Genomic DNA, 56,109 nt, shown 5'->3' with positions numbered 1-56,109 from the left:
TCCGGATCGATATGGGTCGGCTGCTGACTGTTCAGGAACTCGGTAACAACCTCCTGACTCTGTGCGGCAATCTTGGCGAAATTCTCAGCGAACTCCTTGGAAGCTTCAAGGGCTTCCTGGCTGCTTTCAAGCGGCTCTTTACTTGTCATATCGACTCATTCTCCCAGAGTTGTTGTCTTCTATGCAAACCAACATATTTCAGGCTACATGAAATTTCCTCGCTGCCTTGAAGTCGTCAGAAAACATTGCGAATTTTCCCCTCATATGTTTTATGATAACCTTGTTTTTTTAAGAGTATATCAAAAAACTTGCCAATCTCAATGCGGCCCTCCGCCGCAGCAGGAACTGGCAGGACGGACGCATCGATGACCATGACGCCAAACACTTTCGAAAATCGCTTTTTATGTGCCTCGCGCCTTCTGCTGGGGGGTGCCCTTCTGCTCGCTGTGTTGGCGGGCACTGCCTGCTCTACGGATAATACGGAAGAACAGGACGCGGCGGAATACCCGAATGTGAACAAGGTGCCGGAACAACCGGAAACCGTTGCGACATTGACGGAGGCAGAGGAAATCGAGGAAGGCTTGCGCGCCGACCGCGAGAATGCCCGCTATACCGATGAGACCCTGCGTGCCGATACTTCTTTGCAGCCGCCACTGGCCGCACCGCCGAAACCGGTGGTCGAGGAGGTCAAGACCGAGACTGTTACAGAAGTAACGGAAACAGTGACAGCCGATGGTTCCGAGACGGTGAAAGAGACCGTCACGGAAGTTGTTGAAGAAAAGACGGTCGAGGCGGCGCCCGTCGTTGCTGCCGTGGCGCAAGAGGAAGTGACAGAAACCCCGTTGCCCGCGCCCTCAGTCGTTGATTCCGCACCGGAGACACCGGCGCCTGAACCCGCACCTATGCGTGAGCAAATTATCAGCGGAGAGACAGCACCCAAACCCGCTATTGAAAGCGTGTTTGAGCAGCAGCTCGCAGCGTCCGGTGTCACACGTCTGCCAACCACGATGAGTTCCGATAGTTCTACTGCTACGTCAGCCTCATCTGTTGCGCCTGCCGTATCTTCGTCTTCAACTATCTCAGCCTCTTCCAGCGGATCGGTGACCCTGACCCCGCCGCTCAATGATGGCGGGCGCACCATTCCAAACTATGCGGCATCCGATGGCACGACGCCGATCGAGACGATTTATTTCGCGCAAGGCTCCCACCGGATCAACGGGTCGGACAAGGATAAACTCGACCGTATTGCACGCACACAGATGGCCGCGGGCGGCACGCTCAAAATTGTCGGTCATGCCTCCAGCCGGACGCGGCAGATGGCGGAAGAAAAGCATATGATCGTCAACCTGAATGTCTCGCAAGCGCGAGCATCGGCGATTGCGGAATATTTCATCAAGGCGGGGGTAGAACCCTCCAATCTGCTGGTTGAATCCGTCAGCGATACGGAACCCCGGATCGCCGAGCCGATGCCGAGTGCGGAAGCCGTGAACCGCCGCGCAGAAATCTTTCTTCTAAATTAACTAAAAGTCGTTTAAATACCCGCATAGAATTTAACTCAGGAACCCGGATCGCCGTCCACGCGCGCCGGGAACCGCATTATTACAACTAACTGGAAGAGGCCGATGGACCCGGATTTTCACCGCATAAAACGCTTGCCACCCTATGTCTTCGAAGAAGTCAATCGGATGAAAGCAGCAGCGCGAGCGGCCGGAGAGGATATCATCGATCTTGGCATGGGTAATCCGGACAGCCCGACGCCGCAGCATATTGTTGATAAATTGGTGGAAACGGTCCGCGATGGCCGCACCCATCGGTATTCGACAAGCCGGGGCATCCCGGGCCTGCGCCGCGCCAACGCCGCCTATTATGCGCGCCGCTTCGATGTCGAGATTGACCCGGAGACGGAAACCATTGCAACACTGGGATCGAAGGAGGGGCTTGCTAACCTTGCCATGGCGATTACGACGCCGGGCGATGTGATCCTCTCGCCGAACCCGAGTTACCCGATCCACCCTTACGGCTTTATTATTGCGGGCGCTGTTGTTCGGCATTTTGAAGTCGGGCCGGGGATTAATTTCTTTGCGGGGCTGGAACGCGCCGTGCGCCATTGTATTCCGACGCCGACTTGCCTGATCCTGAATTTTCCGTCAAACCCGACGGCAATGACGGTCGATCTTGATTTCTATAAGGAAGTTGTGAAATTCGCCAAGGATCACGAGATGTATATTCTCTCGGACCTGGCCTATGCGGAGATTTACTTCGGCGATGTGAAGCCGCCCTCGATCCTGCAGGTCGAAGGTGCGCGCGATATCGCGGTCGAGTTTACGTCTCTGTCTAAAACCTATTCCATGCCCGGTTGGCGCATGGGCTTCGCAACGGGCAACAAGCGTTTGATCGGCGCGCTGGCGCGGATCAAGTCCTATCTCGATTACGGCGCCTTTACACCCATTCAGGTGGCGGCGACGGCGGCGCTCAACGGCCCGCAGGACTGCGTCGAGGAATTCCGCCAGCTTTATAAACATCGGCGTGATGTGCTGATCTCCGGCTTTGCTGCGGCTGGCTGGGACGTGCCCTCACCGGATGCGACCATGTTCGCCTGGGCACCAATACCGGAACCCTTCAGGCATCTTGGCAGTCTTGAGTTTTCGAAGCTATTGTTGCAGGAAGCGCAGGTCGCTGTTGCCCCGGGACTTGGTTTTGGAGAGCATGGGGACAGCTTTGTCCGTGTCGCCATGGTTGAGAATGAACAGCGGATCCGGCAGGCAAGCCGCAATATCAAGAAATTCATGTCCAATGCAGATGCGCATCTTGGACGGAAAGAGGCTTCCTGAAAGTGAGTACCAACGTGAAAATAGGGATTGCCGGGCTGGGCACTGTCGGCGCGGGCGTATTAAAGATTATCCGGGAACATGGCGATCTGCTGGAGGCGCGCTCAGGCGCGCATCTGACTGTCACGGCCGTTTCCGGGCGCGATAAAACCAAAGACCGGGGCGTCTCCCTCGATGGGCTGACCTGGTATGATGATGCGCGGGCGCTCGCCGATGATCCCGAAGTGGATATCGTGCTGGAACTCATTGGCGGCAGTGATGGCGTGGCCAAGGATCTCTGCGTGAAGTCGCTCCTGAACGGCAAGCCGGTGGTGACCGCGAACAAGGCCCTGCTCGCAGAGCATGGCAACGCGCTCGCCAAACTCGCCGAGGAACATAACGCCCAGCTCGCCTATGAGGCGGCGGTTGCCGGCGGTATCCCGATCATCAAGGCCCTGCGCGAAGGGCTGGCGGGCAACGCGATCTCCCGGGTTTATGGCATTCTCAACGGCACCTGCAACTACATCCTGACTGAGATGGAAGAGACGGGCGGTGAATTCGACGCGATCCTGAAAGACGCGCAGGATCTTGGTTATGCCGAGGCCGACCCCGGTTTTGATATTGATGGCGTCGATGCGGCGCATAAGCTTGCCATTCTGACCAGCGTTGCCTTTGGCACGCCTGTCGATTTCGCCAGTGTCTATATCGAGGGGATTAGAAATGTCACCGCCGCCGATATCAAAGCTGCGAGTGAGCTTGGGTATCGCATCAAGCTTCTTGGCGTTGCCCGGCGGACAGATGCGGGAATCGAGCAGCGGGTGCATCCCTGCATGGTCCGCCGTGATACCACCATCGCCAATGTAAATGGTGTCTTTAACGCGGTCGTCGTTGATGGTGATTTCGTCGATGAGACGTCTTACGTCGGGCGCGGCGCAGGCGAGGGACCAACAGCCTCCGCTGTGGTTGCCGATATTGTTGATATCGCGCTGGGCCGTCATACGCCGACTTTTGGTATTCCGGTCGAGAAGATGACGGATATCCCGAAAGTTCCTGTCGCGGACCATGTGGGCGCCTATTATGTCTGCCTGACGGTCTATGACCAGCCGGGCGTCATCGCCGATGTCTCGGCGGTATTTCGCGACGAGAATATTTCCATCGAGAGCCTGTTACAGCGCGGCCGCTCTAAACAGGAGGCGGTTTCCGTTATCCTTGTCACCCATGAGGTGCAGGAGGCGGCACTGCTGCGCGCCCTTGGAAAAATCGAAAAATTCACCCATAGTGTGGCGAAACCGCGTATGATTCGCATCGTCTCGCTTTAAAAAACAGTAAGCTTTATTAAAGTAATGGAAGAGAAAACATGACTAAATCCTCGAAGCTGGATAGAAATCTCACTCTGGAAATTGTTCGTGTGACAGAAGCCGCCGCACGCGCCGCCTGTAACCTCGTGGGTCTCGGCGATGAGAAGGCCGCTGATCAGGCCGCTGTTGATGCCATGCGCACCGCGCTGAATTTACTCAATATCGATGGCACGATCGTCATCGGCGAGGGCGAGCGGGACGAAGCACCGATGCTTTATATCGGCGAAAAGGTCGGCACAGGCAAAGGCCCGAAGATCGACATTGCGCTCGATCCGCTGGAAGGCACGACATTGACCGCGAAGGGCGGGCCGAATGCGCTTGCCGTGATCGCGTTTGCTGAATCCGGTAAATTCCTAAATGCGCCGGACACCTATATGGAAAAGATCGCCGTTGGCGGCGGGTACCCAGACGGGATTATTGATATTAACAAGGGGGCGGGTGAGAATCTCCGCGCGATCGCGAAAGCAAAGGGCGTGCCGGTCAGTCAGACCATGGCGTGCGTTCTTGATCGGCCGCGCCATGCGGAGATCATCGCCGATATTCGCAAAACCGGTGCCCGTATCCAGCTTATCTCTGACGGTGACGTTGCCGGTGTGATGGCAACGGCAAACCCCGATACAGGTATCGACATGTATATCGGTACGGGCGGGGCACCGGAAGGTGTTCTGGCTGCTGCGGCGCTTCGTTGTATCGGCGGGCAGATGCAGGGACGGCTTGTCTTCCGCAATGATGACGAGAAAGCACGCGCCGCAAAATGGGGCATTACTGACCTAAACCGCGTCTATAACCTTGAAGAACTTGCCGCTGGGGAAGTCATCTTCGCCGCGTCAGGTGTCACTGACGGTTCCATGCTGAAGGGTGTGCGCCAGAAAGGCGACCGGGTCTATACGGAAACCATCGTGATGCGGTCCTATTCCGGCACTGTGCGCTATATCCGGGGCGATCACAAAGCCAAATAACGGGATCTGATTGATGGACGCGCCCCAAGCGCCGGCCTTTCTGGATGTTGAAAATTCGCTGACAGCCCGGCGCTGGCGGTTGCGTTCTGAAAATGAGCGTCTCGGCCTTGCCATTGCGCAACGTCTTGATGTACCGGAAATCGTCGGTCGCGTCATGGCCGGGCGCGGTGTTCCGCTGGAGGAGGCGGAACAGTACCTCACGCCGCAGCTTCGCCATTTGCTGCCTGATCCGTCCAGCTTCAAGGATATGGATACGGGTGCGATGCGCATTGCCGCCGCCATCGAGGCGGGGGAGCGAATTGCCGTCTTTGGCGATTATGACGTGGATGGCGCAACGTCTTCGGGACTGCTCAAGCGATTCTTTAATGCCATTCGGCAACCCCTTGATATTTATATCCCCGACCGCATGAAAGAGGGTTATGGCCCGAATGCGGCGGCAATGGATACGCTGAAGGCGCGGGGAATTGATCTGATCGTTACGGTTGATTGCGGGATCGTCTCCTTCGATGTGCTGGCACATGCGAATGAGATCGGGTTGGAGGTGATTGTTGTTGATCATCATCAGGCGGAAACACGCCTGCCCGAGGCAGTGGCCGTCATCAACCCCAAGCGCCATGACGAGAGCCAGAACTATACCTATCTCGCCGCTGTGGGGGTAACTTTCCTGCTGGTGGTCGCCATCAACCGCGCGCTGCGCAAGGCGGGCTGGTATAGTGAGTCCCGACCTGAGCCGGACCCGCGTCATTGGCTTGATCTGGTGGCACTCGGCACTGTCTGTGATGTGGTGCCGCTGATCGGGCTTAATCGTGCGTTTGTCGCGCAAGGGCTGAAAGTTATGGCGCGGCGTGGCAATGCGGGCCTTGCGGCGCTTGCCGATGTGGCGGGCCTTGACGAGACGCCGGGTACCTATCACGCGGGTTTTCTGCTGGGGCCGCGGGTCAATGCAGGCGGTCGCGTCGGTCGCCCTGAATATGGCCCGGAGCTTCTCTCCAGCGACAGCCCGGAAAAATGCCGGGAACTGGCGGGTTATCTCGATCGCTATAACAAGGAACGCAAAGAGATTGAGGCCGGGGTGCAGGCGGAAGCCATGCTGATGGTGGAGAAAAGCGATCTCAAGAATGATTCGGTAATTGTCGTCGCAGGGGAGGGATGGCATCCGGGTGTTATCGGCATCGTCGCCAGCCGTATTAAGGACGCCTATCAGCGTCCGGCGGTGGTTATCGCCCTGGAAGGCGGCACCGGCAAAGGCTCCGGCCGCTCTGTTCCCGGTGTGGATATGGGCGCGGCTGTGGGTGCCGCTCGGCATAAGGAACTGATCATCGCGGGCGGTGGCCATATGATGGCGGCGGGGTTGACCCTCGCGACCGACCGGATCGATGAATTTCGCGCCTTTCTCAATGACCGGCTCGCAAAAGATGTGAGCGAGGCGGCAAAGACGGCCAGCCTCGGTCTGGACGGCGCGCTGTCGGTGGATGGCGCAACGACGGAGCTGATCGCGCTAATGGATCAGGCGGGTCCTTACGGGGCGGGCAACCCGGAGCCGAGATTCGCGCTGCCCAACGTTCGACTGGTCCAGGCCAGCATTGTCGGCGAAAATCATGTGCGCTGTATCCTCACCGGTACGGCCGGGCGCGGGCGTCTGGCAGGGATAGCCTTCCGCGCACTGGAGACGCCGCTTGGTGATGCGCTACTGGGCCATAACGGCGGTAGTTTTCATATTGCCGGGCATCTGAGAAAGAACAGTTGGCAGGGAAAAGTCTCCGCACAGCTGCTGATCGAGGACGCCTTTCGCCTTGCATAGGCAACAGAAGTACTGAATTTGAGATATTTCACATTTTTTACTTGATATGTGGGGATAGAATAGGTAAATCCTGCCCCTGCGACAGGATATATGTCCCCTTCGTCTATCGGTTAGGACGCCAGATTTTCATTCTGGAAAGAGGAGTTCGATTCTCCTAGGGGATACCATCCTGTTACCGGTGCCATTTCTCGATGCGTCCCCTTCGTCTATCGGTTAGGACGCCAGATTCTCATTCTGGAAAGAGGAGTTCGATTCTCCTAGGGGATACCACCGGCGATTACTGGCTGTGTTCCCATCTCTTTCAATTTCCATCTCTTTCCCCTACATATACCCATGACGATTGCCGTAATGCCTAGCGACGGGAGAATTTTATGAATTTGCGCCTTTGTTTTGAGAATAAAGCCGGAGTGAATATCGACGAAGCCGCCGTCTTTCGCCATTACGCGGAGAATTACCTGAGCGGGTTCGATGTGAAATGGGCGGGCACGATCAGTATTCCCCACCATGATACAAACACCAACCCGATGGAACCGCTCTGGCAGTATGTGATTGAGGATGCGAGCCAGGCTGCCCGCGATTACCTCGTCGAATATCTGGATCGCAACCCGATGGCCGGCTATTTCGTGCATGTGTATGAGGTCAATAGCGGCGACGGCGACCGGAAAATCAACTAAGTCGATCACTGATCGGAAGAAGGGCTGAGCCTCAGGCGCTGACTTTGGTGTCGAAATGGGCGTCTTCCAGATCTGCGCCGTCGAAAATGGCGCCGTTCAGTTTTGCGCCTTTGAAATTCGCGTCGATCAGATTGGCGTCGGTCATATCCGCGCCTTCAAGGTCCGCACCGGCAAAGCTCGCCGCAGAGAGGTTGGCGGGCCATTTTTTGCCCAATGGCTCCCCGTTCGGGCCCTTAAGGTCCACCGCGGTGAGAATGGCGCCTTTCATCTTGGCATTCTTGAGGTTGGAGCGGGAGAGATTGACCCCCTCCATCATCGCATCGGTGAGGTCCACTTCCTCCATGATGCATTGGGACAAATCGCTCATCACGGCCTGTGCGCCACGAAGGTTGGTACCCTTTAGGTTGGCGCCCTTCATCGTTGCGCCGCTCATGGCGCAGCCGGAAAGATCCATGCCCGAGAGGTCCATGCCAGAGAGATCAGCACGCTCGCCCTTCAGGCCATTTGTCTCCACCCAGAGGAAATGTGTTTTCAATAGCGCCTGCAGGTTCGGTGGGAGCGGGGTTGATTCTTCCTGCTCCGGAACCAGATGCGCGGCGACCGCCTTGGATTTGGAGAAATCGACATTTTCCGTTTTTGCCCCGTCGAGTTTCACATTCTCGAAATTACATCCTTCGACTTTGGCACCCGTGAGATCAACATTGGAAAGATCAGCGCCGGCAAGATCGGCATTTGTCAGATCGCAGCCCGCCATATCGGAGCCCATAAAGCCCGTGCCATGCAGATCCGCGTTGGAAAGGTTGGCCCCGCGCAGCTGGGAGAAAGCGAAATTCGCATTCCCGAGCGCCGCGCCAGAAAGGTTGGCGCCGTTCAGGTTGGCTTTTTCCGCGACAACTTTTTCCATTTCGGCATTGGATAGATCGCTTGCGGGGAAGGTGACCGTCTCGCCACCCGACAGGATGAGGGAACCACCCCGGAAGTCTGCTTCCTGCAGGTTCGCGCCATTGAGTTTCGCGCCCTTCAGCTCTGCGCCGCGCAAATCCGCGCGGATAAGAAGGCTGTCGCGCAAATCAGCTTTGGTCAGGTCGGCGGCATACAGATCGGCGGAGATAAGATTGGCACCGCGAAAGATGCTCCGCGAGAGTTTGCAACCCGACAGGCAGGATTTCTGAAGCTTTGCCCCGGCGAAATTCGCCCCGGTGAAGTCGGCATGTTTGAAGTTTGCTTGGGCGCCTTTTTTAGGATTCACCAGCCATTTTCCGTGCTCGGCTAGCATTCCCATTATATCTTGCGGCGTCATTGATGTCATGCGGTACTCTCTTTGCCGGAACCTTGTCTTGGTTTTGATAAGACTAGATTAACATTTATCTCACATACTTCGGGGCAGTAAATAACTGCTATCTGATTTTATAAACAGACAAGGTTAACAGTTAGTTGCTTTCTGCCGTTAATTGATGAAACAACGCCGAGGACGAGAAGAAATGTTTGAAGTTACCCAGGAACAGGTTGATGCGTTGGAAGTTTGGGTGCGGAACCGTCGCGAAGCCTATTTGCGCATGGGATTTCATTTGGCGGCAAATTCGGGCGCAAGCGCGCTGGTCGACTTCTCGGTCGATGGCGGCCTCAACTCGGACGACCTGAAAAAATCAATTTTCGATTTGCGTAAAGAATATGAACTGGCGGAAATGTTTCATAAAGACGCCAAGCAAGTGCTCCATGCCGGACGTCAGGGCGGCTAAAACTCCGGCTGAGATTAACTCACCACGTAGAACTGTGCCCGGCGCTTTCTCGCCACCAGATTGGCGATCTGCCGGATCAGGGCCTGTTCTTTTTCTTCCGAAAATTCAAACTTGATCCCGACTCCGTCCTCCATCTGGCGGACGATGCGTGCCGGGATGAGGCCAATATTCTCAATCTCGACGCTGATTTCTGTCGCGTCCGGCAGGCGCATGTCCATCTGCAATCCGGCCCCGCCAAGAGAAATATTCAGGATGCGCGCAGGCAGGCGGCCACCGACATGGGCAACCTCTGTTTCCCCGGCCATCACAATGCGGCGATGCGCGCGGCGGTTCTCTGCTGTGGTCGTCGTCATCTTTGCTCCTGAGGGTGAGGGCTGGCGTTACCGGCTCCGTCGGTGTTAAAGACGCAGTCTGGTGAAGATTGGTTAAGAAGTCGTTTGCAATGCCCATAAATCGCCATAAACTGGCGTTAGGAGGTCATCTATTAACCTTTCGTTCACCCTCTCGCTTTATTCTTGGTGGGTCATTAACAGGAAAGGGTCCGTCATGCAGCAACAGGAACTCGCCTCCCTCGTAGAGGGATTGAAGTCCGAATTCGACAAAGCGCCTCGGCTGAACCGCAAATCGATCGCGGACCGGGCCAATGGTGCGAACCTTGCCGCGCTGGACCTGATACTTGAGACCACGGACACTGAGCAGGAGGGGGCGAGCCGCCAGGAGCAGGCGAAAACCCTTAAGGCACTGTCACATGAATTCAAGGATATCTCCGGCATTATCACTGGCCTCGGCCCGCGCTAACGCCGTCAAACCCGTCACAGCTTCGGCGGGGCACACTCTAAAATCAGACTTGGCAAATATGAGGGATGTGGTACATCTGGGGACATATCCCGGATGGTCGGCCCCTGTCGCGTTCCCAAGAGATGTTGTTGTGTAGAAGATGCCGCATTTATCTGATCTTAAAGCAAAACTGACGCTGCTCCGGCAGGCCATGATCAAGCGCGCAAAGACCAGTTCCCGAACGGAGCGGTTAATATTTGCGGCGCCGTTTCTGGCGGCGCTATTCTTTGCCGGAGTGACGCTGCTGCTGGATATCTTCCTGCGCGACATGACGGGGCTGGGGTGGATTTTCTCGCTCCTCGGCACGGCAGGTCTGCTGCTCGTCTTCTTTGCACCGCTCACCTTTGTCTCCGTCCGGCTTTATAACCGCATCTGGCACCGCCGGAAGGAACGGCGCTTTATGGATGCGCTTTTCATCGGGCTTTATCTCCCCCATGCCTTTGCCGTGCTGATCGTTGTGATTTCGCAGCTTGAAGGGTCTGAGAATATTATCAGTCTTGGCGCGGCGGTGATCACTTGGGCGATGCTGAGCCTGTTGCTCTCCCCGTTCACTGTGCTGCTGACGTTGCTTCTCTGGTCGTATCTGCCCAAAGAAATCCGCGTGCCAACGCAGCTTTTGCAGCTCCCCTCCCGCCTTAACGCGCGCGGCCAAACCCTCCTCGCCCCCCCGAGCGAGACGACAGACGAAAGCGACGCCCTCCGGACATAGGGCGCGCCTTTCTGCTATCAGTTCGCGCTTTACTTGGGGCGCCTTATTGTGCAGAATTTTGCCGGGTCGGCCTTGGGTTGCCGCGCGGCTGATCCCAAAAAGAGATAAAAAACAATAACTAAGAAGAATGTCCGGCGGCGGGAATAGCGGCCGAGCCCGGATAACATCCCCATAAGAAGGAGCAGGAAAAATGGCTGCCATTGCGTTCGATCTCCCCGATACAGTTGAACAGGTACGCGACGGGATTCGCGCCTTCGCCGAGCAGGAGGTGATCCCCCGCCATGAGAAAAATCGCGACCTTCTGGAGGATCCGCGCCGCAAATATGACGAGGATGGCCGTCTTTCCGCGCCGGTACGGGCGTTGATCAAGGAAATCCGCATGGCCTCGGCTGAGGCGGGCTATTACCATATGTGCGTGCCGGAGGCGCTCGGCGGTGGCGGTTTCGGGATGCAGGCCTATTATGTCTGCTGGGAGGAGCTGTTCCACAGCTGCGGGCCGCACAACTGGATGATGCTCTACGCGCTGTCGCACTGGGCCTTCGGGCCGAGCCGGCTGCTTGAAAAGGTGACGGATCGCGCGCGGGACGAGATTCTGGGCCCTCTCATGAGCGGGGAGAAATCCATGTGCTTCGGCCTCTCCGAACCGGGCGCGGGGTCGGACGCCTCCATGATCAAGACACGCGCCCGCAAGGACGGGGACGGCTGGGTCATCGACGGGCGCAAGATCTGGACCTCCAACGCGCCGATCGCCGATTACTGCGTGCTGTTCGCGGTAACCGATGCCGAGAAGGCGGCCGCGAAAAAGGGCGGTATTTCCGCCTTCCTCGTGCCGACGGATGCGCCGGGTTTCGAGGTGCAGCGCGTCGTCAAGCTGTTCGGCCATATCGGCGGGGACGAGGCGGAACTGGTGTTTGAGGGGTTGCGTGTCGAGCCCTGGCAGGTTGTCGGCGAGCTGGATAACGGCTTCGGCGCGGCGCTCTACGGGGTGTCGCTCGGGCGGATTTACAACTCGGCCCGCGCCGTCGGGCTTGGCCGCTGGTCGGTGGAACTGGCCCTTGAATACGCCAAACAACGCATCGCCTTTGGCAAGCCGATTGCGGAATATCAGGGGGTGAGCTTTCCGCTCGCCACCGCCGCAACGGAGCTGCATGCCGCCCATCTGATGGGGCTGAACGCGACGAAACTCCTCGATCAGGGGGAGGCGGCGATCAAGGAACTTTCCATGACCAAGGCCTATTCGGTGCAGGTGGGATTGCGCGCCGTCGACCAGGCGATGCAGGCCCACGGCGCCATGGGCCTCACCAACGAGGTCGGCCTCGCCGAGGCGTGGCAGTACCTCCGCATCATCAATATCGCCGACGGCTCCAACGAGATCCTGAACAAGACCATCGCGCAGAGACTGCTGAAAGGTGATGTGGAGATATAGGGAGCGGGGCGGAAAAATATTGCAAATGTTGATTGAAGCGTATTTATATTCAACATAAGGTAGCTTAACTCTCAACTCTAGCGAATTGGAGTTCTGCCTTGGCGCATCCCAAAATGAACCCTATTCAAGCCTTTTCTATTGAAGAATTGCTTGGCTTGTTGCGGCGGCAGGAGATGACAGTTCCTTTACGCGGCATGGGCCGGGAGAAGGAACATGTTGAGATTTATACAGCTTGCCGTCTCATATCCACTTTGGCAGCAACCAATCATTTCCGTTTTCCGTTGAAAATTACTCATGATGATAAGCCAGATTTTCTACTGTCTGCGGAGGGGAAAGAAATAGGTATTGAGGTCACTGAATCTGTCGATGAGCATGACGCTAAGCTCGATGCATGGTTGAATGAGCATAAGCCAGAAGAATATATTGAAAGCGGACGTTTCCGTTATGGTCAGAAGTACGGCAGAGAATATTTAAGAAATTTGCGTACGGGGAATGTTGCGCCTTCGCCGGGATATAGTGGTGATGAAGTTGAGTGTGATTGGGCATTCTATATGGCAGATCTCATTGAGAAAAAGAGATCCAAGATTAAGAATTTCACCTGTTTGAACCTCGATAAGAAATGGCTTTCGATATACGACAATCTATACTTACCGATGCCGGAAATGGATATTTGTATTAAATATCTAAGACCGCGTATTCACCAGACATGGCATGCAGATTTCGCTTTTGATGCAATTTTTATCGAGGCCGGAAACGAGATCGTCAGGATAACGGCTGATGGCTCAGAAATTCTTCCACTTAATGATCTTTGGAAAATCAGCAAAGGTTAGTTACTAAAAATGTTTCTTTGCGAAGGCGCGGCCGGAACCGGATTTTAGATATTTTTCGAAGTCCTCCGCCTTTGATGCATCCTCAAATCGGATAACCGTCTGGATTTTCCATGGTTTGAACTTGTTTGTATGGACTGACTCGCCGTTATTGTGCTGCGCCAGACGTTTGTTCAGGTCTGTCGTAAGGCCGACGTAAAACCGTTCTGGATAATCGATGCTTTGAAGAATATAGACGTAATGCATAAAGCCCGCCTTCGTTGCTTCGTCTTCGCTTGCGCTGCGACGCATCCACTTCGGCGAGGCATCCGCTTCGCACGCTCCGTCGCTGATTGGGTTTCACCCAATCTCGCCGAAGCTAGATTTTGCCTTTGGCAAAATCAGCGAAGGCGGATGGCTGGGGAACCTGGACTCGAACCAGGATTGACGGAGTCAGAGTCCGCTGTCCTACCATTAGACGATTCCCCACCATGTCGGCGGTGCGCCCGCGATGCGCGGGGCAGGCGGCTTACTAGCAATTCCGCGAGGACCTGTCAACGCTCCTTCAACACTCGCCCTCGCAAAAATATATATATGAACCTTTCGCGGAAAACTGTTAGCATGGGGGAAAGGGATCGCGGCGTTCATCGTCGCACCCGCAGAACTTTTACACTGGAGGTAGTCCTGGGTGGCAACATCACAACCCCGGAGAACAGACAAGAGTGACCGCAGAGGATATCGACGCAAACTTCACAACAACAGGGGATATGCGCCCGACGTGTTCGGCGCCCTTGATCTTGGGACCAACAACTGCCGGCTGTTGATCGCGAAGCAGCAGGGCAAGGGATTTCGCGTCATTGATAGCTTCTCGCGCATTGTGCGGCTGGGCGAAGGCGTCAGCCTGACCGGCAAATTGTCTGAGGATGCGATTGAGAGAACGGTCGAGGCGCTCGGCATTTGTGCGGATAAAATGCGCCGCGCAGGCGTCACCCATATGCGCTGCGTCGCGACGGAAGTCTGCCGCAAGGCGGACAACAGCGATGATTTCCTCGATCGGGTGCGCCTTAATTGCGGTATAAATCTCGACATTATCACCACGGCAGAGGAGGCGGCGCTCGCCGCCGAAGGCTGCGCCCCGCTCATTGATTACCGCCATCGGAACGCGCTTGTTTTCGATATTGGCGGCGGCAGTACGGAGCTGGTCTGGCTCGGTCTTTCCGGTCGCAAACAGAGCGAGGTTCTGGGCTGGATGTCGATCCCCGTCGGCGTGGTCACCCTGACCGAACGGCATGGCGGGATGCAGGTCTCCGAAGGGGCCTATGCCGCGATGATTACCGATGTCCGCCATCATGTGGATGAGTTTGAGGCGGAGCACGGCATCGCCGGGCAGATCCGCGAGGGGAATGTCCAGATGCTTGGCACTTCCGGTACGGTGACGACGCTCGCGGGCGTGCATTTCGGATTGGAACGCTATAGTCGCCGCCGCGTGGATGGGGCCTGGCTGAATACCAATGCAATGCTGGATATTTGCCATCGTCTCGCGGCCAGTGATTATGAGACACGGCGGAATGAACCCTGCATCGGGGCGGAGCGGGCTGATCTTGTTGTTTCCGGCTGCGCGATTGTCGAGGCGATGCACAGCCGCTGGCCAGTCAAGAAACTGCGTGTTGCTGATCGGGGCCTGCGAGAGGGGATGCTGCTCGGGATGATGCGCGGCGCAAAAGGGACCGCCGACAGGCGCAGGAGGCCGCCACACGGCGGCGACAGCAGAAGGCGGCAACTGAACCGAAGGCAGCAACATGAGTAATGGACCGAAACGCCCGAGCGGCAAAAGCGCCACCGGCATGACTGGACGGCTGCTCCATACCAAGGTGAAATCGGCACGGGGGCGCAAAACCTCCTCCACCAACTGGTTGCAGCGCCAATTGAATGACCCTTACGTGGCGGAGGCGCGAACAAGGGGCCTGCGCTCTCGTGCGGCGTTCAAATTGATGCAGCTTGATGAGCGGTATAACCTCCTTAAATCCGGCGATTTCGTTGTTGATCTCGGCGCCGCGCCTGGCGGCTGGACACAGGTGGCGGTGGGGCGTGTCGGGGCCGAAAAGGGCAAGGGCAAGGTCGTTGCGGTTGATATTCTGGAGATGGAACCAATCTCCGGCGCGGAGGTGATGCAGCTTGATTTCACCGAAGAGGACGCCGACGAAAAAGTAAAAGCCGTGCTCGGCGGTCCGGCGGATGCCGTTATCTCCGACATGGCCGCGCCGACGACAGGTCATAAGCAGACCGATCACTTGCGCATTGTCATGATGTGCGACCTCGCACTCGAATTCGCCATTGACGTGCTGGCGCCCGGCGGGGTGTTTATCGCCAAGGTCCTGAAGGGCGGCACGGAAAACGAGCTTCTGGAGCGGATGAAGAAGAACTTCTCCCATGTCCGCCATGCCAAGCCCGAAGCCAGCCGTGCCGATTCCCGGGAGGCCTATGTCGTTGCCACCGGCTTTCGCGGAAAAGACGACGCGGACGCGGACGAATAGCCCTCCTTTTGCCCTGCGAATAAAAAATGGGTGCTATGCAAAATTCGCCCTATGAATTTTGAAAACTGCCTGTATGATTGCGCGGCAATTCCATAGATCAAACTGACGGTAGCTGTATATATCTATACCGGCAGGGAATGATCTCCACCATATATAGTGCGTCTATGCGCCTGGAGTTGTCATGAATATCCGCGAAGCATTTACCTTTGACGATGTGCTGCTGCAACCGGCGGCCTCCGAAATCCTCCCCACGCAGGTCAATACGACAACCCGGCTGACCCGGGAGATCACTCTTGGCATTCCGCTCATCTCCAGCGCGATGGACACCGTGACCGAGGCACCGATGGCCATTGCCATGGCGCAGGCCGGCGGTATCGGCGTGGTCCACAAGAACCTCGACCTCGAAGAGCAGGCGAATGAAGTCCGCCGGGTGAAAAAGTTTGAGGCCGGCATGGTCGTCAACCCGGTCACCATCGCGCCGGATGAGCCCCTCTCCGAAGCACTCTTCCTGATGCAGGCCAACAAGATTTCCGGTATTCCGGTGACGGAGCGGAACAGCGGTAAGCTGGTCGGCATTCTTACCAACCGCGATGTCCGTTTTGCCACCGACAGTCGCCAACCGGTCAGCGAATTGATGACCCATGAAAATCTGGTGACGGTGCGTGAAGTCGCAACGCAGGACGAAGCAAAACGTCTCCTGCATAAGCATCGGATTGAAAAGCTGCTGGTTGTTGATGATGACTATCGCTGCATCGGCTTGATCACGGTGAAGGATATCGAACGCTCGACCCTCTTCCCTAACGCATCGAAGGATGAGCAGGGGCGGCTCCGCGTCGCCGCCGCCGTGGGTATTGGCGATGACGGCTTTGCCCGCGCGGAAGCATTGCTCGCCGCCGATGTTGATGTGCTGATCGTTGATACGGCGCATGGCCATTCCAGCCGGGTGCTGGAGGCAGTTACAAGGATCAAGAAGCTGAGTAACCGGACGCAGGTAATCGGCGGCAATGTCTCCACCGCGGACGGCACCAGGGCGTTGATCGATGCGGGCGTGGACGCCGTGAAAATTGGTATTGGCCCCGGTTCTATCTGCACGACACGGATCGTTGCCGGTGTTGGCACACCGCAATTGACCGCGATTATGGATGCAGCGGCGGCGGCGAAAGGCACCGGCGTTCCCGTCATTGCCGATGGCGGTATCAAGACATCGGGCGACCTTGCAAAAGCGCTTGCGGGCGGGGCAAGTTCCGCCATGATAGGCTCGTTGCTCGCTGGCACCGACGAAAGCCCGGGGGAGGTCTTCCTCTATCAGGGACGGTCGTTCAAATCCTATCGCGGGATGGGGTCCTTGGGCGCCATGGCTCGCGGCTCCGCTGATCGTTATTTCCAGCAGGAAGTTTCCGATAACCTCAAGCTCGTACCCGAGGGGATCGAGGGGCGGGTGCCGCATCGCGGGCCGGCCAATGCGGTTATTCACCAACTCGTCGGCGGGTTGAAGGCAGCCATGGGCTATACCGGATCGGAGACGATCGAAAGCTTGCAGGAACGCGCTTCCTTCGTCCGGATCACCAACGCGGGCCTGACCGAGAGCCATGTACATGACGTCTCCATCACACGTGAGGCGCCGAATTACCGGCAGAACGGATGACCCCGGCCGCCCGGCTTGCCGCCGCCGCTGAACTCCTGGAGATGATCGGCGCGGCCACAACCCCCGCCGAGCAGCATATCGGAACTTACTTTCGAAACCGCCGTTATGCCGGATCGAAGGATCGCCGATGGGTCACGGAATTCGTCTATCGCGCCCTGCGCCGTCAGGGAGAATTGGACTGGGTTGCGGTCGAGACAGGACTTGAACAAACGCACCGAATCCGTTCTTTTTTAAGCTTGATCCTGTTTGAAGACATCTCGCCTGAGGATTTGCCCGCGAGCTGGTTTGGCGGGCCGCATGGCCTCTCCGAATTAACAGCGGAGGAAACGGCAGCGCTGGCAAAGACCTCGACGCTAGATCTTTCCACCATGCCCGTTGAAGCTGCAGGGAACTTCCTGGCATGGCTCACCGAAAAGATCACCGCGCAATATGGCGATCAGGCCATAGAGATCATGCGCGCCTATGGCTCCCGCGCACCTGTCACGCTCCGGGTGAATGTGCAAAAAGGCGCACGGAGTGATATCCAGTATTTCCTGAAAAATGAAGGGATTGATGTCACACCAACGGCGTTGTCCCCGGATGGGCTGATTATTGAGGGGCGGTTGAACTTGAGCCGTCATCCGCTTCTGGAAAACGGCCGCATAGAATTGCAGGACGAGGCGGCGCAGGTCGCCTCTCGTCTCGCGGATGCGCGTCCGGGCATGACAATTGTGGATTACTGCGCAGGCGGGGGCGGCAAGTCTCTCGCCATGGCTGCGACAATGGACTACGCGGGCAAGATCTACGCCTTTGATACCAATGCGCGGCGGATGCGCGATATCGCGGCCCGGGCCAAACGGGCAGGGGTTACACTGATTGAACCGCTCGCGATTGCAGGTGATGACAGCGATGATGAAATTTTCGCCTCCCTCGTGGGGCATATGGACCGGGTGTTTGTCGATGCGCCCTGTTCCGGTTCCGGCACATGGCGACGGCAACCGGACCAGAAATGGAAATTAACCGAGGAACGGCTGGCGGAACTCACCGCGTTGCAGTCGGAAATTCTCGAGCGTGCTGCGCCGCTGGTTGCGTCCGGCGGTCGTCTCATTTACGCGACCTGCTCGATCCTTGCCGAGGAAAATGCCACGCAGATCGATGCCTTCTTATCGTCACATCCGGAGTTTACGCTTCTTCCCGTGAGTGAAATTTGGGAAACGGTGGGCCTTGATGGCAGTTGGGCTGGCAAGACTTTCGCGGTGACGCCGACTGAAGGCGGAAGCGATGGTTTCTTCACTGCCGTTCTTGAAAAAGGCGCACCGTAGTCATAGTTGAAATATACCGGAAAATAATCACCATCTCGTGAACGGAATTGCCGCCCGGTTGCGTTATACTAGTGATCCAATGTTGCGGACGGGGCGTATAGCTTTAAAAAGCGCGGAAACAAATGGGAGTGGATGGGGACGATGACATTTCGCAAATTTATTCTGGCAATTTTCACTGTCTTTGCGGCGCAGCTTCTGGCCGCGCAGATTGTTTTTTCGGCAGGTAGCAGTAGCAGTAGCAGCACAACCGAGGCTGAGGCCCCGAAGAGTGCGGATTTCGCCGCCGGTAAGGCCGCCATTGATGCTGAGCAATGGGAGGTGGCCATTGCCGCCTTCACGAAGGTGACTGTGGACGAGCCCAAAAACGCCGATGCCTATAACTATCTTGGCTTCGCCAACCGCAAGATGAAAAACTACGATGCGGCTTTCGCCAACTATAACAAGGCCCTCACAATCGATCCCGATCACAAGGGCGCGAATGAGTATATCGGTGAAGCCTATTTGCAGACCGGCAACCTTAAAATGGCGGAGGAACATCTCCTCAAACTCGATGCGCTCTGCTTCTTCGGCTGCCCGGAATATACCATGCTGAAACGCGCGGTTGAGGACTATAAGGCCAAGCAAAGCTAAGGTGGCGAAAAAACGCCGTTTCTCCGCATAAACGGGCTGGACAGGCACCCCCAAACTGTCTAAACCCCGTTTATGAAAAACAGTATTCTGATCATTGACTTTGGCAGTCAGGTCACCCAGCTGATCGCGCGGCGCGTCCGGGAGGCTGGGGTTTACAGCGAAATCATTCCTTTCAATTCTGCGGCCGAACGGCTGAGCGACTTTGACCCCGCCGGGATTATTCTCTCGGGCGGTCCGGCCTCTGTCATCGGTGACGAGACGCCGCGGGCACCCGACGCGGTGTTCGAGATGGGTGTGCCTATCCTCGGCATCTGTTACGGGCAGCAGACCATGGTCGATCAACTCGGCGGTAAGGTAGAGGCGCCGGATCATCGCGAATTTGGTCGCGCCGATATTAACGTGGTCGCAGATTGTGATCTTTTCAATGGCGTGTGGGAGGCGGGCGCACAGGATCAGGTGTGGATGAGCCATGGCGATCATGTGGTTCATATCCCCGACGGGTTCTCCGTCGTCGCAACGTCGAGCGGCGCGCCCTTTGCGGGCATCGCCAATGACGCGAAGAAGTTCTATGGCGTTCAGTTCCATCCCGAAGTGGTCCATACCCCGCGCGGTGCCGCGCTTCTGTCTAATTTCGTGCATCGTATCTGCGGCCTCGCCGGTGACTGGACGATGGCCGCCTTCAAGGATCAGGCGATTGATGCCATCCGCCGTCAGGTCGGCGACGGCAAGGTCATTTGCGGGCTTTCGGGTGGGGTGGATAGCTCCGTCGTGGCCGTCCTGATCCATGAGGCGATTGGCGATCAGCTCACCTGCGTCTATGTCGATACCGGCCTGATGCGCGCGGGCGAATCGGAGCAGGTGGTGAGCCTGTTCCGCGATAAATACAACATCCCGCTTATTCATCGCGACGCGTCCGATTTGTTCCTCGGCGAACTTGAGGGTGTCGATGATCCCGAAACAAAGCGCAAAACCATTGGCCGCATTTTTATTGATGTCTTCGATGAGGAGGCGAGCAAGGTCGGCGGTGCGGAGTTCCTCGCCCAAGGCACGCTTTATCCGGACGTGATCGAGAGTGTGTCGTTTGCGGGCGGGCCATCCGTCACCATCAAGTCGCATCATAATGTTGGCGGGCTTCCTGAACGGATGAATATGAAACTTGTCGAGCCGCTCCGTGAGCTGTTCAAGGACGAGGTTCGTGATCTTGGACGGGAGCTTGGCATGGCTCCAGAACTGGTCGATCGGCATCCCTTCCCGGGGCCGGGCCTCGCCATCCGCATTCCGGGCATGATTACTCGCGACCGGCTGGAAATATTGCGTAAAGCCGATACCATCTATCTCGACGAGATCCGCAAAGCGGGCCTTTATAACGAGATTTGGCAGGCCTTCGCGGTGCTGCTGCCTGTGCGGACCGTCGGTGTGATGGGCGATAACCGCACCTATGACTATGTCTGCGCGCTCCGGGCCGTCACCTCCACCGACGGCATGACGGCGGATTACTACCCCTTCACCCATGAGTTTCTGGGCCGCGTCTCAACCCGCATCATCAATCAGGTGAAGGGCATCAACCGCGTCGTCTACGACACCACCTCCAAGCCACCCGGAACGATTGAGTGGGAGTAGTATAGTATTCAAAATGGATAGCCACACGTCAAGAAAAGCCAATGGCGGGCGGAAATCAGTAATTAATCAATGTAGTCAATTAGATAATAATATTATATGCGCGGACCCTTCAGCATTCGTTAAGGTTAACGCGCTAGACTTCCTGTAGTATCAGTATCAGTATTCGTATCAGGAGGTCATGAGTGAAATATCGGCCGGAAATAGATGGCCTGCGCGCCGTTGCCGTTATGCTTGTCCTCCTGTATCACGCGGCATTTGGCGTTTTTGGTCGCCATGACCTGTTCGGCGCGGGAGATATCGGCGTCGATATCTTTTTCGTCATCAGCGGATATCTGATTACGAAGATTATCCTAAAGGAAATGAGCGAAACCGGAACTTTCAGTTTCCGGAAATTCTATGAACGACGGGCACGGCGTATATTGCCGGCGTTGTTTTTCATCATCCTGGCGAGTTTTCCGGTGGCGATCCATGTTTTGCCGCCGCTCGATCTGGCGACCTATCTGGACAGCCTTCTCTACATCGTTTTCTTCGTCTCGAACTATTTCTTTTATCAGAACCACGTTGGTTTTGGTGGAGAAGAGCAGTATCTTTTTGAACCCTTTCTCCACACTTGGAGTCTGGCGATTGAGGAGCAGTTCTATCTGGTTTTCCCGGTAATCCTGCTGCTGTGCGCAAGGTATTTTAAAAGATTTACCCTATCGATTTTATTGGTCCTGTTCTCGCTCAGCCTGCTTTTTGCGGAGTTCAACACAAACAGACATGGTGAGTTTAACTATTTTATGCTGCCGTCCCGCTTCTGGGAGCTGCTGGCGGGGGCGCTCCTTGCTCATTTGGAGCAGGAGTATGGAAAAATCCGGCGCCCGCTTCTGAATGCGGTGATGCCGGTGGTCGGTATGGCCTCGATCCTCTGGTTTCTCCTGCTGTTCGATCCGGGTCCGGAGCATCCAAGCCTGACGACCTTGGTCCCAGTGCTTGGAACCGTGCTCATCATCGCTTTCGCCTCCCAGGAGGATCTTGTGGGGCGGATTTTGAGCTTTAAGCCGATCGTCGGCATCGGGCTGATATCCTATTCCCTCTATCTCTGGCATTATCCCGTTTATACCTATTTTGAAATAACCCAGCCGGATGCCACGAATTTAGACAAGGTCGGCTGGATCATCCTGTCGTTCCTGTTCGCGATAATTTCCTATTTCTGCATCGAACAGCCTTTTCGAAACCGCAAGCTCGTTACGCCCAAGCCGTTTTATATATCTTTGGTTGCAGTGGCGGCTTTAATCGTTTCCGTCACATTATTCGGCGATCCCGTTAAAATTGCCCAGCTGAGTTTCCTGGCAGAGTAGGCCCCGGCCTGTTTCCGCATCAGCTTTGGGTTGCGCATTCTTCGCCCCTCGGGATAGATTGATCCTCTGGCTGAAGCGGAGCAAATAGATGAAAATCGCGATCCTCACCTTTCAGGGCTTTAACGAAATTGATTCCCTTGTTGCCTACCGCATGCTGCACTGGCTGCAAAAGCCGGACTGGGAGATTACCGTCTGCTGCCCGGAGGCGGAGGTGACGTCCATGGGCGGTCTTACCATCCGCGCCCAATCGGCCCTTGAGGACGCGAGCGACGCCGACGCGGTCATGATCGGCAACGGATCAATGACACGCCAGATTGTCGAGGATGAGAGCATCATGAACCGCATTAAACTTAACCCTGCGCGTCAGGTGATTGCCGCGCAATGCTCCGGCACCTTGATGGCGGCAAAGCTCGGATTGCTCGGTGGTGTGCCGGCCTGCACGGACAGCGCCACCAAGGAATGGGTGCGGGAGGCGGGGGTCGAGGTTCTGAACCAGCCGCTTGTCGCCCATGGCAATGTGGCGACGGCGGGCGGCTGTCTCGGCTCTGCCTATCTCACCGGCTGGACCATCGCCATGCTGGACGGGATCGAGACGGCCTCAACGGCGCTTTATTATTTTGCGCCGGTGGGGGAGAAGGACGGATTTCTCAAACGCGCCCAGCAAAATATCACGCCGTACCTGCCGGAAAGAATATCTGCCTCCCCGCAACGCAAGCCGGTTGACGCCGCCTGAGCAGGGGAGAATAAAAACAAAACGGGATAAGAAAAATGAGCACCATACCCGACGGTTTTACGAAAAGCCCGCGCAAGAGTCCGCTCACCGATCCGTGGGAGCCGATCTATATAAAAATGGCAACTGAGGGCGGTATTCTTGGCATAGAGGTGCGGGAGGCCCATTGCAATGGCCGTGGCTTCGCCCATGGCGGGCTGATCGCCTCGCTTTCCGATAACACCATGGGCATGTCCCTTGTTCTGATGGCGCGGGAGAAATTCGCGAATGATAAGTTAAGCGCCGTGACCCTCAGCATGACCACCGACTATATCGACAGCGCCCAAATCGGTGACTGGCTGGAGTTCCGCGCGAGCGTGTTGAAAATTGGCCGCTCCATCGGCTTTACCGAGATGAAGGTGGTGGCGACAAAGGACGGGGAAGAAAAGCTGATCGCGCGGGCCAATGCCTCCTTCAAGCTTGTCTGAGGCCCCAGAATAGGTGCATGATGTGGATGCGCCGCGATAAGAGCGCGGATCAATGGAGAAAATAACTATGCATGTGACGGTAACGCCTATTTTCGCAGCCCTGCTCGGGCTGATATTTGTCTTTCTCAGCATCCGCACTGTCAACGCCCGGCGCAAGGCGCAAGTCTCCCTCGGCGATGGTGGGGACGAGCCGTTGCAGAAGGCGATCCGCGCCCATGCAAATTTCATCGAATATGTGCCGATCACCCTCTTGATGATGCTGTTTTTGGAGATGCGCGCGGTCAGCATCTATGTGATCATTGTGCTGGGGGGCCTGCTGTTCGTCGGGCGCTGCCTGCATGCGGTTGGGGTCAGCCGCACGCCGCCGAACTTCCAGTTCCGTAAAATCGGCATGGTGTTCACCTTTCTTGCCCTGCTGATCGCCAGCCTCTGGTTGCTCTATACCTATCTCATCTGATTAAGGGGAGGGGAGAGATGATTGCACTTCTGTTTCTGTTGCTCACCCTGGCGATGCTCGCTGCATGGCGGGATAAATGGGGGGTGTCCTACGGCCTCTTTGCCGTGACCATGGGGCTCAGCATCTACTGGCTGAGGTTCCATGCGACTACGCCGCTCACCATTCAGCTATAAGGGGGCAGCGCGATGATGTTAGATGCCCGCGCGTCGCGCAATTTGAACGCCATCGGCCTTTTTGCCATTTGCGGTGTGCTGATCGCGGCCTATGCCATGCAATTCACCCTTGATGAACTGCCCTGTCCGCTTTGCCTGCTGCAGCGGGTCGGGCTGGTCGCGGTGGGATATGGGCTCTGCCTCAATCTGGTGCGGGGGCCAAAGCCGCATCACTACGGTATCATGCTGATCGCAGCGATCTACGGCGGCAGCGTCTCTATCCGCCAGATACTCCTGCATATCGTGCCCGGCACCGGGCATTATGGGTCCCCGGTCTGGGGGCTGCATTATTATAGCTGGGCGGGGATCTGTTTCTTCCTGATCATTCTTGGCACCGCTTTCATGCTTTTGTTCGAGGGGCAGTTCAGCAAATCGCCCAAGCCAGCGCCCGCGAAGAAATTTGGCGGCAGCCGTCTCGCCATCGTGGCCTTTGGGTTGATGGTGCTGCTGGCGGCGGGGAATGCGGTGAGCACCCTGATCGAATGCGGCCCCACCGTCTGCGCCGATCCGCCGAAAAGCTACAAGCTGATTGATGACGTGAAAAAAGCGGAATAAGCCCTTTCCGTCACGCCGCGTCTTCTTCTGGCCAGGGGTTCTTCCAGGCGGGGACTTGCTCAAGTCTGGCGAGCCAGCGGGTGATGTTCGGGAAATCCGCGAGTGGCATTTCCGCCTCCCGCCAATAGCGCGCCATGGAGGCTAGTGAAAAGTCGGCGATGGTCAGGCGGTCCGCTGCGACGAAGTCACGCCCCTCCAGATGCGCCTCCAGCACTTTCGCGTATTTCACGAAGTTCTTAGCGCTTTTCTCCAGCACAGCCGCGTCGGGCGGGCCCATGTTGAAGGTTTTCTTCACGATATGCTCGATATAATAAGGGCCAACGGCGCCGACCCAATGCCCTTCATTCCAGGTGAGCCAGCGTAGCACCTCGACCTGCTCCGCGAGGTTTTCCGTCGGCCACATATCGGAGCCCGCCTTGATACAGATATGAGCCATGATTGCCGAGGATTCGAAGAGGGTGACGTCGCCATCGACCATCGTCGGCGCCTTCCGGTTGGGATTGAGTGCTTTATATTCGGGCGTATGAAGGCCGCCGGTTACCGGATCGATGCGGATCAGCTCCGCCTCCACACCCAGATGCTTGATAAGCGCGAGAACGCGCAGCGGTGCCTGTGCATGTATCCAGTAAATCTTCATCTCTCGTCCTTCCGTGTTTTTCCAGAACCATGCCCGCGCGGGGCCGGCATTGTCAATAACGGAGGAGAAGGGGAGGGCGCGAAGGCCTAGTGGTGGATGGGGGGATCGGTGCGGCGGCGGCCAAGTTGGCTGCTCTTCTCGATCTCGCTTTCAATTTCCTCTGCGATATCGTTCCAGCCATATTGCTTCGCCGCATGGACGGCACGCTGTAACCCGCAGGTATCAATGAGGTTCTGCGCAATTGCCCGTTTGCGCTTGTCGAGGGATTGACTGGCCATCTACTCTAAACTCCGGTTCTTCATTTAAGAACGCTGCATTTAGGAACAGATTAAGGCCAAATCATGAAATTACGGTAAAGAGGCGAAAGCACCATGAAAAAGCCAAAACTTAATTATTAGAGTTATTGCATATGCAATGTGATTGTGATATAATTCATCTGTTGGAAGGAATTGGATTTCACTGCCACTTCGCCCCTTTTTCCGGGGGAATTTAAAGGAGGTTTAAGGACAGTTTGGATACCAAATCCCCGATATATAGCGATGTCGATGATACCAAGAAGAAGAGACCCTCTGCGAACTGGTATCGCCGGAATTGGGACGAATTTCAAGGGACGCTTTTTTTGAATGGCGCCTTGCGGATAAATAGGACGTCCTGTGCCGGATAAAAATTGATATCGTCGTGAGCGGCGAGGACCGGCGCTTATTCAAACCATGAATGTGCTTATCGGTATCCTCGTCAGTTTCTTGGACGCCTAGGTGGGACCCCTCGGACGAAATTTGCCGCGACCTCTGTTTGTCAGCCTTTCTTTTTGGCGCAAATGGCGGCGTGCAATCGTCCGCCGCGTGTCACCGACAGGGACTTCTCCGATTGATAGATTGCCCGGCTCCCGGCCAGAGCCTTACGTCTTGATGCGGATGGGAACCGGCGTCTTTTCTTCAACCATAACCCGGATGCACTGGAGGGGAGAGCCCCGCACCGTCCGGCCCCTCGCGCCTCTATCCGCCGCCGAAGGTCTTGTAGAGGATAGCGATGACCAGCGCCAGCGCGAGCCAGATCGCGATGTTGCGCAATAACGCCGCTTTGCCGGCGCGTCGCGTGTAGTAAAGAAAGCCCGGCAGCACCAGGAAAAGGACCGCCACCATCGCCACCAGTTGTAAAATTTGCCCTTCGCTCATGCAATTCCATATCCGAATGGTTATATACCCCGCCATACTATATTGTTTTACGGGCGTATTCGGCCAAAATATCAAATTTTTGCCTGTGCGCGAGACAACATTTGCTTAAATTCGTCTGGCAGTTTATTTTGCACCGAATTTTGACGGCGGAACGGGAGTTATTTGTGGCCGATATTTTTAACGAAGTGGATGAGGATGTCCGCAAGGATAAATCCCTGGCGCTGTGGAAGACCTATGGAAATTATGTCATAGCCCTGGCGGTCCTGATCGTCGCGGGTACCGCGGCCTACGTCGGTTGGCAGAATTACACCCAGAGCCAGTCCCGCACCCAAGGCGCGGAGTTTGAAGCTGCAGCTGCGCTGGTGACCAGTGAAAAGCTTGGGGAAGGGGCCGCCGCCTTTGCGGGCCTCGCAGAATCGGGGAATGCCGGATATCGTCCGCTCGCCGCCCTTCGCGAAGCCGAGGCGATGATCGCGGCAGGAGAGGGGGAGAAAGCTCTCCTCGTTTATGAACAGATTGCGGCCGACAGTTCTGTCGATGCGGAATTCTCATCTCTCGCCAACCTGCTTGCAGGATATTATCTGCTTGATGCCGGAACAACGGAGCAGGTCCGCGAACGGATTGCCCCGCTGACGGAACCGGGCAGTCTTTGGAGTGCGTCGGCCAACGAATTACTCGCGCTTTCCTATATCAAGGATGGCGACAGTGCGAAGGCGAAAGAGGTTCTGGCCCTGGTCCAGAATGACGCCGCTGCGCCCGAAGATGTCAAGGCTCGGGTGACCCAGCTTCTCGCCGCGATTGAGGGTATGTAATCGGATGCTGATGCGCCCGCAGTTTGACATGATCCGGCAGTCCATGCGACCAGCCCTCGCAGGATCGGCGCTGCTGACGCTGGCCGCCTGTAGCTGGTTCGGCAATGATGAACCGCCGCCGCTTCCCGGCGACCGGATTTCCATCCTCTCGCTGGAACAAACGCTGGAGGCAGATGCGGGCCTCGCCGATCTGGAAGTGCGTCTTCCGGCGCCGTATGAGAATGCCAACTGGCCGCAGGCTGGCGGCATTCCGACACACGCGCTCTATCACCTTGAGCTTGGCGATAACCTGAAGGAAATCTGGCGGGTTGATATTGGCGATGGGTCGGATGATGAGAACCGCATGTTCTCCTCCCCGTGATTGCGGCCGGCAAGGTTTATACCATGGACAGCAGCACCACCGTCACCGCCTATTCGGCGGAGGACGGCAAAAAGCTGTGGGAGAAAAACCTCACACCCGAAGATGAAGACGAGGGCAGCATTGGCGGCGGCGTAAGTTACGAATATGGCCGTGTCTTTGTCACGACGTCTTATGGTGATATTGTTTCCTTGGACGGGGAAACCGGGGAGGAACTTTGGAGAACCAGCCTCGGTGTGCCGCTCCGGGCCGCGCCAACCATTGCGGATATGCAGGTTTTTGCCATTACCTTCGATAGCCGGATTTTTGCCTTTGACGCGGCGACGGGGGAGATCAACTGGAACTTTGAGGGCGGCGTGGAAACCACCGGCCTTCTGGGAGCGGCCAGCCCGGCTTTCGCAAGTGGCACCGTCGTTGTTCCCTTCGCCAGTGGGGAGGTATTCGCCCTTCGTGCCGCCAATGGGCAGCAGGCCTGGAGTGAGCAGCTCGTTCGTCGCCGTTTTTACAGCTCGCTCACCTCGCTCACCGATATCAACGCCTTCCCCGTGATCGACCGGGGCGTCGTCTATGCTGCCAGCTATTCCGGCCGCATGATCGCCGTCGATCTCCGGTCGGGCAACCGGCTCTGGGATCAGGAGATTTCAACGCTGCAGACCCCATGGATCGCGGGCGACTTCCTGTTTGTGGTCACGACCGATGGCGATCTTGTCTGCATGTCGCGGCGCAATGGCCTGATCCGCTGGGTCCGCCCGCTGGGGAAGTATGAGGATCCGGAGGAAAAGCGCGATCTCATCATCTGGACCGGCCCGATATTGGCAAGCGACCGACTGATTCTGGTCTCGAACTATGGGGTGGCGGTCTCGGTCTCCCCCTATGACGGGAAGATCCTTGGCCAGATAGAACTCTCTGACAAGGCCTCGATCCCACCAGTGGTGGCCGGAAACACCCTTTATATCCTGACGGACAACGCCGATCTGGTGGCGTTGCGCGGCTCAAGCGAAGAATAGATTATGTCCTTTACCGTTGCGATCATTGGCCGTCCGAATGTCGGCAAGTCGACCTTGTTCAACCGTCTGGTGGGCAAGAAGCTGGCGCTTGTCGATGACACGCCCGGCGTCACCCGCGACCGTCGCGAAGGTGAGGCCAGCATCAGCAACCTGCATTTCCGCGTGATCGACACGGCGGGGCTGGAAGAAAAGTTCGACGACAGCCTGGAAGGGCGGATGCGCCGCCAGACGGAAATCGCCCTCGAAGAAGCCGATGTCGCGCTGATGCTGATCGATGCGCGCACCGGGATCACGCCGCTGGACAAGCATTTCGCAGGCTGGCTCAGAAAGTCGGAAACGCCGGTCATTCTCGTTGCCAATAAATGTGAGGGTAAGGCCGGGATGCCGGGCCTGATGGAGAGTTTCTCACTCGGACTTGGGGAGCCGATCGCGCTCTCCGCCGAGCATGGCGAGGGGCTGGCGGAGCTGTTCGACGTGCTGCTCCCGTTCGAAGATCAAGGCGGTGAGGAGGGCGAGGACGACGACGAAAAACCCTTGCAACTCGCCATCGTCGGCCGCCCGAACGCCGGGAAATCGACCCTCGTCAATCATCTCATCGGAGAGGAACGCATGCTGACCGGGCCGGAGGCCGGGGTCACGCGCGACGCCATCGCCGTTGAATGGAACTATGAAGGCCGCGCGATCAAGCTGGTTGATACGGCGGGCCTGCGCAAAAAGGCGCGGGTGCAGAAGAAGCTCGAAAAACTCTCCGTTGCCGACAGCCTCCGGGTGATCCGCATGGCCGAGGTGGTTGTCCTCCTCGTCGATGCGGAGGAAACCTTCGAGAAACAGGACCTGACCATCGCCGCCCATGTGATCGAGGAGGGGCGCGCCCTCGTCATCGCGGTCAATAAATGGGACACGGTGAAGGACCGGCAGGGCACGCTGAAACTCATCCGCGACCGGCTCTCCATCTCGCTGCCACAGGTGCGCGGCGTGCCGGTGGTGACTCTCTCGGCGCTCTCGGGGCGTGGGGTGGAAAAGTTGATCCCGGCGGTGCTGGAGGTCTATGAGCTCTGGAATACGCGCATCTCGACCGCGCGGCTCAATCGCTGGCTGGAGATTATGCTGGAACAGCATCCGCCGCCCATGGCCAAGGGGCGCCGCCTTAAAATCCGTTATATGACGCAGGTCAAGGCCCGCCCGCCGACCTTCTCGCTGTTTATGTCATCCCGTGGCGAACTGCCGGAAAGCTATATCCGCTATCTGATCAATGGCCTGCGCGAGGATTTCAAACTCCCCGCCGTCCCCATCCGCCTTTTCCCACGCACGGGGAAGAACCCCTATGCGGATAAGGGGTGAGGGTGTGGATGGCGTTTAAGAATTAGCCATCCAAATAATTATTTGTCAGCGTCATCCTCGTCATCTTTATGAATATTCTTTCCAGCCAGTTTTTGCACAACTGGATCAGTAAGAGTGCTTGCATTTACGAAATCTACGACTGGTCCGACTTGCTTTGAAATTGCGGCCAGATGTTTATCTATATTGTTCAGAGACCGTGCTGTCTTAATGTTGGGCGGCTCACTTAGTAAACCCGCCATACCGTGAAATTGAGAAATGTTCAATTTCATATTCGAATTTCGTGGTTTGCCTCTTAAATCTGTATAAGTGATTATCACTTCAAACGGCTTAAGCAATTGATTGCTATTCGGATTATTTTTTCCGTATAAAACATATGAAACGCCGAATAATACTGAAATTTTTTCGCCTTGCGGGATAATAGATAACGCAGACCTATCGGATGAATTTTGAATTTTCACGTCGTGATTTTGGAAATCGTTCTCGTCATATTCAAAATAGAATTTTACATTTAAAGCAGGCCCTTGGCCTATATTTGCTAAAACAAAATTGACTGCTCCATTTCCGTCAGGATGTGGCGCTAAGTATGCGACAATTTCAGGTTCAGTGCCCGCTTTGCGTAGCTTTTTATTTTCCCACGCCAGCATGAATGTCAGCGCGGCGATTGCGACAGTTGCTAAAGCTGTAACGGCTCCAGCGTTTTCATTTAATATGTTTAGAATGCCGGTAAGTAATTCCAACTGCAATGAACCTATTGTTACTACCCAAAATCAGCTTTTTGATGATCGTACTACTTGGGATTACTTTTGGTCTAGAGCAAATTAACCATCCAGTAAACTACCCCCCAAACAGCACGCCATTTTCCTCACTCAGCACGGCGTCGAGGAACATCTGCGCCTTGGTCTCGGGGAGGGGTGGTCCTTGGGGTTTTCGGCGGGGTAGGCGACGGCGCGGAGGCGGGTGCGGGTCGGGCCGGGGTCGATCAGGTTCACTTTGACGTTGGTTTTGGCGACCTCGTGGGCGTAGGTTTTGGCAATCGTCTCAAGCGCGGTCTTGCTGGCGGCATAGGCGCTCCAGAACTGTTTGTTCTCATGGGCGATGCTGGAGGTGACGAAGAGCGCGCGGCCCGCCTCGCTCTGGCGGAGCAGGGGATCGAGAGCGCGGAGCAGCCGCTGGTTCGCATGGACATTGAGGCGGAAGACGTCCTCCCACAATTCCGGCACATATTGCTGCGTCGGCATCAGCTTGCCGACCATGCCCGCGTTGCCGACGAGGATATCGAGCTTTTTCCAGCGCTCGAAGAGCGGCATGGCGAGGCCGTCAATGGCGGCGGTGTCCAAGAGATCAAGCGGGACGAGCGTGGCGTTGCCGCCCGCATTCTGGATTTCATCATCGACTTCTTCGAGCCCGCCAACAGAGCGCGCGACGAGGATGACATGCGCGCCTTCGGCCGCGAACCTCTTCGCGACGGCCGCGCCAATGCCACTGGAGGCGCCGGTGATCAGCGCCACTTTATCTTGTAGTTTACCGGACATAAAAGCCTTCTTTAACCTGAAATATTAGTAACGCTCTGTGAGCAGGGTGAGTTCCTTATCCACGCCGCTCTCGTTATCCACGAGCTCGATCGGGTAGTCGCCGGTGAAGCAGGCATCGCAATATTGCGGCTGTTTCGGGTTGCGCCCGTCTTCGCCCATCGCCTTATAGAGCCCGTCGAGGGAGATGAAATTGAGGCTGTCCGCGCCGATAAAGGCGCACATCTCGGCAAGTTCATACTGCGCGGCGAGCAGCTTCGCCCGGCTTGGCGTATCCACACCATAAAAGCAGCTATGGGTGGTTGGCGGGCTGGCGATGCGCATATGCACCTCCGTCGCGCCGGCCTCCCTCACCATCTGCACGATCTTGGTGGAGGTAGTGCCGCGGACGATACTGTCATCGACGAGAATAACCTTCTTGCCGTTGATCAGGGCGCGGTTGGCGTTATGCTTGAGCTTGACGCCGAGATGGCGGATCTGGTCCGTCGGCTCGATAAAGGTACGGCCGACATAATGGTTGCGGATGATGCCAAGATCAAAGGGGATGCCCGATTTCTCGGAATAACCGATGGCGGCGGGGGTGCCACTATCCGGCACGGGGATCACGAGATCGGCGTCGACCGGGTTTTCCGTGGCCAACTGGCTGCCGATGGATTTACGGACGTCATAGACCGAGCGGCCCTCCACCACGCTATCGGGGCGGGAGAAATAGATATGCTCGAAAATACAGAAGCGCTTGGGCGGGGCGGAGAAGGGGAAGTGGGAACTGATCCCGCTGTCATCCACCACAACAACCTCGCCGGGGGACACATCGCGGATGAATTCCGCGCCGATGATATCAAGGGCGCAACTTTCCGAGGTCAGGATGTAGGCGTTTTCGAGCTTGCCAAGGACCAGCGGGCGCACGCCGTGGGGGTCGCGCATGCCAATCATCTTCTTGCTGGTCAGCGCGACCAGGGAATAGGCGCCGGTGATTTTCGACATCGCATCGACCAGGCAATCGACAATGCGGGTTTTCTTGCTGTTGGCGACGAGATGGATGATGACTTCGGTGTCCATGGTCGACTGGAAGATACTACCCTCCATGACGAGGCGGCGATGCAGGGTAGAGGCGTTGGTGAGGTTGCCGTTATGGGCCACGGCGAGGCCGCCATTGGCGAGATCGGCGAAGATTGGCTGGACGTTGCGAAGGACGGTGCCGCCCGTCGTGGCGTAGCGGTTATGGCCGAGGGCGGTGCTGCCCTTCAGGCTGTTGATCACTTCCTCGGTCGAGAAATTATCGCCGACCTTGCCCATTGCCTTGTGGGAATGGAAATGCTTGCCGTCATGGCTGACAATCCCGGCGGCTTCCTGCCCGCGATGTTGCAGCGCATGGAGACCAAGGGCGGCAAGGGCCGCCGCCTCCGGATGGCCGTAAATTCCGAATACCCCGCATTCCTCATGCAGCTTGTCATCGTCAAACGGATTGCACGAAACGTGGTCGGCGGAAGTCTCAGTCATTAGGGTTTTTCCTGTGAGCTCTTGGTTAGGTTTTCCATCTGCTGTCTGGCCTTGTCATCATAGCCCTTGTCGAGGAGATTCTTGGCCCCATCGACACCGTCTTTCAGCCCGTCCTTTACGCCGTCGGGCAGTTCTTCATATTTCTCTTTCAGGCGATCCATGGTGTTCTTGTCGCTTTCCTTCGAAATATTCAGGTTCTCCTGCATATCCGGTGGCAACAGTCGGGCTATAAACTCGCCGCTGCCCTCAATAATCGGCAGCATCCTCGCCTGCAATACCCAGTCGGGCCGGTCCTTCTCGGGGATGAACTGAACAAAAATCAGCCAGGCTATCCCGAGCAGTATGGCACCGCGTGCGATGCCGAAAAAAATACCGAGCGAGCGATCCAGCGCTCCAAGGCTCGACGCCTTGACCTTTTCCGATATTGCATGGCTGATATAGGACAAAATGACGAGAGAGAGAATAAAAATCACCGCCCCGGTCAAAATATCTGCAATCAAGAGGTTCAGAATGAACTCCCGCGCGATCGGTTGCAGCAGCGGGAAGAGGTAAAGACTAAGGAAAACCGCGCCGACCCAGCCCGCCACCGAAAGCGTTTCCTTTACGAAACCACGGACGAAACCGAAGATTGCCGAGATCAGCAGGATCACCAGTATAACGGCATCGGCGCCTTGGATGGGCATGTTTTCCATGGGTACTCCTACTCTCTATACTGCCCGGGTCATCGGCTTTGTCTCCGTGAAGAGCGAGACGATTTCCCGTAAATGCTCAATTTCAATAATCTTCATGGACCCGCTTTTCACCTTGCTGCCCGCCGGGATGATGGCGGTGGTGAAGCCGAGTTTCGCGGCCTCCTTCAACCGGGCATCAGTCTGGCCGACGGGTCTTACCTCCCCGGAAAGGCCGATTTCCCCTAGAAAGAGACTGCCCGGCGGCACCGGAATATCGGAGACGGAAGAGACAAGCGCCGCCGCGACGGCCAGATCCGCCGCGGGTTCCTGCACCCGCAACCCCCCGGCGACATTGAGATACACCTCGCTGCCTGAAAAGGAAAGGTCGCAGCGCGTATCCAGCACGGCGAGGATCATGGCGAGGCGGGCGTTATCCCATCCGACGACGGCGCGGCGCGGGGTGGCCTGCGCTGTGGCGGCGACCAGCCCTTGAATTTCAACGAGGAGAGGGCGGGTGCCTTCCATCCCGGCAAAGACAGAGGCGCCGCTAATTGTCTTGTCAGGACTGCTGATGAAGAGGGATGAAGGGTTGGCTACCTCCTTCAATCCCGCATCTGACATTTCGAACACGCCAATTTCATCCGTTGCGCCGAAGCGATTCTTCACTGCGCGCAAAATCCGGAACTGATGGCCGCGGTCGCCTTCGAAGTAAAGCACCGTATCAACCATATGCTCCAGCACGCGGGGGCCGGCGATCTGTCCGTCCTTGGTGACATGGCCAACTAATATAACGCTGGTGCCGGTTTTTCGCGCCAACCGGATCAGTTCCTGTGCGGAGGCCCGGACTTGTGCCACCGTTCCCGGCGCACTCGGCAGGTTGTCGGCAAAGACGGTCTGAATCGAATCGATGACCAGAAGTTTCGGCACCGGGCTCGTCTTTTCGACACTGGTGATAATGTCGCGGATCGAGTTGGCGGAGGCAAGCTGCACCGGTGCCTCCGCAAGGCCGAGCCGTTGGGCGCGCATGGAGATTTGCTGCGTTGCCTCCTCCCCGGAGATGTAAATACAGGGCGCGCCCGCCATAGCCATCTTCGCGACCGCCTGAAGCAGCAACGTTGATTTGCCGATACCGGGATCGCCGCCGATCAGGATGGAGGAGCCCGGAACGAAGCCGCCGCCCAGCACCCGGTCCAACTCCCCGATATGGCTGATGGAGCGTTTATATTCGGAGATATCCGCATTGAGCGCGGTGAAGGTGAGGTCGCGCCCCTTGCCGGTGGTCAGTCCACTCGGCACCGCGACATCGGCGGTGCTTTGAAGCAGCGAATTCCATTCTCCGCAGGAATCGCAGCGTCCCTGCCATTTGCGATAGGTTTCGCCGCAGCTCTGACAGGTGAATTGTTCGCTGGGTCGCGCCATTCAGCTTTCCGTTTAAATCTGTTTCGGTCGCCGTCGTAAAAATGGCGGCTTGCCCTGAAAGTCAGGGTTTTAAAATATCCAGTTTGATCGGTCCATCCACATCGCCATGGACAAATTGCTCCACATAAGGGTCGCCGCAGGTATGAATCTCCGAGGCGAGACCCGCCCAAACCACATTCCCCTTATAAAGGAGGGCGATGCGGTCTGCAATTTTTTGCGCGCTCTCCATATCGTGGGAAATGGTGAGTGTCGTCGCCCCGAGATCCTGCGTACAATCGCGGATCAGGTTATCGATCACATCGCCCATGATCGGATCGAGGCCGGTCGTCGGTTCATCGAAGAAGATAATTTCCGGTTCCGCCGCGATGGCCCGCGCGAGGCCGACGCGTTTTTGCATACCAACGGAAAGTTCCGCCGGGGTCTTGTCCGCGAGATCGGGGCCGAGACCCACAAGGGCGAGCTTCTCGATCGCGATGACCTTCGCCTCTTTGCGCTTCATGCCATGGGCCTGGATCAGGCCGAAGGCGACATTCTCCCATACGGTCAGGCTGTCGAACAGGGCGGCATACTGGAACAGCATCCCGGTTTTGAGCAAAATCTGCTCGCGCTTATGGCCGCTGGAATTGGTGATGTCCTCCCCATCGATGAGAATTTCGCCGCTTTCGGGTTTCAAAAGCCCGAGAATGCATTTCAGCATGACTGATTTCCCGGTGCCGGACCCGCCGATCACCACCAGCGATTCCCCTTTGGCAACGGAGAGGTTGAGGTTATCGAGAATGACCTTCTTACCGAAGGACTTGCAGACGTTGCGAAGCTCGATTTTCGGCGTTTCGCTCATGACCTCAATCGATCAGCAGGACGGTAAGGAAATAGTCGCTGATCAAGATCAGCACGAAGGAGGAGACAACCGCATTTGTCGTCGCCTTGCCGACCCCTTGCGCGCCGCCGGTGGAGTTAAAGCCATGATAGCAGCCCATCAGTGTGACGATAAAGCCGAACACGCTGGCCTTGATCAGGCCAGACACCACGTCGCGGATTTCGAGGAATTCAAAGGTGTTGTTAAGATAGTTGCTGGCATTGAAGCCGAGCTTTTCCGTTGCCACCAGAAAGCCGCCCGAGACACCGATGATATCGCCGATCAGCACGAGGAAGGGGAGCGTTACCAGCCCGGCGATTAGCCGCGGCGCGACGAGATATTTAAACGGGTTGGTGGAGAGGGTGACAAGGGCGTCGATCTGCTCCGTTACCCGCATGGTGCCAATCTCGGCGGCGATGGCCGCGCCAACACGGCCCGCGATCATCAAGCCGGACAGCACCGGCGCCAGTTCGCGGGTCAGGCCGATGACAACGATGGTCGCGACGGCACTCTCCGCATTGAAGCGTGAGGAACCAACATAAATTTGCAGCGCCAGCACCATCCCGGTGAACAGCGCCGTCATCCCCACAACGGGGAGGGAGTAATAGCCGATATCCATCATCTGCTTGCCGAGCAGGCGGAGATAATAGGGCGGCACGATGCAATGACGCAGGCTATGGGCGGTGAAGATAGCGATCCGGCCGACCGCCGCCATGAAGGACAAAAAGACCCGCCCGATTGTGGCTAGAAAATTCTTTTCCATCCCCTAAACCGCCGCGTCCAGATACTCACGGTAATAGCGGCTGCCGAGAGAGGTCAGGATTTCGTACGGGATTGTTTCCGCATGGGCGGCCACTTCATCAAGCGGAACCGCGCCGCCGATCAGATCGACAAAGGCGCCGGGCGCACAGTCACCCTCGGGAACCTTACTGACATCGACGGTGATTATATCCATGGAAACGCGCCCTACTACTGGAACCTTGATATTCTTAACCGCACATTCAGCCTTATTACCCAGGGCGCGGAAATAGCCGTCTGCGTAACCCACCGAAACGGTCGCAATCCGGCTTGATCCTTCAGTTCGGAATGACGCACCATAGCCAACGGGAATTTCGCTGTCAACGTCCTGCACCTGCAGGATGCGCCCGCGCAACCGCACCACTTCATGCATCGGATTGGGACCGCCCGCATGGGGGTTGCCGCCAAAAAGCGCGATGCCGGGTCGGACCATGTCGAAATGGAAATCAGGTCCTAAAAATATCCCGGCGGAATTGGCGAACGAGACCGGCGTCTCGCGCAAGGCTTCGGGCAGGATGGTGCGGAAAAAGAGAAGCTTTTCAAGCTGTTCGCGGTTCATCGGATCGCTGGGGACATCGCCACAGGAAAGATGGCTCATCACGAAGTCAATCTTGATATGATCGAGGAGGTCCGGTGTCGCCGCCAGCTCCCGGATTTCCGCTTCCAGTAGGCCGAGCCGCGTCATCCCTGTATCCAGATGGAGAAGGGCATGCAAACCGCCGCGCGTTTTCGCAAAGTTCGCCCATTGCCGAATGTCATGCAGGGAATTGAGGACCGGAACGAGGTTATATTCCAGGTATATTTCCTCGGTCTCGGGCAGTATGCCGCCAAGAATATGGATGGTCGCGTCGGGCAGCAGTTTTCTGAGAGTCACGCCTTCGCCGGGCAGGGCGACGAAAAAGCGGCGGCATCCCGCGGCATAGAGCGCCGGGCCGACCTGTTCGATCCCAAGACCATAGGCATTTGCCTTGACCGACGCCGCACATTCGGCGGGCGCGGCCTGATCCGCGAGCAATCGGTAATTTTCTTTCAGGGCACCCAGGTTAATCGTCAGATGCGCCCCCGCCAATTTACGCTCCATACACGCTACGCTCCTACCTAATGATGTTCCGGCAGATACTCGTCGGAGACATAGTCGCCAAAGCGGGTGAACTCGGGCTTGAAATGCAGCTTGATGATGCCGATTGGGCCATGCCGCTGCTTGCCGATGATGACTTCCGCGAGGTTGTGCAGACGGGACATGCGGTCCTGCCAGTCGGCATGCTCGGGCGTGCCTTCCGACGGCGCCTTACGTTCCTCGTAATAGCCTTCGCGATAGACGAACATGACCACGTCGGCGTCCTGCTCGATCGAGCCGGATCTGCGCAAATCCGATAGCTGAGGGCGTTTGTCATCGCGGTTCTCGACCTGTCTAGACAACTGCGACAAGGCGATCACGGGAATATCGAGTTCCTTGGCGATCGCTTTCAGGCCCTGCGTCACCTCGGATATTTCCTGCACCCGGTTATCGGAGCGGCGGCCGGAGCCTTTCATGAGCTGTAAATAGTCGACCACGACTAGGCCCAGACCGTGGCTTCGCTTCAACCGCCGTGCCCGGGTCCGGAGTGCGGCGATGGAAAGGGCAGGCGTATCGTCAATATAAAGCGGCAGTTCCGAGAGGCGCGCCGTTTCCGGCACCAGCCTGTTGGCGAACTCCTCATCAGTCAGGTCACCGCGCCGGAGTTTCTCGGAGCTGATCTCGGTCGCTTCTGCAAGGACACGGCCGACGAGCTGCTCGGCGGACATTTCAAGAGAGAAGAAGCCGACGACCGCGCCCTCTTCGCCGCCACTCGCGTGATAGGCCTTCGCCGCGTTATAGGCGATATTGGTGGCCAGCGACGTTTTCCCCATGGAGGGGCGCCCGGCAAGGATGAGAAGGTCGGACTTATGTAAACCGCCGAGCTTTCCGTCCATGTCTTTCAGGCCCGTCGTCACGCCAACAAGATTACCCTCGCGCTGGAAGGCCTCTTCGATGGATTTGAGGGCCTCGTCCACCGCCAGGCGGATGGGCATCAGGGCGCCTTCATGCGCACCGTTTTCCGCGAGGGAGAAGAGTTTCTGCTCCGCATTCTCGATCTGCGACTGGGAAGTTTCTTCCAAATCCGAATCATAGGCAGTGTTGACGATTTCTTCGCCCAGCAGGATCAATTCCCGCCGCATGGCCAGTGTCGTAGATCAGCCGACCATAGTTTTCTGCATTGATGATGGTGGTGGCGGAGGCCGCGAGGCGGGCCAGATACTGCGATCCACCAATGTCGGCAAGGCCTTCGTCGCGGTCGAAATAGGATTTAAGCGTGACCGGATCGGCGATTTCCCCGCGCTCGATCAGCAAGGTGGCGGCATCATAAATGCGTCGGTGTACATCTTCGGCAAAATGCTCGGCCTTCAGGAAGCCGGAAACTTTTGAGGCGGCATCGTTATTGACAAGGATCGCGCCGAGCAGATCCTGCTCCGCCTCAATATTATGCGGGGCCGCGCGGTAGGCCGGGCCGGATTTATCCTCGTCAGGACGGTCGTCATTAAGCGATACGGTTTCCATGGGAAGATATTAGCATACTTTCGAATGCACGCGTGATGATCGTTTTTAAAAAAAGCTGTGGATAAGGGTTATTCATAGCCTGTGAACTTCGGGGATAAAAAAAACGGCGCCGCGATGGCACCGTTTTTCTAGTGTCGTAAAAAGGGGAGGCGGGTTACGCGTCGTCCTTGGTTTCTTCTGCATCAACATCGACGCCGGCAGCAACCTGCTCAAGTTCTTCAACGTCCACATCAGCGGTGGATTCGAAAACATTGACAACCGCTTCGTCGCGACCATCGAGCTTGGCTTCGGCAGCTTCCTCAACAGATTCGCCACGTGCCTGAATTTCCGCTTCCTCGTTTGAGCGGGCAATGTTGACCGTGACCGAGACTGCGACTTCCGGATGCAGACGCACCTTGATGTCGTGCAGGCCGAGTGTTTTCAGGACCATGTCCAGCTCGATCTGCTTGCGGGTTACGGTGAAACCAGCCTCGGTGACCGCCTTGGCGATATCCTGCGTGCTGACAGAGCCGTACAGCTGCTGGGATTCGGAGGCGGCCCGGATCAGGACAACGGCTTCGCCGTTGAGCTTCTCGCCGACTTTTTCCGCTTCTTCGCGGCGTTTCAGATTGTCCGCTTCGAGCTGGGCCCGCTGGGCTTCGAAAACCGAGAGATTTTCCTTGCTCGCCCGGAGCGCCTTTTTCTGCGGCAACAGGTAATTGCGGGCATAACCGTTTTTGACCGAAACGACGTCCCCCATCTGACCGAGTTTCTCAATTCTTTCCAGTAATACTACTTCCATCAGTCTTCCTCCTATGGCGGGGGCGGGCGCAAAGCGACGCCTGAACCCGACCCAATTTTCCATCAGCCCCAATATTGTGATTATCAGGGCCAGCCATAACATCATAACCGTCGCCACATAAATTGCGCCCAGAATAAACGGGCGGCCGTTCCATCTATGTGACACCACATGGATGACTGCCATTCCCTGCAGGAAGAACAGTATCTCCAGCGTGATCACTACGGCCCCCAGCAGCGGCAGGCTCGCGTCGAGAATGACGCTTAACGCAGTCGCTGCGATGAAGGCCAGCGCCAACCAGTTGGGTAGCGCCATCTTCGTCAGTTCCGGTGTCGGCCGGAGGTTCCTGTTGAAGCGGACCAGAAGCCCTTGGGCCAGACAGCCGCTTAACAGAATAAACATTCCCCACATCGGGCCCATAAACTGCGGCAACATCGCCACAAATTCAACGCCAGTCAGTGCCGGGGCGACACCTTGTATTTCCGTCATCTGCACCAGCATCTGATCGAACCCCTCGATCAGCCCTTTGCCGCAGCGCATCGTCCCATTGGAGCAGGCCCATGGCCAGCAACGTCAGTCCGATGCAGATACCCGCCCACCACATCAACAGGCGGTCGGCGGGGTACCAGTATTTTACGCCGTCACTCTCTTGCCAGAGCAGCGCCTGACGAACCAGCAGGATCACCGGAATTCCGGAAACCGCCGCATAGGCAAGCGCGAAGTCCTTGTTGATCGCAAAGGCGGCGACCACCACACTGGTGAGGACGGAGATAACGGCGCTTCTAACGCCAAATCCCAGCCCGGACACAAACAGCGGGACCAGTGACAATATCCAGAAGATCAGGGTCTGCAGCGCCGTCCCTAACGTGGTGCCGCCCGCATTTCCAACGATGGAAAGCATGACGAGCGCCGTGTTCAGAACGCCGAGCGCAACGGCAACTGCCAGTTCCTTGACCATTGTCTATCATACGGGGTCGGCAAAAACGCGCCGTCCCCGGCTTTCTATTTTACAAGAAACGGCAATAGCGCAAGGTTTCTTGCCCGTTTGATGGCCGTGGCCAGTTCGCGCTGTTTCTTTGCAGAAACGGCGGTGATCCGGCTTGGCATGATTTTTCCGCGCTCTGAAACATAGCGCTGCAGAAGTTTGACATCTTTATAGTCGATCTTCGGCGCGCCGTCTCCCGTGAACGGGCAGGTTTTGCGGCGGCGGAAAAACGGGCGGCGTTGTGCGTCAGCCATTATTCTTCCCCTTCGTCAGTTTTATCTTCAGTTTTATCTGCGGCGTCGTCCTCATCAGAGGATTTTGCAGCAGGCTTGCTGTCGGCATCATCATCAGAATCACGACGGCGTTCCGGACGGGCGCTGCGGCTCTGCAGCATCACGCTGTCGCCTTCTTCCAGCTCTTCGACCTTGATGGTCATGTGGCGCAGCACGTCTTCATTCAGAAGCAGGTTGCGTTCCATTTCCTTCATGGCATCGACCGGAGTGTCGAGGTTGAGGAGAACGTAATGGCCCTTACGGTTTTTCTTGATTTTGTAAGCAAGATTGCGAAGGCCCCAGTTTTCGACCTTGGCGACGGTTCCGCCACCATCGGTGATAAAGCTGGACATATTTTCGGTCAGTGTTTCCACCTGCTGGGTGGAGATATCCTGACGTGCAATAATAACTGTCTCATAGAGAGGCATATATAAAGCTCCTTATGGCTCTTGGGTGTCTGGAGTTACGACATGTAACCGAACAGACTTAGCCGACCTCCGTCGGCAAGGAGTATTGAGGCGGCGGACTATACAGATTTTACCGCTATATGCAAGTGGGCTTGACAGGAAATTTTGCTGCAATATGACTGTGGCAGTAACTTGATCAGAATTGGACCCAAAATCATGACACGTGCATTTGTATTTCCCGGCCAGGGCAGCCAGGCTGTCGGTATGGGGCAGGAGCTGGCGCAGAGCCACGCCGCTGCCCGCGAAGTCTTCGAAGAGGTGGATGAGGCCCTGGGCCAGAATCTCAGCCGGTTAATGTTCGAAGGCCCGATCGAGGAGCTGACCCTGACTGAGAATGCACAACCCGCCCTGATGGCGGTCAGCATGGCGGTGGTCCGCATCCTGGAAAAAGACGGCAATATGGATTTCGCCAAAACCGCCAAATATGTCGCTGGCCATTCGCTGGGTGAATATTCCGCCCTGACGGCTGCGGGGGCGCTGGATCTCTCGGATGCAGCGCGATTGCTGAAAGCCCGCGGGCAGGCGATGCAGCAGGCGGTGCCGGTTGGCGTTGGCGCGATGGCCGCGCTGCTTGGTCTTAATATCGAGCCGGTCGAGGAAGTCGTCGCGGAAGCGCGCGAAAAGGCGGCTCCCGGAGAGGTTGTCGCCGCCGCCAATGATAATGCGGACGGGCAGGTGGTTCTCTCCGGTCATAAGGGCGCGGTCGAGGTCGCCATCGAGATTGCAAAGGAAAAGGGTGCGAAGAAGGCGATGCTGCTCCCCGTGAGTGCGCCATTCCATTGTCCGCTGATGCAGCCCGCCGCCGACGAGATGGCGGAACGTCTGAAAGAGGTGGTGATTGCGCCGCCGCGTGTCCCACTGATTGCCAATGTCACCGCGAGCGAGGTGAGTGATCCCGATACCATCCGCCGTTTGCTGGTGGAACAGGTGACGGGGCGGGTGCGCTGGCGCGAGAGTGTCCTTTATATGGGTGAGCAGGGGGTTTCCGAGCTGGTGGAGCTTGGCGCAGGCAAGATCCTGACCGGCATGGTCCGGCGGATCAATCGCGAGATGACCGGCTCTGCCGTTGGAACGCCAGCGGATATCGACGCCTTTTTGGCGAAACTCTAGGGGAAGCGGGAGTAGAAAAGAATGTTTGATCTTACAGGAAAATGTGCGCTGGTCACCGGCGCATCCGGTGGTCTTGGGGCGGTAATCGCACGGGACCTGCATGCGCAGGGTGCGACAGTGGCCCTTTCCGGCACGCGGGAGGATGCGCTGAATGTGGTGGCGGCGCAGCTTAAAGACCGCGTTCATGTGCTGCCGTGCAATCTCTCCGACATGGAGGCGGTTGATGGCTTGATCAAGCAGGCCGAAGAGGCGATGGGCCAGGTCGATATCCTGGTTAATAACGCAGGCCTTACCCGTGATGGCCTTGCCATGCGGATGAAGGACGAGGACTGGGATCTGGTGATGGATGTCAATCTGAAAGCGGCATTCAAGCTGTCGCGCAATGCCCTGCGCGGCATGATGAAGCGGCGCTTCGGGCGGATTATCGGCATTACCTCCATCGTCGGGGTGACGGGCAATCCGGGCCAGATGAACTACGCCGCCTCGAAAGCAGGGATGATCGGCATGTCGAAGTCCCTCGCGCAGGAAGTGGCGACGCGTGGTATCACGGTGAATTGTGTGGCCCCCGGCTTTATTGAGACGGCAATGACGGATGCGCTTCCCGATGCCCAGAAAGAGGCGCTTTTGACGGCTGTTCCCGCCGGAAAACTGGGTGACCCCGCCGATATCTCGGCCGCCGTGGTTTATCTATCGTCGGACGAGGCGGCCTATATGACCGGCCAGACGCTGCATGTGAACGGCGGCATGGCAATGATTTGATTACGGTGGCAAGGCCCCCATATAAAAATCAAATCACGGTGAGGTTTTCTTTGCAAGATGATCAAAGTATGTTAGGAAACCGCACCAAATTGACCGCCAATGGTGCTTGAATTTTTAGTACCTTGGGGGTAAGGAAAGAGCACATACTTTTTGAACTGTCGGATTTTCTAAGGATACAGATATGAGTGATATCGCAGGGCGCGTTAAAAAAATCGTCGTTGAGCATCTCGGAGTAGATGAAGGCAAAGTAACAGACGAAGCAAGCTTCATTGACGATCTGGGCGCAGACAGCCTGGATACGGTTGAACTTGTTATGGCGTTTGAAGAAGAGTTCGGTATTGAAATTCCGGACGATGCCGCTGAAAAAATTCTGACAGTAAAAGACGCCATCACGCATATCGACGCTGCGTAACTGGTCGGGGCCGATGGCCCCGAACTTCTTTTCCTGAAACTAACAGTGGGTGACGCATGCGACGAGTGGTGGTAACCGGATTGGGGCTTGTGACCCCGCTGGCGAACGGAGTTAGGCCGACTTGGAAGAAGCTGATAGCCGGTGAATCTGGGGCAGCGATGCTCACCAAGATCGACACGACGGATTTGCCTGTTCGCTACGGCTGCGAAGTGCCGATCGATCCCGATCAACCGGATTCTTTTATCGCGGACGACTATCTGGCGCCGAAAGAGCAGCGGAAAGTCGACAGCTTTATCCAGTTCGGAATTGCCGCCGCAGATGAGGCAATTGCGGACAGCGGATGGAAGCCCCAAACGGAAGAAGAATTCTGCCGCACCGGTGTGACCATCGGTTCCGGTATCGGCGGTCTACCTTCGATCGAGGCGAATGCCATCATCCTCCATGAACGCGGACCCCGGCGCATCGGACCGTTCTTTATTCCCGGCGCGCTGATCAATCTGGTCTCTGGTCAGGTTTCTATCCGTCATGGCTATAAAGGCCCGAACCATGCGGTTGTTACCGCCTGTTCCACTGGTGCCCATGCCATTGGCGATGCGGCGCGGATGATTGCCGATGACGATGCCGACGTCATGGTGGCGGGCGGTGCGGAAGGCGCGATCTGCCGCCTCGGTATTTCCGGTTTTGCCTCCGCCAAGGCGCTCTCCAGTTCCTTCCATGACACGCCGGAAACGGCCTCTCGCCCCTATGACAAGAGCCGCGACGGCTTCGTGATGGGAGAGGGCGCGGGCGTTGTTGTTGTCGAAGAATATGAGCATGCCAAAAAGCGCGGCGCGAAAATCTACGCCGAAGTGCTGGGCTATGGCCTCTCCGGCGATGCTTACCATATCACCGCACCATCCTCCGATGGCGACGGCGGGTATCGTGCAATGCAGATGGCTCTTCGCAAATCCGGCCTGAATGTTGAAGATATCGATTATGTCAACGCGCATGGCACCTCCACCATGGCGGACTTTATCGAAGTCGGCGCGGTGGAACGCCTGCTCGGTGCGCGTGCGAAGAATGTCGCCATGTCTTCCACAAAATCCGCGATTGGCCATCTGCTTGGTGCGGCGGGTGGTGTCGAGGCGATCTTCTCCATCCTCGCGATGAATGAAGGGATTGTCCCGCCGACGATCAACCTGAACGACCCGGCGGAAGACTGCGAGATCGATCTTGTGCCGAACAAGGCGCAGGAACGTAAAGTTGATGCGGTTCTTTCCAACTCCTTCGGATTTGGCGGCACCAACGCCTGCCTCGTCATGAAGCGCGTCTGACCCGGCTCGGGTGCGGATGCGATGAGGCCAGTCCTTTATACCCTGATTGCGCTTATCGTTGGCGCGGGCCTCGCCCTCGGCGGGGCGCTGGGCTACGGCTGGCATCTTTTCAAGTCGCCTGGGCCGCTGGAAACGGAGACCGTCTATGTCCTTAAAAAGGGAACAGGTCTTCGTGCTCTGGCCACGGAACTTGAGAAAAATTCCATTATAAATAATGATTTGTCGTTCATTCTTGGTGTAAGAATTGAAGAAAATGCGGCGCGGCTTCAGGCTGGGGAATATCTTGTTCCGGCCGCGATTTCCGGCATTGACCTGATGGCGCTGTTTGTCTCGGGCAAGGTGATCGAGCGACGGCTGACAATCCCCGAAGGCCTGCAAAGCCGCGAGATAAAAGCGCTGGTAGAGGCCGCCCCTGGGCTGGAGGGGGAGATTACGCGGGAGATGCCCGAAGGGGCGTTCCTGCCTGAGACTTACCAATATCGCCTTGGGGATAGCCGGGATGAACTGGTTGGGCGCATGGCGGCGGCGATGCAAGGCGCGATTGCGTCGGTCATCGCGACAACACCGCTTCCGAAGGAAATAAAAACCCCGGAAGATCTGGTCATACTTGCCTCCATCGTCGAGAAGGAAACCGCAGTTCCCGAAGAGCGGCCGCGCGTCGCCGGGGTGTTTCTCAATCGATTGCGTAAGGGGATGATGCTGCAATCGGACCCAACGGTGGTCTATGGTGTCACGCTGGGCAAGCGCGATCTTGGTCGTCCGCTCAGTAAGAAGGATCTCGCCACACCGACCGAATATAACACCTATCAGATGATGGGGCTGCCCAAGGGACCGATTGCCAATCCGGGTCTTGAAAGCCTGAGCGCCGTGTTGCAGCCCGAAGAGACAAAATATCTTTATTTCGTGGCTGATGGGACGGGCGGGCATGCTTTTTCCACCACGTTGGACAGGCATAACGACAATGTCCGCAAATGGCGCAAGCTCAACAAAAACAAGTAAAACCTCTCCACCGCCTGATTTGACACAAATAATCGCTGCCAGACGTCATTGCCGAAAATGATTAGGTAAGGAGCGGGCCCCATGGCGGTGAGTACGGATACTATACAGACGTTGCTCCGGCAGCGTCAGGACCTGCGGGAGGCCCTGCTTAACTTGCGTAAAGAGATTGCGACTCTCGATGCCTCCTCCCTTGATCTGGTGAACAAGAATATAAAGACCTCCGCCCCGCCGACTGTGGCGGCTCAGCCCGCGCCCTCGCTTGCAGTCAAACCTGCTGCCGCGGAAATTCCGTCCAAGGAGACGCCTGAACCGCCGTCTGAGCCTGAACAACAAACCGGAACGGTGGCTCCCGCGTTGGAAAAAAATACGATATCGCCAGAGGCCCCGACCCGCAAGGAGCCTGTGTTGACGGCGCCAACTGCCGCGCCACAAAAGAAGCCTGAGGCTACACCGAAGCTGGCGACGGATGAGGATCAGCAATCTGCCCCGAAAGAAGAGGCCAAAAAGGAGTCGGCCGAAAAATCGGATGTGCCCGACGATCCGCCAAAGGAAGAAGAGGGGGATCACGATGATCTAACGGAGTTGTTGGAAAAGGCGCGGGCTTTATCGGACTATTTGCTCGATCACCCATCCAAACTCCCTGCGGCGGAGCTGGGGGCGCTTGATGCCGCCATCACGGTGAGTGAGGCGGCCAATACCCCGGCGGAGAAGAAAGCCTGCTATCATACTTTGCAGGCGGCCTATCGCAAGATTTCGGCGGCAACTTTTGCGGCCTCCGGCATAAGCGGCACAACACTGCAGGATAGCGCGGCGGGGGCACCGCTCCTCTGGACGATCCCTTTTGCAATTTCCCTCCTGATCCTTATCGTCTTTCCGCTTTTGCTGCTCGCCCGGCATCTGGTCGGGGAGATGTTCACCAATGATTTCGCCGTCGACCTCATCTGGTCCTTCGGGCTTGCCGCCGCTTTTCTCTGGGGCGTGGTGGGGGCGCTTACGTTGCTCGCGCTTAATATCGCGCGGTTGGTGTATCGCCGCCGCTTCGATGGCGGGGGGCGAAGATCACCCGCCTTGCGCGGCGCTCTTGGCGGGCTGATCGGGGCGGTGGCGTTCATGATCGCCGAGATTTGGCTCCCTATGAGTGACGCGACGGCAGATTTCGCCCTTGATGCGATTGCCTTTGCGGGCGGGATGCTTTCCGCGATCCTGTTCGTCGCCTTGCAACGGATGATCAATGCCATCACGGGCTGGATTGAACCCGCGACACCCGTCAAGATCGTTAAAAAATAGCGCCGCGCGCTTGTCGCCTCCCGCGGAAGCGGATATACAGGAACGCATATCCTGTCCCTTGCGCATGAGGCCAATTTGACCATAAACAGTATGACCGGCTTTGCCCGGGCGAGCGGCTCCTTCGACGGGGTTGGCTGGCTTTGGGAAGTGAAAAGCGTCAATGGCCGGGGGCTTGAGGCACGCTGCCGCTTACCGTCGGGCTTCGACCACCTTGAGGACAAGCTACGCAAGCTGGTCAAAGCGCGATTTGAGCGCGGCAATATTAATGTTCATCTCCAGCTTGAAAGCAGAACGGCAGGTGTGGCTTATCAGGTCAATCGGGGATTTCTCGAAGAGCTGCTCACCCTCGCCGGGCATTATGTCGATGATGATCAGGCGCGTCGCCCCCGGATGGATGGCATGCTCGCGCTGCGCGGTGTGATCGAGCCGAAGGAGGATCCCGCCGCTGATGTTGATACCGATGCCTTCACGGCGTCGCTGCTCACCTCGGCGGAGGAACTGATGGAGAGTCTGGCTGCTGCACGCGCAGAAGAGGGGGCACAGCTTTTCCCGGTCCTGCTTGCGCAGCTCGATGAGATTGAGACGCTGGTCGGTCGCGCAGGCGAGATCACTAAAAGCTGGCCCGAGCGGGCCCGCGCCAAGATCAAGGCGCAGATGGCCCTGATCCTGGAGGCGGCGGAGTTGGATGCGGGACGGCTGGAACAGGAACTCGCGCTGCTCACCACCAAGGCGGACATCTCGGAGGAGATTGACAGGCTTGCGGGCCATATCGCGGCAACGCGCGAATTGCTGGAAGGTAGCACGAAAGGCAGCGTGGGGCGACGGCTTGACTTTATCTGCCAGGAATTCAACCGCGAGGCCAACACTCTGTGTTCAAAGGCCCATGACAAAGATCTCACGCAGATCGGTCTCGATCTCAAGGTGCTGGTGGATAAAATGCGCGAGCAGGTTCAGAATATTGAGTAGGAAGAGTTAAAGATGTCACCTGAAGTTGAGACAGAGGCGCTGACGCGGCGGGGGTTGATGCTGGTACTGTCCTCTCCATCGGGAGCTGGGAAAACCACCATTTCCCGCGCGCTGCTGGAAGAGGATGAGGGGCTGGTCATGTCCGTCTCTGCGACCACTCGCGCGCGCCGTCCCGGCGAAGATGAGGGCCGGGACTATTATTTTGTCGAGCCTGTCGATTTCAACCTGATGATTAATCGCGACGAACTCTTGGAATACGCAAAGGTGTTTAACCATTATTATGGCACGCCGCGCGCTCCTGTTGAGAAGGCTCTGTCAGAGGGGCATGACATCCTGTTCGATATCGACTGGCAGGGCACGCAGCAGCTCGCCCAGAAATCAGGCGATGATCTGGTGAGCATTTTCATCCTGCCGCCGTCCACCGCCGCGCTGGAAAAGCGGCTCAAGACCCGGGCGCAGGACTCTGCGGAAGTGATTGCACAGCGGATGTCCAAGGCATCGGAAGAGATCAGTCATTGGCGGGAGTATGACTATGTGGTCGTCAATAAGGATGTCGATCAATGCCTTGCCGAGGTGAAGGCGATCTTGAAGGCGGAACGGCTCCGCACCCAGCGCCGGGCGGGCCTCATCGATTTCGTCAGTCGCCTGCGCGAGGGTTACTGATCGGCGTAGACCCGCGCCAGCGCGCAGAATTCCTCCACGGTGAGTTCCTCAGCCCGGCGGGTCGGGGTGATCCCGGCTTTTTCCAGCATGTCTTCCGTCGGCTTGCCGAGGGGTTTGAGGCTGGCGCGCAGCATCTTGCGGCGCTGACCAAAGGCGGCGGCCACCACCTTCTCCAATATCTTTTGGTCGGCGGGGAAGGCGGGCGTGTCACGCGGGCGCAAGGTGACGACGGTGCTGGTCACCTTCGGAGGTGGAGTGAAGGCACGCGGCGAGATATCAAACTCCCGCTTTGTCTCGCACAGCCATTGGCAGAGGATGCTGAGGCGACCATAGGCCTTTGTACTTGGCACCGCCGTGATACGGTCGGAGACTTCCTTTTGGAACATTAAGGTGAGACTTGAGAACCGATCCCGTTTTCCCAGCCATTTGATCAGCAGCGGCGTCGCCACATTATAGGGCAGGTTGGCAATGATCTTCGCCTTGCCGTCAAACAGTGCGGTCTCTTCAATTTCCAATGCATCGTCATTCACCACTTCCAGACGGCCGGGATAGGCGTTTGAGATATCGGCCAAGGCGGGGAGGCAGCGGGTATCCTTCTCGATGGCGATGAGGCGTTTTGCGCCCGCGTCCAATATGGCGCGGGTCAGGCCGCCGGGGCCGGGACCAATCTCGATCACCGTCTTTCCCTCTAGTTTCCCGGCGCAGCGGGCAATGCGTCCGGTGAGATTGAGGTCGAGCAGGAAATTCTGCCCGAGTGATTTCTCCGCATTGAGGCCATATCGCGCGATCACTTCACGCAGCGGGGGAGGGCGTCGCCCTCAGTCATTATTTTTGTCGGTCATCGCCGCCGCCATATGCATTGCCGCGATCAGGCTTGCCGGATTTGCAAGGCCTTTGCCGGCGATATCCTCCGCGGTGCCATGGTCGGGCGAGGTGCGGATGAAGGACAGGCCAAGCGTGACATTGACCCCGCCATCGAAATCGAGGGTCTTGATCGGGATCAGCGCCTGATCATGATACATGCAGATCGCCGCGTCATATTTTTCCCTCGCTGCTGCATGGAACATGCTGTCCGCCGCATAAGGCCCGGTAATATTCATCCCGTTCGTGCAGAGCTTATCTATCAGGGGGCGGAGAAGCATTTCCTCCTCGTCTCCGATGCTGCCATCCTCCCCTGCATGGGGGTTTAGCCCGGCAATCGCAAGGCGCGGATTTTCAAGCCCGAAACGACTTTTTAGGTCCGCATGGGTGGTTTCGATCACACGGGTGAGCAGATCGGCGCTTAGCTTCGCGGGCACCTCCCGGATCGGGATATGGACTGTCGCGGGCACGACTTTCAGCTTCGGACAGGCGAGCATCATCACCGACTGGCCCGGCCGCTCATCAAGTGCGGCGAGATATTCCGTATGGCCCGGATGGGTAAAGCCTGCCTCATACAGTCGCTTTTTATGGATCGGGTTGGTGACGAGGGCATGGACTTGCCGGTTCCTGCAAAGCTCGGTGCCGAGGCGAATGGCCTCAATCGTTTGCTCCGCGTCATTGAGTGTCGGATCAAGCGGGAGGAGCGGGAGTGCACCCGAAAAAACGCCGCGCGCTTCCTCCGGTGATGTGATCTCGGCCAGCGGCACTTTAGGCTCGAACGTTTCAAGCTGCGCCGCGATAACCTCCCGTCCGCCGATCAGGAAAAAGGGCGAGAGCCGTTCTTCCTTGCGGAGAGACCAGGCTTTCGCCGTAACCTCGATGCCGATCCCGTTGGGGTCGCCCATGGTGACGGCAAGGAGAGGCACATCGGTCATGATCTCACCGTCGCGCGCCTAGCGGGTCTCAATGGTCGCGGCATTATGGATATCCTGCAGATAGCCGCGTGCCCGGTTCTCGGCCCGGCGGATCAGGATTTCCTTTCGGATCTCGTTGGGGTCGTTGCTGCGTGCCTGCGGATCATCGCGGTCACAAACAACGAAAATGCGATAAAGATCTTCGTCCTGATAAGGTTCACTGACATCCCCTGTATCCATGTCTTTCAGGATTTCCTTGATATGATCCGGCATGTCACCGAGGCGCAAGCGACCGATATTCCCGCTATCAGAACTGTTCAATTCCGTCAGCAGATCAGGGAGCTGCTCGCATCCTTCGATCACGTTGCTGATGGCGGAGGCGAGATTTTTCTGCGTTGCGGCGTCCGAATTTTCTCCGCTGCCAGCCGGAACGACGATTTGCGTGATATCGAAGGTCACGTCATCAGGGTCGGTATCCAGAATTTTGCGGGATTGCTGTACCAGCAGGATATAATATCCATCGGTCGTGCGTATCGGATCAGAGACTTCCCCCGGGCGTAAGCTGGGAAGAACAGCTGCAATTTCTGGTGGGACTTCATCTTCCAGCACCCATCCGATCGACCCCCCGGAGGCGGCTGTTGCGCCCTGACTGATCTGAGCGGCGGCGCGCTGAAACGAGGCGCCGGACCGAAGCTGAGAAACAAGGTCGGCAACCGCATTGCGGACCTGAGTTTCGGGCGTGTTGGACTCAACAGGCAGATATATCTCGCTGAGCAGATATTCGCTCTTGCCCTTGTTATTTTCCAGCCGCTGTTGCACGGACTCCACTTCCTCATCCGAAATGGTAATGCGGGTCATGATCCGTTCCTGGATTACCCGGTTCCATGTCAGGTTGGCGCGAACCTGCGCCAGAATGGTCTCGATATCAACATTGCCCTGCTGGAGCATCCGGTCTATCTGGCCCGGTTCCATGCCATTGTTTTTCTCAAGGAAAGAAATCGCTTCAAACACCTGTTCATCGCTAACGGAAATATTGAACCGCGCGGCTTCCTGCATCTTCAACCGGTCGTCAATCAGCCGCGCCACGGTCGGGTTGATGAGCTGCTGGCGGGTTTCTTGTGTGTCGGGAAAGCCGGAGAGCAAAATTGTAAGCGCAATTCGCTGGTTCAGGTCATAGCCGGAAATGATCTCGTCATTAACGATAGCGACAATTTTCTGCACATCCTGCGCCAGAACTGTCGTCATGACAAACAACATAGCCATGCCTGCGAGCAGGGAGCTTTTCAACATTTGACGGATTAGCATTCTTAAAAATCTTTACGTGTTCTTACAAAAATATTCCGCCACTTTATGCAGCTAGGACATAGAATAACCTGTTCCGACCCTAGTTGAAAGGCAGCAGTCTGAATTTGACGCTGACCCGGGTTTCCGGCTCGACATCCCGGTCACGTGTGAAAGAACGTTTTGCTTCCAGTGCAAACCCGAAACATTCATCCAGATATTCAAAACCGAGTGTCCCGTCAATGGAATTACCGCTGTTGACGAGATTGCGCCGATAGCTGCCATAAACGCTCCAGAAATCGGCGACTTTTGTCTTGCCTTCGACATAGATTTCCTCGCGTTTGTCCTGTGTCAGACCATTGGGATCATCGCGCAGGTAAACATAGCCAAGGTTGAACCAGTTGTCCGTTGTGCCCAACGCCATGGTCACCTCGTTCCGGGCAAGATAGAGGCTGTCATGATCGAGACGTACACGGTTCACGAATTGCAGATAATCGGCGGGGCGGATTTCAAGACGGGCGACATAATCTGAGAACTGATCTTCCAGACCGGTGCCGTTGGCAAAGCCGGTGTTGTCGCTGAAATTATAGCTCTGCCCGAACAGGAAGGTGGTGTACCCACCGGAGGCCCCATAGACCCCCATGTTGATGCCGTAGTTAACACGGCCACCGGTTTCTACTTCGTCGAGACCAGCATAACGGTTGGAGCCGAACAGGTTGGTATCGTCAAATTCAAAGCTGAGGCTATCCTCGTTCGGGGTGTCTTTATCCCCAATTACATCGGACCAGACTGCCTCGACAATTGGTTCGACCAGTTGGCGAATGGAGCCGGACTGGCGGACAAAGGGATAGCGCCATTCAATTGAGGCGGAGGGGACAACGCGGCCATAGAAGTCATTCTGGTCCGTCGCGCTGGAGGGATCATCCGGATTGGCGAGGATATCATGAGCATAATAAAGATCACCGCGGAGCGACGTATCGAAGGTGATGACCATGGCCGTTCGCCGTGGTGTAGGGAACGTGATATCCGCCCTCCAGCGAGAAGCGGTCAGTGTCTTGCCCATCGGTCCGGTATATCGCAAGGGCATCGGCATCGGCGCTGAACCGGCCACCAAAGGAATTAGGCTCACCAACATAGGAATAGTTCCACCAGGCGGGCACAACCGGGGTCTCGCCCGAGACATCTTCTTCAGTCAGCCCCTGAAAACTATAGGCGCTAAGGAGCGAGAAATTTCGGCCCCGTTGTCCTTGCAGATAGACGGTGGAGGTCAAGGTGTCATTATCGCTGATGTCGTATTTATCGAGATAGGTATCGTTAGTCGTACGGAAAACATCGAAGCCCCAAATCCAGGCATCATCAATTTTGAACTGGCCGTCGCCGCGAATATGTCCCTGAAACTCGTCATCCCCGGTCTCAATATTGTTATCGTCCACTTCCTCGACATAGGTGAGGGAGCCGTCAATCTTGAAGTTGCCGCTCTCGACCGCCTGACGATATTCCGCCGCCATCTGCAACCCTTCCTTGGTGGTCAGTGTCGGCGTAACGGTCAGGTCTTTGTCTTCGGAAATGACATAGTAATAGGGAATGCTGATGCCATAGCCGAGGGTGGATGAATCAAACACTGTGGGCGCGAGGAAGCCGCTCTCGCGATCGACTGTCGGATCGGGATGCGAGAAATAGGGGGTATAGGCAATCGGTACGCCGAAGAATTCCAGAAAAGCGTTGCGATAGGTGATGGTTTTTTCCGACCGGTCATGAATAACCTTTTCGGATTTGATCTGCCAGATCGGCGCGCGCTCCGGATCCTCGCGGCAGGGCTCACAGCTTGTAAAAACAGCCTTTGTCATGACTGTTCGGTTTTCATTCTCACGCACCGCGTCATGGGCGGCGAGGCGGGAATTATCGGTGAAGAGGAGCTTGAAATCCCGGATCGCCCCGGTTTTGAGTTCGTTCTCAAGCTCCATATTATCCGCAAACAGGACGTTGCCCGTCGGGTCCACCAGAACGACATTCCCGTCTGCCCGGACCGTATCAGTGGCAATGTCATAAATCAGTCTGTCGGATTTCAAAATGCGATCACCCTGCACAATCTCGACGTTGCCGGTGGCTTCGACCCGTTGCTCGGCGTTGAAATACGTCACCTCATCCGCGCTGAGGAGGGCTTCCTTGGAAAGATCGAGCTCGTCCGACGGCGCTTCCTGCCCGACGGCGACGCTGATCGGGGCGGGTAGCAGCAGAAGCGCTGCAAGGGAAAGAGGCATCATCCGCCGCATTTTCTAGCCATCCTCCAGGTGAAACATCATGGCCAGCCCGAACAAGGTGATGGCCACGGCGGGAATCCAGGCGGAGAAAATGATTGGCAGACTCCCCGACAATCCCAACGCATAGATAATATCCGTCATGAAATAAAATACAAAGCCGGTGGTAATGCCGCCGAGCACCATCAGCACGGTGCGACCCTGCCGCAAGGTACGCAACGAGAAGGTCGCGGCGACCAGCACCATGGCCAGCATCAGGATCGGTCCCGCCATCAGGCTGTACCAATGCAGACGGTGGCGATCACCAGAAAAACCGGCGAGTTCCAATGTCTCGATAAAACCGGGGAGGTCCCAGAACGAGAGCGTCGCCGGGGAGGCAAAGCTTTCCTGAATTTGCAGGACCGTAAGTGTTGTCGGCAGTTCCAGTTTGTCGCGCCGCTCCGCCGGTTTGTTGGGGCCGGTGATCACGACATTATCGAGTTCCCAGTATCCCGGATGGAGCCGTGCCTGATCGGCATCGATCCGGCCGGTAAACTGGTCTTCTGGGTCATATTCGAAAATGATGACGTCCGTCAGGTCGAGACCGCGGTTGATGGCTCCGCGCGCATGAATGACCGACAAGCCGTCCTCGTCCAACTGCCTGAGCCAGAGATCGTTGGTGGAGAGGGTCAGCAGGTTCGATTTCGTCTCGAAATACTTCGCCTCCATCCGGTCGTTACGGGCTTGCATCTCGGCGGCGATGGGATTGATCACGGTCAGGACCAGCAAACCGACGATGAAGGCAATGAAGAGGGAGGGGAAGAGAAACTGCCAGACGGACACCCCGGTTGCGCGGATGACGGTGAGTTCGCTGGATTTCGACAGACGGAAGAAGGTCAGCATACCTCCGAACAGCGCGATAAAAGGCAGCAGTTTCAGCGCCAATGTCGGAATGCGCAGCAGCACCATCTCCAGCAGGATGAAGATCGTGATATCGCCGCGATCACCGCCCCGGCGCAATGCCTCGATAAAATCGGCGAGGAACACAATAGTCATCAGCAGGCCGAAAATAACGGCGACATTCTTGATGAACTGCTTGGCAAGGTAGATGGAAAGCGTTTCAGGTAACAACATCAACCGGGCTCCCCACTGGGCAAGCTATCCGGCGGCGCTTTGCTGTCAAGGAATGGCACCCGCCCGCCGCTGGCGAGATAGGCCGCCCCGAGCGAGACAATAACGGGGAGCAAATAGAGGGTGGTTGTGACCAGTACCGGCTGCACGGTCGCCCGGAACAGCGCCATCGCCCCGATCAACAGCAGCACCCCGACAGCGGCGGCAATGGTCATGCGTGTCGCCCGGCCCCGGCGGGTAAATTCCCCGCCCATCACCCCGGCAAGCGCAATCATGACAAGCGCCACTGCATAGAGTGGCAGCACGATGCGCTGGTTAAGTTCCGCCGTCAGCTTGTGCATTTCCTGCGTAACTCGCTCACTGTCTTCCGGTTTAACCAGCTCCCA

The 56,109-nt window shown here is 56.9% G+C and carries 61 protein-coding genes, 3 tRNA genes and 2 pseudogenes (2 of these 66 running past the window's edge); 37 read left to right on the top strand and 29 right to left on the bottom strand.

From position 1 onward, the window contains the following. Positions 1-149 carry the start of a class I poly(R)-hydroxyalkanoic acid synthase gene (phaC, locus tag AC0L73_RS03930; protein ID WP_227950121.1) on the bottom strand. 1,690 nt of this gene lie to the left of the window's left edge, so only the first 149 of its 1,839 coding nucleotides appear in the window; its start codon is at positions 147-149; the stop codon falls past the left edge of the window. Between the two features lie 216 nt (positions 150-365). Between phaC and AC0L73_RS03925 the strand changes: the two genes are divergently transcribed. From AC0L73_RS03925 to AC0L73_RS03890, 8 genes are all read left to right on the top strand, one after another. Beyond that, positions 366-1,520 (top strand): OmpA family protein, encoded by a 1,155-nt coding sequence (locus tag AC0L73_RS03925; RefSeq protein ID WP_227950123.1) that lies wholly within the window; start codon positions 366-368, stop codon positions 1,518-1,520. A gap of 102 nt (positions 1,521-1,622) precedes the next feature. Continuing rightward, entirely contained in the window at positions 1,623-2,831 is a 1,209-nt protein-coding gene (locus tag AC0L73_RS03920) for an LL-diaminopimelate aminotransferase (protein WP_473654924.1), read from the top strand. 2 nt (positions 2,832-2,833) lie between these two features. Next, positions 2,834-4,126 (top strand): homoserine dehydrogenase, encoded by a 1,293-nt coding sequence (locus AC0L73_RS03915; RefSeq protein WP_473654923.1) that lies wholly within the window; start codon positions 2,834-2,836, stop codon positions 4,124-4,126. A 38-nt stretch (positions 4,127-4,164) separates the two neighbouring features. Further along, positions 4,165-5,124 (top strand): class II fructose-bisphosphatase, encoded by a 960-nt coding sequence (gene glpX, locus AC0L73_RS03910; protein ID WP_265334820.1) that lies wholly within the window; start codon positions 4,165-4,167, stop codon positions 5,122-5,124. Positions 5,125-5,137: 13 nt separating this feature from the next. After that, positions 5,138-6,925: a single-stranded-DNA-specific exonuclease RecJ gene (recJ, locus tag AC0L73_RS03905; protein ID WP_473654922.1), complete on the top strand. Its 1,788-nt coding sequence runs from the start codon at positions 5,138-5,140 to the stop codon at positions 6,923-6,925. 92 nt (positions 6,926-7,017) lie between these two features. After that, positions 7,018-7,092, top strand: a tRNA-Glu gene (locus AC0L73_RS03900). A gap of 28 nt (positions 7,093-7,120) precedes the next feature. Beyond that, a tRNA-Glu gene (locus AC0L73_RS03895) sits at positions 7,121-7,195 on the top strand. A 101-nt stretch (positions 7,196-7,296) separates the two neighbouring features. Next, positions 7,297-7,599, top strand: coding sequence for a hypothetical protein (locus AC0L73_RS03890; protein ID WP_227950131.1), 303 nt, complete (start codon positions 7,297-7,299; stop codon positions 7,597-7,599). Positions 7,600-7,630: 31 nt separating this feature from the next. Here AC0L73_RS03890 and AC0L73_RS03885 read toward each other — a convergent pair whose 3' ends face one another. Further along, a complete protein-coding gene (locus tag AC0L73_RS03885) occupies positions 7,631-8,908 on the bottom strand; it encodes a pentapeptide repeat-containing protein (protein ID WP_227950133.1) in 1,278 nt (425 codons plus the stop codon). A gap of 172 nt (positions 8,909-9,080) precedes the next feature. Between AC0L73_RS03885 and AC0L73_RS03880 the strand changes: the two genes are divergently transcribed. Next, positions 9,081-9,338: a hypothetical protein gene (locus AC0L73_RS03880; protein ID WP_227950135.1), complete on the top strand. Its 258-nt coding sequence runs from the start codon at positions 9,081-9,083 to the stop codon at positions 9,336-9,338. Positions 9,339-9,352: 14 nt separating this feature from the next. Here the strand turns inward: AC0L73_RS03880 and AC0L73_RS03875 are convergent, their stop codons facing one another. Beyond that, on the bottom strand, positions 9,353-9,691 hold the full coding sequence (locus AC0L73_RS03875; protein ID WP_227950137.1) for a PilZ domain-containing protein: 339 nt from the start codon (positions 9,689-9,691) through the stop codon (positions 9,353-9,355). 193 nt (positions 9,692-9,884) lie between these two features. On the opposite strand from AC0L73_RS03875, the gene AC0L73_RS03870 reads away from it, so the two are divergent. The 4 genes from AC0L73_RS03870 (at position 9,885) to AC0L73_RS03855 (ending at position 13,140) form a co-directional block, all read left to right on the top strand. After that, on the top strand, positions 9,885-10,136 hold the full coding sequence (locus AC0L73_RS03870) for a hypothetical protein (protein ID WP_227950140.1): 252 nt from the start codon (positions 9,885-9,887) through the stop codon (positions 10,134-10,136). Between the two features lie 139 nt (positions 10,137-10,275). After that, complete coding sequence (locus tag AC0L73_RS03865) at positions 10,276-10,884, top strand: hypothetical protein (protein ID WP_227950142.1); 609 nt, start codon at positions 10,276-10,278, stop codon at positions 10,882-10,884. A gap of 190 nt (positions 10,885-11,074) precedes the next feature. Beyond that, on the top strand, positions 11,075-12,310 hold the full coding sequence (locus tag AC0L73_RS03860; protein WP_473654921.1) for an acyl-CoA dehydrogenase family protein: 1,236 nt from the start codon (positions 11,075-11,077) through the stop codon (positions 12,308-12,310). Positions 12,311-12,408: 98 nt separating this feature from the next. After that, a complete protein-coding gene (locus tag AC0L73_RS03855) occupies positions 12,409-13,140 on the top strand; it encodes a hypothetical protein (protein ID WP_227950146.1) in 732 nt (243 codons plus the stop codon). A gap of 3 nt (positions 13,141-13,143) precedes the next feature. Here AC0L73_RS03855 and AC0L73_RS03850 read toward each other — a convergent pair whose 3' ends face one another. Together AC0L73_RS03850 and AC0L73_RS03845 are read right to left on the bottom strand one after the other, a co-directional pair. After that, positions 13,144-13,383, bottom strand: a complete 240-nt coding sequence (locus AC0L73_RS03850; RefSeq protein WP_473655412.1) for a GIY-YIG nuclease family protein — start codon at positions 13,381-13,383, stop codon at positions 13,144-13,146. Between the two features lie 148 nt (positions 13,384-13,531). Continuing rightward, positions 13,532-13,605 (bottom strand) — tRNA-Gln (locus tag AC0L73_RS03845). Positions 13,606-13,804: 199 nt separating this feature from the next. Between AC0L73_RS03845 and AC0L73_RS03840 the strand changes: the two genes are divergently transcribed. The 12 genes from AC0L73_RS03840 to AC0L73_RS03785 all read left to right on the top strand — a co-directional run bounded on the left by AC0L73_RS03840 (position 13,805) and on the right by AC0L73_RS03785 (position 24,607). After that, positions 13,805-14,923, top strand: coding sequence for a Ppx/GppA phosphatase family protein (locus tag AC0L73_RS03840; RefSeq protein ID WP_473654920.1), 1,119 nt, complete (start codon positions 13,805-13,807; stop codon positions 14,921-14,923). Continuing rightward, complete coding sequence (locus AC0L73_RS03835) at positions 14,916-15,650, top strand: RlmE family RNA methyltransferase (protein WP_227950153.1); 735 nt, start codon at positions 14,916-14,918, stop codon at positions 15,648-15,650. Before AC0L73_RS03840 ends, AC0L73_RS03835 begins: the two co-directional genes overlap by 8 nt. Positions 15,651-15,831: 181 nt before the next feature. After that, positions 15,832-17,295: an IMP dehydrogenase gene (gene guaB / locus AC0L73_RS03830; protein ID WP_473654919.1), complete on the top strand. Its 1,464-nt coding sequence runs from the start codon at positions 15,832-15,834 to the stop codon at positions 17,293-17,295. Further along, a complete protein-coding gene (locus tag AC0L73_RS03825; protein WP_473654918.1) occupies positions 17,292-18,596 on the top strand; it encodes an RsmB/NOP family class I SAM-dependent RNA methyltransferase in 1,305 nt (434 codons plus the stop codon). Before guaB ends, AC0L73_RS03825 begins: the two co-directional genes overlap by 4 nt. Before the next feature lie 141 nt (positions 18,597-18,737). After that, positions 18,738-19,226, top strand: coding sequence for a tetratricopeptide repeat protein (locus tag AC0L73_RS03820; RefSeq protein ID WP_473654917.1), 489 nt, complete (start codon positions 18,738-18,740; stop codon positions 19,224-19,226). Positions 19,227-19,298: 72 nt separating this feature from the next. Then, positions 19,299-20,846 carry a glutamine-hydrolyzing GMP synthase gene (guaA, locus tag AC0L73_RS03815; protein ID WP_473654916.1) on the top strand — a complete coding sequence of 516 codons (1,548 nt, stop codon included), beginning with the start codon at positions 19,299-19,301 and terminating at the stop codon, positions 20,844-20,846. 182 nt (positions 20,847-21,028) lie between these two features. Beyond that, positions 21,029-22,186, top strand: a complete 1,158-nt coding sequence (locus AC0L73_RS03810) for an acyltransferase family protein (protein WP_227950164.1) — start codon at positions 21,029-21,031, stop codon at positions 22,184-22,186. A gap of 88 nt (positions 22,187-22,274) precedes the next feature. Beyond that, on the top strand, positions 22,275-22,919 hold the full coding sequence (locus tag AC0L73_RS03805; protein ID WP_473654915.1) for a DJ-1/PfpI family protein: 645 nt from the start codon (positions 22,275-22,277) through the stop codon (positions 22,917-22,919). 35 nt (positions 22,920-22,954) lie between these two features. Continuing rightward, the gene (locus AC0L73_RS03800) at positions 22,955-23,383 is read left to right on the top strand and encodes a PaaI family thioesterase (protein WP_473654914.1); all 429 of its coding nucleotides are present in this window, start codon (positions 22,955-22,957) and stop codon (positions 23,381-23,383) included. 52 nt (positions 23,384-23,435) lie between these two features. After that, complete coding sequence (locus AC0L73_RS03795) at positions 23,436-23,840, top strand: MAPEG family protein (protein WP_473654913.1); 405 nt, start codon at positions 23,436-23,438, stop codon at positions 23,838-23,840. A 17-nt stretch (positions 23,841-23,857) separates the two neighbouring features. Then, entirely contained in the window at positions 23,858-24,013 is a 156-nt protein-coding gene (locus AC0L73_RS03790; RefSeq protein ID WP_227950173.1) for a DUF5993 family protein, read from the top strand. A 12-nt stretch (positions 24,014-24,025) separates the two neighbouring features. Beyond that, positions 24,026-24,607 carry a disulfide bond formation protein B gene (locus AC0L73_RS03785; protein ID WP_473654912.1) on the top strand — a complete coding sequence of 194 codons (582 nt, stop codon included), beginning with the start codon at positions 24,026-24,028 and terminating at the stop codon, positions 24,605-24,607. A gap of 10 nt (positions 24,608-24,617) precedes the next feature. On the opposite strand, the gene AC0L73_RS03780 is transcribed toward AC0L73_RS03785, so the two are convergent. The 3 genes from AC0L73_RS03780 to AC0L73_RS03770 form a co-directional block, all read right to left on the bottom strand. Beyond that, entirely contained in the window at positions 24,618-25,244 is a 627-nt protein-coding gene (locus AC0L73_RS03780) for a glutathione S-transferase family protein (protein ID WP_473654911.1), read from the bottom strand. 86 nt (positions 25,245-25,330) lie between these two features. Beyond that, complete coding sequence (locus AC0L73_RS03775) at positions 25,331-25,522, bottom strand: hypothetical protein (protein ID WP_473654910.1); 192 nt, start codon at positions 25,520-25,522, stop codon at positions 25,331-25,333. 717 nt (positions 25,523-26,239) lie between these two features. Then, positions 26,240-26,419, bottom strand: a complete 180-nt coding sequence (locus AC0L73_RS03770; RefSeq protein WP_227950182.1) for a hypothetical protein — start codon at positions 26,417-26,419, stop codon at positions 26,240-26,242. Between the two features lie 164 nt (positions 26,420-26,583). On the opposite strand from AC0L73_RS03770, the gene AC0L73_RS03765 reads away from it, so the two are divergent. The 4 genes from AC0L73_RS03765 to der are packed head-to-tail and all read left to right on the top strand — an operon-like array spanning position 26,584 to position 29,937. After that, positions 26,584-27,231, top strand: coding sequence for a tetratricopeptide repeat protein (locus AC0L73_RS03765; protein WP_227950184.1), 648 nt, complete (start codon positions 26,584-26,586; stop codon positions 27,229-27,231). Between the two features lie 4 nt (positions 27,232-27,235). Next, positions 27,236-27,592: a hypothetical protein gene (locus tag AC0L73_RS03760; RefSeq protein ID WP_473654909.1), complete on the top strand. Its 357-nt coding sequence runs from the start codon at positions 27,236-27,238 to the stop codon at positions 27,590-27,592. A 23-nt stretch (positions 27,593-27,615) separates the two neighbouring features. Continuing rightward, positions 27,616-28,596: an outer membrane protein assembly factor BamB family protein gene (locus tag AC0L73_RS03755; RefSeq protein ID WP_473654908.1), complete on the top strand. Its 981-nt coding sequence runs from the start codon at positions 27,616-27,618 to the stop codon at positions 28,594-28,596. 3 nt (positions 28,597-28,599) lie between these two features. Continuing rightward, positions 28,600-29,937, top strand: coding sequence for a ribosome biogenesis GTPase Der (gene der / locus AC0L73_RS03750; protein WP_473654907.1), 1,338 nt, complete (start codon positions 28,600-28,602; stop codon positions 29,935-29,937). Between the two features lie 38 nt (positions 29,938-29,975). Here der and AC0L73_RS03745 read toward each other — a convergent pair whose 3' ends face one another. From AC0L73_RS03745 to rpsF, 14 genes and pseudogenes are all read right to left on the bottom strand, one after another. Further along, positions 29,976-30,674 carry a hypothetical protein gene (locus tag AC0L73_RS03745; RefSeq protein WP_473654906.1) on the bottom strand — a complete coding sequence of 233 codons (699 nt, stop codon included), beginning with the start codon at positions 30,672-30,674 and terminating at the stop codon, positions 29,976-29,978. Between the two features lie 129 nt (positions 30,675-30,803). After that, positions 30,804-31,469 carry an SDR family NAD(P)-dependent oxidoreductase gene (locus AC0L73_RS03740; RefSeq protein ID WP_473654905.1) on the bottom strand — a complete coding sequence of 222 codons (666 nt, stop codon included), beginning with the start codon at positions 31,467-31,469 and terminating at the stop codon, positions 30,804-30,806. A gap of 24 nt (positions 31,470-31,493) precedes the next feature. Beyond that, complete coding sequence (purF, locus tag AC0L73_RS03735) at positions 31,494-32,966, bottom strand: amidophosphoribosyltransferase (protein WP_473654904.1); 1,473 nt, start codon at positions 32,964-32,966, stop codon at positions 31,494-31,496. Further along, the gene (locus tag AC0L73_RS03730; protein ID WP_473654903.1) at positions 32,966-33,658 is read right to left on the bottom strand and encodes a CvpA family protein; all 693 of its coding nucleotides are present in this window, start codon (positions 33,656-33,658) and stop codon (positions 32,966-32,968) included. The genes purF and AC0L73_RS03730 overlap by 1 nt, the downstream gene beginning before the upstream one ends. A 15-nt stretch (positions 33,659-33,673) precedes the next feature. Next, positions 33,674-35,056 carry a DNA repair protein RadA gene (gene radA, locus AC0L73_RS03725; protein ID WP_227950200.1) on the bottom strand — a complete coding sequence of 461 codons (1,383 nt, stop codon included), beginning with the start codon at positions 35,054-35,056 and terminating at the stop codon, positions 33,674-33,676. A gap of 61 nt (positions 35,057-35,117) precedes the next feature. Further along, entirely contained in the window at positions 35,118-35,894 is a 777-nt protein-coding gene (locus AC0L73_RS03720) for an ABC transporter ATP-binding protein (protein ID WP_227950201.1), read from the bottom strand. A 4-nt stretch (positions 35,895-35,898) separates the two neighbouring features. Continuing rightward, complete coding sequence (locus AC0L73_RS03715) at positions 35,899-36,675, bottom strand: MlaE family ABC transporter permease (RefSeq protein ID WP_227950202.1); 777 nt, start codon at positions 36,673-36,675, stop codon at positions 35,899-35,901. A 3-nt stretch (positions 36,676-36,678) separates the two neighbouring features. Next, entirely contained in the window at positions 36,679-37,791 is a 1,113-nt protein-coding gene (gene alr / locus AC0L73_RS03710) for an alanine racemase (RefSeq protein ID WP_473654902.1), read from the bottom strand. A 17-nt stretch (positions 37,792-37,808) separates the two neighbouring features. Further along, positions 37,809-39,288, bottom strand: a pseudogene (locus AC0L73_RS03705) (replicative DNA helicase). Positions 39,289-39,442: 154 nt separating this feature from the next. Next, on the bottom strand, positions 39,443-40,069 hold the full coding sequence (gene rplI, locus AC0L73_RS03700; RefSeq protein ID WP_473655411.1) for a 50S ribosomal protein L9: 627 nt from the start codon (positions 40,067-40,069) through the stop codon (positions 39,443-39,445). Between the two features lie 120 nt (positions 40,070-40,189). Then, a pseudogene (locus AC0L73_RS03695) lies at positions 40,190-40,468 on the bottom strand (DUF2232 domain-containing protein); the annotation flags it as partial. A gap of 43 nt (positions 40,469-40,511) precedes the next feature. After that, entirely contained in the window at positions 40,512-41,024 is a 513-nt protein-coding gene (locus AC0L73_RS03690; RefSeq protein WP_473654901.1) for a hypothetical protein, read from the bottom strand. A gap of 44 nt (positions 41,025-41,068) precedes the next feature. Continuing rightward, positions 41,069-41,305, bottom strand: a complete 237-nt coding sequence (gene rpsR, locus AC0L73_RS03685) for a 30S ribosomal protein S18 (RefSeq protein WP_161315505.1) — start codon at positions 41,303-41,305, stop codon at positions 41,069-41,071. Beyond that, positions 41,305-41,751, bottom strand: a complete 447-nt coding sequence (gene rpsF / locus AC0L73_RS03680) for a 30S ribosomal protein S6 (RefSeq protein ID WP_227950208.1) — start codon at positions 41,749-41,751, stop codon at positions 41,305-41,307. The genes rpsR and rpsF overlap by 1 nt, the downstream gene beginning before the upstream one ends. Before the next feature lie 195 nt (positions 41,752-41,946). Here rpsF and fabD point away from each other — a divergent pair, with 195 nt between their 5' ends. From fabD to gmk, 8 genes are all read left to right on the top strand, one after another. After that, positions 41,947-42,900 carry an ACP S-malonyltransferase gene (gene fabD / locus AC0L73_RS03675; RefSeq protein WP_227950210.1) on the top strand — a complete coding sequence of 318 codons (954 nt, stop codon included), beginning with the start codon at positions 41,947-41,949 and terminating at the stop codon, positions 42,898-42,900. Positions 42,901-42,921: 21 nt separating this feature from the next. Further along, the gene (gene fabG / locus AC0L73_RS03670; protein WP_473654900.1) at positions 42,922-43,659 is read left to right on the top strand and encodes a 3-oxoacyl-[acyl-carrier-protein] reductase; all 738 of its coding nucleotides are present in this window, start codon (positions 42,922-42,924) and stop codon (positions 43,657-43,659) included. Between the two features lie 181 nt (positions 43,660-43,840). Beyond that, a complete protein-coding gene (locus AC0L73_RS03665) occupies positions 43,841-44,071 on the top strand; it encodes an acyl carrier protein (protein ID WP_227950215.1) in 231 nt (76 codons plus the stop codon). Positions 44,072-44,127: 56 nt separating this feature from the next. Next, positions 44,128-45,384, top strand: coding sequence for a beta-ketoacyl-ACP synthase II (fabF, locus tag AC0L73_RS03660; protein ID WP_227950218.1), 1,257 nt, complete (start codon positions 44,128-44,130; stop codon positions 45,382-45,384). A gap of 21 nt (positions 45,385-45,405) precedes the next feature. Beyond that, entirely contained in the window at positions 45,406-46,383 is a 978-nt protein-coding gene (mltG, locus tag AC0L73_RS03655) for an endolytic transglycosylase MltG (RefSeq protein ID WP_473654899.1), read from the top strand. 81 nt (positions 46,384-46,464) lie between these two features. Next, positions 46,465-47,670, top strand: a complete 1,206-nt coding sequence (locus tag AC0L73_RS03650; protein WP_473654898.1) for a hypothetical protein — start codon at positions 46,465-46,467, stop codon at positions 47,668-47,670. Between the two features lie 75 nt (positions 47,671-47,745). Beyond that, a complete protein-coding gene (locus AC0L73_RS03645) occupies positions 47,746-48,636 on the top strand; it encodes a YicC/YloC family endoribonuclease (RefSeq protein ID WP_473654897.1) in 891 nt (296 codons plus the stop codon). Positions 48,637-48,648: 12 nt separating this feature from the next. Further along, positions 48,649-49,299 carry a guanylate kinase gene (gene gmk, locus AC0L73_RS03640; RefSeq protein WP_227950225.1) on the top strand — a complete coding sequence of 217 codons (651 nt, stop codon included), beginning with the start codon at positions 48,649-48,651 and terminating at the stop codon, positions 49,297-49,299. On the opposite strand, the gene rsmA is transcribed toward gmk, so the two are convergent. From rsmA to lptF, 7 genes are all read right to left on the bottom strand, one after another. Further along, positions 49,293-50,099, bottom strand: a complete 807-nt coding sequence (rsmA, locus tag AC0L73_RS03635) for a 16S rRNA (adenine(1518)-N(6)/adenine(1519)-N(6))-dimethyltransferase RsmA (protein ID WP_473655410.1) — start codon at positions 50,097-50,099, stop codon at positions 49,293-49,295. The genes gmk and rsmA overlap by 7 nt on opposite strands. 18 nt (positions 50,100-50,117) lie before the next feature. Next, a complete protein-coding gene (gene pdxA, locus AC0L73_RS03630) occupies positions 50,118-51,095 on the bottom strand; it encodes a 4-hydroxythreonine-4-phosphate dehydrogenase PdxA (RefSeq protein WP_227950227.1) in 978 nt (325 codons plus the stop codon). Between the two features lie 18 nt (positions 51,096-51,113). Further along, positions 51,114-52,379 (bottom strand): peptidylprolyl isomerase, encoded by a 1,266-nt coding sequence (locus tag AC0L73_RS03625; RefSeq protein ID WP_227950228.1) that lies wholly within the window; start codon positions 52,377-52,379, stop codon positions 51,114-51,116. A gap of 79 nt (positions 52,380-52,458) precedes the next feature. Then, the gene (locus tag AC0L73_RS03620; RefSeq protein WP_473654896.1) at positions 52,459-53,349 is read right to left on the bottom strand and encodes an LPS-assembly protein LptD; all 891 of its coding nucleotides are present in this window, start codon (positions 53,347-53,349) and stop codon (positions 52,459-52,461) included. After that, a complete protein-coding gene (locus tag AC0L73_RS03615; RefSeq protein ID WP_473654895.1) occupies positions 53,315-54,628 on the bottom strand; it encodes an LPS-assembly protein LptD in 1,314 nt (437 codons plus the stop codon). The genes AC0L73_RS03620 and AC0L73_RS03615 overlap by 35 nt, the downstream gene beginning before the upstream one ends. A gap of 3 nt (positions 54,629-54,631) precedes the next feature. Next, a complete protein-coding gene (lptG, locus tag AC0L73_RS03610; RefSeq protein ID WP_473654894.1) occupies positions 54,632-55,726 on the bottom strand; it encodes an LPS export ABC transporter permease LptG in 1,095 nt (364 codons plus the stop codon). Next, a protein-coding gene (lptF, locus tag AC0L73_RS03605) for an LPS export ABC transporter permease LptF (RefSeq protein WP_227950232.1) crosses the window boundary here: on the bottom strand, positions 55,726-56,109 show its 3' end. It continues 750 nt past the right edge of the window; the window shows 384 of its 1,134 coding nt (coding positions 751-1,134); its start codon lies off the right edge, out of view — the gene reads right to left on this strand; its stop codon occupies positions 55,726-55,728. Before lptF ends, lptG begins: the two co-directional genes overlap by 1 nt.

It is taken from the genome of Sneathiella sp. D3-11, assembly GCF_055809395.1.
The sequence above is the reverse complement of the archived record's forward strand: the minus strand, read 5'-3'. Positions and strand labels throughout refer to the sequence as shown.

Bases quoted from the DNA above. Each gene is read 5' to 3' on its own strand.
- AC0L73_RS03615 (WP_473654895.1), bottom strand. From the start codon at position 54,628: ATGCGGCGGATGATGCCTCTTTCCCTTGCAGCGCTTCTGCTGCTACCC.
- AC0L73_RS03875 (WP_227950137.1), bottom strand. From the start codon at position 9,691: ATGACGACGACCACAGCAGAGAACCGCCGCGCGCATCGCCGCATTGTG.
- AC0L73_RS03835 (WP_227950153.1), top strand. From the start codon at position 14,916: ATGAGTAATGGACCGAAACGCCCGAGCGGCAAAAGCGCCACCGGCATG.
- AC0L73_RS03770 (WP_227950182.1), bottom strand. From the start codon at position 26,419: ATGAGCGAAGGGCAAATTTTACAACTGGTGGCGATGGTGGCGGTCCTT.
- AC0L73_RS03780 (WP_473654911.1), bottom strand. From the start codon at position 25,244: ATGAAGATTTACTGGATACATGCACAGGCACCGCTGCGCGTTCTCGCG.
- AC0L73_RS03665 (WP_227950215.1), top strand. From the start codon at position 43,841: ATGAGTGATATCGCAGGGCGCGTTAAAAAAATCGTCGTTGAGCATCTC.
- AC0L73_RS03720 (WP_227950201.1), bottom strand. From the start codon at position 35,894: ATGAGCGAAACGCCGAAAATCGAGCTTCGCAACGTCTGCAAGTCCTTC.
- radA (WP_227950200.1), bottom strand. From the start codon at position 35,056: ATGGCGCGACCCAGCGAACAATTCACCTGTCAGAGCTGCGGCGAAACC.
- AC0L73_RS03790 (WP_227950173.1), top strand. From the start codon at position 23,858: ATGATTGCACTTCTGTTTCTGTTGCTCACCCTGGCGATGCTCGCTGCA.
- purF (WP_473654904.1), bottom strand. From the start codon at position 32,966: ATGACTGAGACTTCCGCCGACCACGTTTCGTGCAATCCGTTTGACGAT.
- lptG (WP_473654894.1), bottom strand. From the start codon at position 55,726: ATGTTGTTACCTGAAACGCTTTCCATCTACCTTGCCAAGCAGTTCATC.
- AC0L73_RS03740 (WP_473654905.1), bottom strand. From the start codon at position 31,469: ATGTCCGGTAAACTACAAGATAAAGTGGCGCTGATCACCGGCGCCTCC.
- AC0L73_RS03925 (WP_227950123.1), top strand. From the start codon at position 366: ATGACCATGACGCCAAACACTTTCGAAAATCGCTTTTTATGTGCCTCG.
- AC0L73_RS03650 (WP_473654898.1), top strand. From the start codon at position 46,465: ATGGCGGTGAGTACGGATACTATACAGACGTTGCTCCGGCAGCGTCAG.
- AC0L73_RS03920 (WP_473654924.1), top strand. From the start codon at position 1,623: ATGGACCCGGATTTTCACCGCATAAAACGCTTGCCACCCTATGTCTTC.
- mltG (WP_473654899.1), top strand. From the start codon at position 45,406: ATGAGGCCAGTCCTTTATACCCTGATTGCGCTTATCGTTGGCGCGGGC.
- AC0L73_RS03715 (WP_227950202.1), bottom strand. From the start codon at position 36,675: ATGGAAAAGAATTTTCTAGCCACAATCGGGCGGGTCTTTTTGTCCTTC.
- AC0L73_RS03760 (WP_473654909.1), top strand. From the start codon at position 27,236: ATGCTGATGCGCCCGCAGTTTGACATGATCCGGCAGTCCATGCGACCA.
- fabF (WP_227950218.1), top strand. From the start codon at position 44,128: ATGCGACGAGTGGTGGTAACCGGATTGGGGCTTGTGACCCCGCTGGCG.
- AC0L73_RS03885 (WP_227950133.1), bottom strand. From the start codon at position 8,908: ATGACATCAATGACGCCGCAAGATATAATGGGAATGCTAGCCGAGCAC.
- glpX (WP_265334820.1), top strand. From the start codon at position 4,165: ATGACTAAATCCTCGAAGCTGGATAGAAATCTCACTCTGGAAATTGTT.
- AC0L73_RS03800 (WP_473654914.1), top strand. From the start codon at position 22,955: ATGAGCACCATACCCGACGGTTTTACGAAAAGCCCGCGCAAGAGTCCG.
- AC0L73_RS03775 (WP_473654910.1), bottom strand. From the start codon at position 25,522: ATGGCCAGTCAATCCCTCGACAAGCGCAAACGGGCAATTGCGCAGAAC.
- rpsR (WP_161315505.1), bottom strand. From the start codon at position 41,305: ATGGCTGACGCACAACGCCGCCCGTTTTTCCGCCGCCGCAAAACCTGC.
- recJ (WP_473654922.1), top strand. From the start codon at position 5,138: ATGGACGCGCCCCAAGCGCCGGCCTTTCTGGATGTTGAAAATTCGCTG.
- AC0L73_RS03850 (WP_473655412.1), bottom strand. From the start codon at position 13,383: ATGCATTACGTCTATATTCTTCAAAGCATCGATTATCCAGAACGGTTT.
- AC0L73_RS03865 (WP_227950142.1), top strand. From the start codon at position 10,276: ATGCCGCATTTATCTGATCTTAAAGCAAAACTGACGCTGCTCCGGCAG.
- AC0L73_RS03785 (WP_473654912.1), top strand. From the start codon at position 24,026: ATGATGTTAGATGCCCGCGCGTCGCGCAATTTGAACGCCATCGGCCTT.
- AC0L73_RS03625 (WP_227950228.1), bottom strand. From the start codon at position 52,379: ATGCTAATCCGTCAAATGTTGAAAAGCTCCCTGCTCGCAGGCATGGCT.
- rplI (WP_473655411.1), bottom strand. From the start codon at position 40,069: ATGGAAGTAGTATTACTGGAAAGAATTGAGAAACTCGGTCAGATGGGG.
- alr (WP_473654902.1), bottom strand. From the start codon at position 37,791: ATGGAGCGTAAATTGGCGGGGGCGCATCTGACGATTAACCTGGGTGCC.
- AC0L73_RS03805 (WP_473654915.1), top strand. From the start codon at position 22,275: ATGAAAATCGCGATCCTCACCTTTCAGGGCTTTAACGAAATTGATTCC.
- AC0L73_RS03825 (WP_473654918.1), top strand. From the start codon at position 17,292: ATGACCCCGGCCGCCCGGCTTGCCGCCGCCGCTGAACTCCTGGAGATG.
- guaB (WP_473654919.1), top strand. From the start codon at position 15,832: ATGAATATCCGCGAAGCATTTACCTTTGACGATGTGCTGCTGCAACCG.
- AC0L73_RS03755 (WP_473654908.1), top strand. From the start codon at position 27,616: ATGGACAGCAGCACCACCGTCACCGCCTATTCGGCGGAGGACGGCAAA.
- pdxA (WP_227950227.1), bottom strand. From the start codon at position 51,095: ATGACCGATGTGCCTCTCCTTGCCGTCACCATGGGCGACCCCAACGGG.
- fabG (WP_473654900.1), top strand. From the start codon at position 42,922: ATGTTTGATCTTACAGGAAAATGTGCGCTGGTCACCGGCGCATCCGGT.
- AC0L73_RS03620 (WP_473654896.1), bottom strand. From the start codon at position 53,349: ATGGTCATCACCTTCGATACGTCGCTCCGCGGTGATCTTTATTATGCT.
- AC0L73_RS03730 (WP_473654903.1), bottom strand. From the start codon at position 33,658: ATGGAAAACATGCCCATCCAAGGCGCCGATGCCGTTATACTGGTGATC.
- guaA (WP_473654916.1), top strand. From the start codon at position 19,299: ATGAAAAACAGTATTCTGATCATTGACTTTGGCAGTCAGGTCACCCAG.
- AC0L73_RS03890 (WP_227950131.1), top strand. From the start codon at position 7,297: ATGAATTTGCGCCTTTGTTTTGAGAATAAAGCCGGAGTGAATATCGAC.
- gmk (WP_227950225.1), top strand. From the start codon at position 48,649: ATGTCACCTGAAGTTGAGACAGAGGCGCTGACGCGGCGGGGGTTGATG.
- AC0L73_RS03795 (WP_473654913.1), top strand. From the start codon at position 23,436: ATGGAGAAAATAACTATGCATGTGACGGTAACGCCTATTTTCGCAGCC.
- AC0L73_RS03870 (WP_227950140.1), top strand. From the start codon at position 9,885: ATGCAGCAACAGGAACTCGCCTCCCTCGTAGAGGGATTGAAGTCCGAA.
- AC0L73_RS03880 (WP_227950135.1), top strand. From the start codon at position 9,081: ATGTTTGAAGTTACCCAGGAACAGGTTGATGCGTTGGAAGTTTGGGTG.
- AC0L73_RS03820 (WP_473654917.1), top strand. From the start codon at position 18,738: ATGACATTTCGCAAATTTATTCTGGCAATTTTCACTGTCTTTGCGGCG.
- fabD (WP_227950210.1), top strand. From the start codon at position 41,947: ATGACACGTGCATTTGTATTTCCCGGCCAGGGCAGCCAGGCTGTCGGT.
- rpsF (WP_227950208.1), bottom strand. From the start codon at position 41,751: ATGCCTCTCTATGAGACAGTTATTATTGCACGTCAGGATATCTCCACC.
- AC0L73_RS03690 (WP_473654901.1), bottom strand. From the start codon at position 41,024: ATGGTCAAGGAACTGGCAGTTGCCGTTGCGCTCGGCGTTCTGAACACG.
- AC0L73_RS03860 (WP_473654921.1), top strand. From the start codon at position 11,075: ATGGCTGCCATTGCGTTCGATCTCCCCGATACAGTTGAACAGGTACGC.
- der (WP_473654907.1), top strand. From the start codon at position 28,600: ATGTCCTTTACCGTTGCGATCATTGGCCGTCCGAATGTCGGCAAGTCG.